Origin of the sequence: Paraburkholderia sp. RAU2J, assembly GCF_003634845.1 — a bacterium.
Taxonomy (GTDB): domain Bacteria; phylum Pseudomonadota; class Gammaproteobacteria; order Burkholderiales; family Burkholderiaceae; genus Paraburkholderia; species Paraburkholderia fynbosensis.
Genome location: NZ_RBXG01000002.1, coordinates 167,826 through 225,496, shown reverse-complemented (window position 1 = coordinate 225,496; position 57,671 = coordinate 167,826). Strand labels below are relative to the sequence as shown.

Genomic DNA, 57,671 nt, shown 5'->3' with positions numbered 1-57,671 from the left:
GCCAGAATTTCCCTGATGACCGGCAGCGGCTGATCACGATCATCGAACTGGTATCGGGCAAAGTACCGCTGACCTTCAGCTTCCACGCCAAAGATCCAGCCGCGTTGCTCCCATCCGGCTACGTCCGCGGGAACGGTGTCTGCCCCAATCCACTCGCCCTCGGCCAGTATTTTCAGGATCGTGTCTTCTCGCTGAACCTGAAGACCGTGCAGGGCTGTAGTCATCGCTGTTCCTGTTTTTACGCGTGGCGAGCGCAAAGGCCTTCAGGCGCGCCCGTAACTGTGCGCTGCTCCCGTCAGGCGGCAATGACTGTCGCCGTCTTTTTCGCCGGTTCGCCCTGGTCAGGCGCACCTCCATGTCGGGATGCTCCCTCGAGTCCGTAGTCCTGGGGGTCAACCATTTTTTTGCAGGCGATCTCCTCGCGGCAGCCCCATGCGCATCGCCAGAACGTTTGCGCCGCCTCGGCGCGCCACGGCACAGCTGCTCACAACTCGATCATCAGCGCCGGATCAAACGCCGGGTTTTCCCATTCCAGGTCGGTCGGCGCACCCGCCATCAGACGGTTCGTCGCATAGCCGCGCGGGTTGGCAATCACCCGCGACTGGCCAACGCGATAATCGAACGAGTCATGCACGTGACCGTGAATCCACACGTCGGCCAGCTCGAGCACAGGTCGCAGGTCACTCACGAAGGCAGCGTTGACCGGGTCGTTCGCATAGCGCGGATGCACCGACGGCGGAGCAACGCCGTGATGGGTCACGACGACCGTGCGCCCGTCGAAGGGCTTTGCCAGCTCGGTCCGCAGCCACTTCACTGTCTTTTCGTGCTCCGCCAGCGCGTGCTCTGGCCGAAACCGTCCGCCCTCGCTAGTGCGGATAACACGATGGTCATGCAGCATCCGCCCGGCCAGCGCCATGCTCCGGTCGCGCACGCCACTGAGCGCATAGTCTGTCCAGAGGCAACAACCGAGAAACCGCACATCACCCATGACAAACGTGTCGCGCTCAAGGTAATGAATCGCAGTACCGGCCGCGCGCATACGGATGGAGTTGGCCAGCGTGTCGTACTCCGTGCCATACGCTTCATGGTTGCCATGCACGTAGATGACGGGCACCGGCCAGCGCGCAAACGGCTCAACCGCATCGGCCCCTCTCGCAATGTCGCCCGCGAGCACCAGCACGTCCGCATTCGTCAGCCTGACGGGGTTGTGACCCGGAAAACTCTGGTGCACGATCTCCAGATGCAGGTCCGAGGCGATCTGGATACGCATGCCGTCAGCTCATACCTGCGACATCAACCGTCGGTTTCCGGCGGCCCGCCTTTGACGAACGCGCCGGCGTGGACGGGTAGATGCGCTTTCCGAGCGAGTGTTTCTCGGCGATACCGACAGGCATCGAGAATTCCTCGCCCGCTGCTGTCGTGAATCGCGCAAACGCCACCAGCGGATGGTCCTCGTCATAGGCTGCCGTTGCGCCGATGTGAATTTCGCTCAGCGGCTCAAGACTCCATTGTGCCGAGTCCTTGTGCGGTTTCGCGCTCAGCACTGCCGCGCCCCGCACGGTCTGGCCGTCTGCCGTCAGTTGTAGCAGCGTCTTCGCGGCACCCGAGGCGAATTCCACCATGGCAACCCGGGGCAGGTCGCGTTTGCTGGCGGCAAATTGCAGGATGAGCACGTCCCCACAACCCGCCATCTCGGCAACGGCCGACAGCGTCACTCCGGGCCATGCCGGCAGAAGGTTCTGCTCAGAAATCAAAAACATACGATCACTCTTTCAACAACGGGACTGCAAAACCAGCGCGACATGCGATGCGTTGGAACACATGAAATGGCATGCCGTCCGGCCACGACGTGTAGCGCGTCGACCGTGCATGCGCGGGCTGCCAGCGCTGCCATACATGGGCTGGCCACGGCATCGTTACGCGGCGTCGGCGCGCGCACACTGGCCGCGGTTCGACACACCAATTCGATATAGGCATATTTTGCCTACATTGTAGGCGTTTCATGATGTTACCAGATTAGACGAACACAGCGACGATTCCACGTCGATCAACAACCAAAGGTGTTCACCCGGTGGCTTCGCGCGCAGAAGAAGAATTTACGGTTCAGGTTGGACAGGCGCTGGCCAATGCGCGTCTTGAAGCTGGCAGGACGCAGGAAGAAGTCGCGGAACTTCTCGATCTCGACAAACAGACCATCAGCCGGATTGAAACGGGCAAGTCCTGGCCATCGCCCGCGCGACTCGTTGCCCTGTCCTCGCTCTACGGGGTTGAAGTGAACAGCCTCTTCATGTCCCCGTCCAGCAGGTCTAGGCAGGTGGCCGGCGACATCGTGGAGATGCTGGCGTCGCTCAGCCCGACCGACCGCGTCTGGGTCCGGCGCTGGCTCAGGCAGTTATGCGGGCGACTCGCGCGGACACCCGCGCGGGCAGCGCGTCGCAGCAAACCACGAGGTTGAAACCCAACGACCGCCCGCCATAAGAGGTTGCGACTTTCCTCAGCGTTCTGGTGCCCGCTGGGCAGCACCTGTCACGCCAGAGCCGCACATGAAAAGTCCTGCTGGCACCTTGCGCCGTTTTCCGGTGATAACTCAAGTTATCGCCGCCATGCCTTCCGGCTTCGGCAGAAAAGCGGTTTTCTGGCGTAAGGGCTGTGCGTCATCTAGACTGGAATAACCTGTCCTCGTCGCCTCCGCCTGCCCTGCAGCACCTTGGCCCGGCGCCGGAGACCGCCATGCCGCGTCCCGCTGCCATTACCCGCGATGAAATCCGCGCCACCGTCCTCGCGATGCTCGCCGAGGCGGGCGACCCCGAACCGCCCTCCGGCGCGCGCTTCCGCAAGGTCGTGTCGGTGCGCAAACTGCGCGCTCGCCTGGGCGCCGGCGACCCCACCACCCTGTCGCGCGCACTCAACGACATCGAGGCCGAAGTGGTCCGCGCGGGTCTCGCCGATGTGGCGATCCCGGAGTTGCCCGATGAAATAGCGACCCATATGCGCGCGTTATGGCACGCAGCTGTCGCGGTCCAGCTGGACGACGTCATGCGCCTGCGTGCCGACGCTGCCCAACAGGCCGAGGCGGCCGCGGCCGCCAGTCATGAAGCCGACCTCCGTACAGAAATGCTGCGGGTGGAACTTGCGGCGCTGCGCTCGCAACTCGACATGCGCGACACCGAACTGGCTACGTTGCGGGCCGACTGCCGCAGCCTGACCGAGCGGACCGACGGGTTCCGGACGGCCGCCGCCGAGCGGCAAGGACAACTGGAGGCGGCCCAGCTCGCTCTCACTAATATGAAGGAGGCACATGCAAGGGAATTCGCCGCAGTACACACCCGCTATGAAGGGCTGTCCAGACAGCTTCTGCAGGAAACCGGGCACCAGCGCCACGCGCTGCAGACCGAGCGCGAACAGCTGACGCGACAGATTGCCGACGCGCAGGAGCGGGCGGCGGCGCTTGAAGCGCTCCGCGATCGCCTGCTGGGCGACCTCGCGGCGGAACGCGACGCGCGTCTGCGCGCTGCTGCGGAAGGCGCGGCGCTCATCACGCTTGTCGCCGAGCAGCGTGCGCTGCTGGCCGCCATCGACGGCCGCGCTCGCACTGCCAGACCCTCGCATCACCGGACGCCGGGCATCGCGTCGCCGCCGCCGGCGGCCAGCAGGCGGCGGCGCCCGAAATGAACCACCCACCCGGTTTCGCCGGCTGGATCGATACGGCCAGCGCGCCCCCGCAGCGTCTGCCTGAGACCGTTGACGCGGCGCTCGCCTATGTCGCCGACGCCCTTGGCCACCCGGTCTATACGCGCTGGACGCTCCCGTTACTCAAACGCGGGTGTCCGTCACTGGCTGACGCGAAACGCGAACATCCCTTCGTGTTCGCCCTGCTGCTCGATCACGACACGGCCCTCGAGTACTGGGAGCGCGGGCGGCTCAGGGTCGCAGCCGCCGAGGTTGCACCGGCGCCCGACGCCGTGCTGCTGCGTCTGCTGAAGCAGCACCGGCGCTTCCGGTTCGCGCCAGACGGCCCAGCCACGGCCACCCTGTTCGCTGCGGGCGCCGCAGACGCGGGCCTCACCGCCATCGCCGCGTCGGCCACGCCAGGTCCTTCGTCGAGTCCTGCGCTCTGGCTGGCGGCGCTCGCGCCCGATCCCACCGGCTGCGCGTGGCTGGCGCGCGCGGGCCGCTTCGCCAATCCGTCGCCGGTCACCAATACGCTGGGCGTAACGGACGACGCGCAGGCCGTCGCCCTGTTCCTGCGCGACCGGGCGAGCCGTTCACCGCATACGCTGCGCGCCTACCTCGCAGAACTGCGACGCCTGATCCTGTGGTGCGACCGTCATCAATTAGGATCCCTATCCGACCTGACCCGCGAGAACCTGCTCACGTACCGGACGGCGCTCGAACGGACCCGGCGCACCACGCGAACCACAGACACGACGCGGAACCGGCCAGCCGGTCTGCAGGCCACGACCCGTGCGCGGGCGCTCGCTGTCGTGTCGAGCCTGTTCCGCTACTGGCTGCGCACCGGTTATGTGATTGCCAATCCCGCCGCCGAACTGTCCGGGGGGGCGGCCGGCCGCGACAGCTGGACCCCGTCCCGGATCATGCCGGCCAGCGTACTGGCGCTGTGCGACGCGGTCGTCAGCGGCGTCGCACCGGACACGATGCCGGCGCTGGTCTGGGCGCGTCGCCGCGCGATCTGGTCGCTGTACCGCTTCGCCGGCGTGCGGCTGGCCGAACTGGTGTGGTCGGAAACGGACGGCCTGCCCCGGCTCGAGGTGGACGCACAGGATCAGTGGACCCTGCACGTGCTGGGCAAAGGCAGCAAGCGCCGGTCGATTCCACTGCCGTCGGTCTGTGTGCCGGCGCTGCGTGCCTACCGTCTCGCGCGAGCCCTGCCGGCATGCCCGTCGCCATTTGAACGGGTTGCCCTGATCCACAGCGAGAAGCGTGACGCGCTCGGTCACAGCGGCCTCTACGACGAGGTCAAGGCCGTCCTGCTGGCCGCTGAAGCAAGGGTGCCGCCGGGCGACCTGGCGACGCTGACGCTGCTGCGCGCCGCGTCGACGCACTGGTTACGGCATGGATATGCGCGGGCCCTGGTGGTCGATCACGCGGTGCCGTTGCCGGTTGCGCAGACGCTGCTCGGTCATGCGTCGGTGCAGACGACGGCCGCGTATGCGCGCACGGATCTGACGCAGACACGGGCGTTTGTGGAGGGGAGTTTTCGTTCGCGTTGATTTCAAGGCATGTGAGCCAGGAGTGGCACCAAAGCTTTTCGTCTGAATCAGGACGTGGAGAAAATGCGGAATTTCGCGAAGTCGGTGACGGTGGTTCGCCAATCCGCCCGGTTGGGCGGTGTTGTGAGGCTCAAATAGAAAGGTTTCGCAAGTGGGGGTAGAAAGCGTTCTGGGGAGGGGTATCCCCTCCCGGAAAGCCTTATCAAGTAACGGGGAACGGCTTCTAGAACACCCGATGGACGATGCGGTTTTTTCACTCCAAGTTACCCGCCGACGGGGCCGTCCATTTTGGTAACAGACTGCCCGAGAAGTGAGCGAGTCCACCGGGCTAGGCCTCACCTAAATTTGCACTTTCTAGAGGCTTTTTCGCCGTTGCTTCACTAATTGCCACTCGACCGCCCCATCGGGGTAGTCCTCTGGCCACTGCCATGCCAGCAATTCCACCGTTTCGCGCATCCGCAGCTCCGCCTCCGGCGCATCGGTTGTCGTCGCCGATGCATCCGTCCCCACTGATTCCAAGACGCTCTGCGCGCAGACCATCCGGTCGAGAGCACGTCTCAGGCGTTCGCGCATTTCGTCCCGGAGACTAAGTTCACGCGAGACGACCTCGACGTCGTTCGTGGCGTCCGCTAACAAAAGGTGCAGTACTTGCCGCTGGCGTAGCGCCTGGGCTGAGCCGGGCAGGTACCCAGCGGTATCGTTGGCAGATAGCGAGTCCATCCTCCGTGTAGACGAAGGATTTATACGACGGAGCGAAAAAAGACAGGGCGGCTATCCGCCTTTGGGCTCCTCGCTCCCGCCCGTCGGCAAGCCATCAGTCGACCTGAAATCCTCCGTGTGGCCGGGAAGGAAGGTCCTGGCCGCAGCCTGCTGCTTCGACTTGTATTCAAGGACGTCCCTCGCGGCGTTGATGGCGCGCTACGGCTCTTCCTCCGACGCGCGAGCATCTAACGCTGGTGAGAACTCGCTTTGCCAGACACCCCGGTACTTTGACTGTTGAAAAGGAATGACCTTCGCGGTAGTGTGGTCGGCGGCTTCGCCGACCATGGCCAACGATGACGGAGGCGGATATGACCAAGAGCAGCGGTGGTAAAGGTGGGCATTCGGCGGGCAGCCACGCCGCGGGTGGTGCTTCCAAAGCTGGAAGTCCCGGGCGTGGCCGGCCGCCGACTGGCTTCGATGGCGGCAACTGGCCAAGTACGACCGGTGCCAAATCTGGGGGTGACCGAGGCAATGCGGCGCCCACTGGCAGCAAGAAATAAGTCTGTGCTCACATCCGTCTACCTCAAGTATTCGCCTCAGTTGCCGTCACCGCAGGCGGGCAATAACGACTTGAGAGCAAGATGGCGAAGGATTATGGCGCACAGATTGGCCGCACGCTCGGCTGGGACCTCGCATCTTACGGATGGAAACCACGGGACGACGCTCCTGCACATGTCCTGGAAGGGCACGCGGAAGGAAAGGCTCGATTCGGGACCAAGACAAAGCGGCCGACGCGCTTCGAGCGCAAATGGCTGCAGTTGCGGCAGAACGCCCTGCGACGGGAAAAGGTCGTCGATGAGGCCATTACTCCGGGGTTTATCGAGTTCATCGACTATCCGACTTGTCCGGTGACCCTTGTTGAGCTGACCCACAGCACCGGCGAGGATACCGACTGGTCGGTCGATCGCGTAAACAATGATGGGGCGTACGCCGATGGCAACCTGATTGTGATGAGCGTTCGCGCAAATAAAGCCAAGGGCAACAAGAGCCTTAGAGATATCAAGGAACTGTTAGCAGATTGGGAACCGCTGCCGGGACTCTCTTTTCGGGAGTCGTTCAGATTGCTCAGCCCGATGGAAAAGCCGTGCAGCGCTCAAACAGCGCAGGAGCCTCGGAATACGCTCTTCACGCGGTTATGCCGGGGGACCGCCCGCACTAACTACCAGAACCTGCAGCACATTCTGGTTATGTGCACTACGGTCGACTCCAGTTCACGCAATGCCATGTTTCGAACCCTGTCCGTTGCGCACGCGGATGCGCACGCAAGCGCTAGCCTTCTAAAGTTGGCTTATGAGAAGCTCGTAAAGCGAATCAAGACTGTTGATTACATATACGACGCTTGCAGCGACGATGAATTTCAGACTCTTCTCGAGCGATGGGTCGAAACCATTCCGTGGACCCGAAAAAAAGCGTTCGATGCCAAACTTGAGTCGATGACCGGCGGCCGAGGCGTACCGAAAGAGATGCTGCGTACATGGGCCTTGGAGACAAAAGGACGATACGCCGGTTGGTAACGGACGTCTAGGTCATTTACGTAGCGAGGTCTCATTATCGTGTCAACGGTGGCATGCCCGCCAATGCGTTGCTCATGCTAAGTGACAGGCTTCGCTATCATTGCAACTATATTTGCTCCAACGGAGTTTCAACTTGTACCTGTTCAAAATCATTATTAAAGGGTTCAGGCGTCTCGAACATCTCGAGGTGAGATTTAAGGAAGGTTTGAATGTTCTTGTGGGGCCGAACAATGCAGGCAAAACAGCCATCATTGATGCCCTCCGCGTGTTGCTGTCCACAGGCGAAGACGGGGCTCTAAGGCTGACCGTGGACGACCTGCATGTTGACAAGACCGGGGCTCGTGCAGATGAAGCATCGTTTGAGTATGTCTTCCGCGGGCTCACCCCTGACGATGAAGCTGACTTTCTCACTGCCTTGCGACCGGTCAAAGGTGCGGCGGACCCTGAGTATGAAGCTCATCTCAGTGTCCGCTGCTCGACTGCGGACATGGGAGGGCGGCTGCGTATGAAGCGTTGGTGTGGCAGTCACGAAGAAAACTTGGTTACCACAGAAATGCTTGAAGACCTTCGCGCCGTCTATTTGCAGCCGCTGCGTGACCCCGCCCAAGGCCTGCGGCCGAGCCGCACGAGTCAGCTTGCGAGGTTGGTGCGTCGACTCTCCGACCCAGCGACGCAGAAGGAGGTCGTCGACGCGCTCGATGCGCTTGATGGAGAGTTGCAGAAGACCAAACCGATTGCTAACACCGCAAGCGCAATAACAAAGCGGCACGGCGAGATGCTCGGCGAAGTGCTCCGGCAAAAACTCGCTTTGAGCCTAAGTCCCGGTGATTTTCAGCGTGTGGCTGCGAGACTTTCGCTCGCGGTCGAGAGTTTCGATGTCGAGCAGAACGGCTTGGGATTCAATAACCTAATCTACATGGCGGTTGTACTCTCCGAGCTCTCCCTGAGCAAGGAGGCCGCGTACTGCGCTTTGATTGTAGAGGAGCCGGAGGCGCACCTTCATCCACAGTTGCAGGCAGTACTTCTGGACTATCTGAGTTCTGTGCAGACGCCCGCAGCTGGCGAAAAACCGGTGCAGGTCTTCGTCACGAGCCATTCACCAAACTTTGCAAGCTTGGCCGACATCGACGCTATCGGCTGTGTCTACCACACCCCCAACGGGCCCGCAGCCTTCTTTCCCCGGGAAGTTACATTCGACAAAACCAAGAAGGAAAAGCTGCAGCGCTATCTGAACGTCACTCGCGCAGAAATTTTCTTTGCTCGTCGAATTGTATTCGTCGAGGGAGCGGCTGAGCTGTTCATGTTCGAAGCATTCGCGACCAAGCATAAAGTCAATTTGAAAAAGCACGCCGTGAGCGTTATCAGCACGGAAGGCCTGAATTTTGATGCGTTTCTACCGCTCTTTGGCAAAGGCAAACTGGAAATTCCAGTGGTCGTGTTGACGGATAGCGACCCGACGAATTGCTACCCGCAGCCAGAGGACGTTGTCGAGAAGTCGGCCGCGGCCAAAGGTATTGCGGCACTGGAAGACGAATTCGTGAAGCCGTTCTTCGCGCAAAAGACGCTGGAGTACGACATCGCGCTTGACGTAACCAACCGCGCCACGATGCTCAAGGCCCTTGCAGAACTCCATCCCATCATCTCGAAGGAACTGGACGCCGCAGTTCTTGCAGCTGATGCAAAGGAGCGAGCAAAGGTTTTGTTTAAGGGAATGTTCGAACGAGGCGAAGGAAAGACGAACGTCCAGAAAGGCGCCTTTGCTCAGTCGCTTGCCCAAGCCGTAATCTCAGATGGCTGCGACATTGCCTTGCCACGGTATATCGTTGAAGCGCTCGAGTTCGTCATGGTGGAATGAAATGGAATTCCAACCAACGAAAGAGCAGTCCGACATCATCAATGCGGACCTGTCGCCCCATTGCGTCATCGCATGCCCCGGCAGTGGCAAGACGGCGACTGCGGTACGTCGCCTCCTGGAAATTCGAACAAGGCTACAGGACAACCGCGGACATATCGCCCTCTTTTCATACTCGAACATCGCAGTGGAAACGTTCCGAGGACGATACCGCGACCTGAGCGCGGGTCTTCCTGCGTTCGCGAACCGAGTTCTGATTGAAACCGCTGACGCGTTCGTTGCTAGCTACATCCTGCGGCCTCACGGTGCGCGAGTGATGGAAGCGTCGCGAGCGCCGTTTCTTGTCACAGGCAACGAGCCGTTTCTTCGAGGCGCGAGAATTTCAGACGGCGTCTATCCCCACGACATCAGCGAGCTACGTATCAGGTTCTTGCCTTCAAGGCAATTCGAATTTGCCGTACAGCCGCCTGGAAGAGCCGCTATCCTGGTTGACAGCGGAGAGGCGAAAGCTGCAATCAAGAAGGTAGGGAAAATGGGAGCCTACACCTACGAGCTTGCACGTTACTGGTCGCTGCTGACGCTCGCCAAGGAGCAGCGAATTCTACAGGCGTTGGCCAAACGCTTCCCGCACCTGCTCGTTGATGAAGCGCAGGATATAGGCCCGCTGCACGGCCTGCTTATATCGCTCCTTTCGAACGCAGGTTCAATACTGAGCCTCGTTGGGGACCCAAACCAAGGCATCTACGATTTCGCTGGAGCCGATGGAAGTTTCCTTCGCGACTACGCGCAGACGGCAGGTGTTGCGTGCCTTCCTTTGTCGGAGAACAGACGCTCGGTCCGTACCATTGTCGCTGCGTCCAATGCATTTGCCGTCACCAAATCTACACCATATCGCGCAGCTTGTGAGCGTACCCATGGCGCCTTTTACCTCCATTACGACGAAAACAACATCGATGCTCTCGTGACTGCTTTCAAGGCGATTCTTGAAGCCAACAAGTACACGTCCGCCGAGGCCGCAGTCTTGTGCCGGAGCACATCGACCGTTGATAAGCTGAAAGGAGGCGGAGACGCCGTCGGCCAAGGCGCTACGGAAAGCTTTGCGCTGTCTGCTCTAGCTCGAGACCGCGCTGGAGATATAGCGACTTCGTTTGAACACGCGACTGCTGGGCTGCTGAAGCTCTTGGCCACGCCTGAGAACACTTTATATCGTGACATCCTTGACGCGTCGGCGGCAGGCGATGTGAAAATTCTTCGCCGGTTGCTCTGGGGCTTCGTGCGTAGCTGTGCGGACGGTTTGCCCGATACGCAATTGCCCGGCAGGAACAAATGGCATCCTCAATTGAAGAAGCGCCTAGCGTCGCTGCTTGAAGAGATAGAAGCCCAAACCAGCTATAAAAGGTCGCCCACGTGGACGAACAATCTGACTGTTGCGAAGCTTGGCGACGAGCCATTGTGGAAGACGGACCTTGCGCAGGTCGATGAAGCAGTCATACGAGTGGACACCGTTCATCAAGCTAAGGGCGAAGGCATCGCTGCGGTTCTGTTCGTTGCTCGGACCGTAGAACTCAACAAACTCCTTGCCGGCATGCACACCGAAGAAGGCCGCATTGGCTACGTTGCAGTAACTCGCGCGGAGGACCTTCTAATCATTGGCGTTCCAAACACAGCGTCGAAGAAAACGGTCAAGGAGCTTGAAGGTCGAGGTGTTCGACTATGGCCTGCTTGAAGCGAAAAGGAAAATCCTCGATGCACTTCACCGGCTTCCTAGGCTGCAAGTAACTGGACCGCTCTCAAGTTTCAAAACGTGACGCCGATATCCAGCGGGCGTTACCACAACGAAAACGAGGACAACTTTGCTGTACAAATTCTTCTCCGAGCCCGACGCCGAGCGGACGGACCGATTTGATGGCATTGCCCACGATGGACAGTTGTGGGTGGCCAGCCCTCATTCTTTCAACGACCCATTCGAGTTCAAGGTAGTCCTCGACCTGGAGGCTGACGAGGAAACGCACCGAACGCATTTCATGGCCCAGAAGCCGGGGTCGACAGAGGCCGAGTTTCAATCGTGGCGCGGCAACCTCAATGGCGGGCAGTGGTACATTGAGCAAGCAATCCGCGCCGACTTACTCGCGTCGATTGGAGTTGCCTGCTTCACTGAACATTGGGAAAACGAACTTCTCTGGGCGCATTATGGGCGGAACCATACCGGATTTTGTGTCGGCTTTGACGAGACGGCTCTCACCTCATGGAGTGAAGTGACCGGCCACGGAAAGATTCAGTACGCTGTGGATGCGCCCATCTACCATCCGTTCAAGGAAAAGGCGCAACTGTTCGCTTATAAAGCAGCCTTCCAAAAGTCTTTCGCTTGGGCTTATGAGTCCGAATATCGCTTGCTCTTTCGGAAGTCGAGCGTGCTTATCGACCTGCCAGAAGGAGCGGTTCGGGAAATTATCGTTGGTTGCCGCGCCCCCCTGATCTTGCGCGACAGGGCCCGCGCATTGGCGAAAAGCACGGCTTCGATTGAGGTCTATCAGGCAGCAGAAAATTTGCGTGCGTTCAGCATCGGACGCGAGATTGTAGAAGAAAACGTGTTCTCAATGACCTCGCACTTTTAGCTACCGCACGCCTCCGCTGCAGAGTGAAGCGCTGAGCTCTGACGGACGCATGTCGACAGATTCGACGTGTGCCAATTGTGCGCGCTGACGCGATAAGGTCCGGTTTAAGATACGACTTGCCGAACGCGATGTATCGGTTTGACACCCACGCCGAACGGCCATCGCTCGCTCTCCAAACCGGTTGAACCGAGGGTGTCCATTCTGTTTATGCCGCCAGTCGGTGCTCGTAGTACGGCCGGTCCCTGTCATCAAGAATCGCGTACATCGCGTCCAGATTCTTCGGGTCAGGGTTGAGCCATGCATCTATGTTTTCCGGCTTGATAGGAATGATGCACCGGTCATGTCCTGCGGCGGCTACCTCTGGAGGAGGTTCATCCGTGATGGCAGCAAATGAAAGCAGGTCTGGCTGCCCCGGCGCGCTCCATCGTGACCACAGACAGGCGACATGCATCAGCTCGCCGGTGCTCGGACGAAACTCGAGAACGACATTTTCATCGCGCTCGTGAGTCTCCAGTAACGTGCCTTCGAACTTCGCTTTGCTCACATTTTCGTAGAAAACTTCAACAAGAAGGACGGCATGCGTGCGTCCAAAGCATGGTGCCCAGAAACCTTCGAGACTATCCCGGCGCGCATTGTAAGTACCGGGGTATTTGGTATCGTATGACGCAGGCTTTCCAGCGATGCGGCATTGGTAACGCATCGGCTTCACGACCCGTCGACCATTTTCCATAATCATCACAGGCGCGTAGTTGCCTGGAAAAATGCGCGAGTCCCGCGGTTGCAGTTCGGTTCGCTGCAGGTCTTCAAGTTTTCCCTTGGTCCATGCAATCTTATCCGTGGCGATTCGCTGACTTTCCGTTGCTGCTTTGGTAATTTTTGTCTGCAACGTGCGTTCGGCATCGGCTAGCCGCTTGCGCTGTTTGAACAGGTCCTGCTCGAGCTTCGTCGCCTGCGCCGATGTGAACCGCGCGATAAGAGCATTGATTTCGCGCTCTGCTTCATCCTGCGGTTCAGCAAAGGCGTCTTCCATGGCTTTTGGTATTTTCGCTTTGCTGATGCCCTCCGCGCGCTCAAAAAACAGCCGTGCGAACTCGCGGATGTCCATCAAAGCGCCGAACATGCGCACAAATTTTCGATAGTCCGCCAGGATTTGAGCCGAATAGCACATGAATGCCTCCGTATTGTCCTTTCATGATACGCATTTGCATGCATTCAGCAGAAGTTCCTGCTCGCCGTGACAAGTCCGCCTATCAGGTGAGACATGTCGACCAGTCGCTGCGCAACGAGATGTCGCACTTCGCCCTGGCATTGCCAGGTGCCATACACAGCGAGCAGCGACGCTCCGAGGGCTTCCTTGCGCTGTCTCTCCAGCAGGCTCGGCCAGACGATGACATTCACGTTCCCGGTTTCGTCTTCCAGCGTCACGAACATCACGCCTTTGGCTGTTCCCGGTCGCTGACGTACGGTCACAAGCCCGCAACCTCGAGCCAGCTGGCCGTCGCGGTATGTACGCAGGGTTGCCGCAGGCATCAGCCGGTTTGCGCGCAGTTGCGGCCGGAGCAGTTCCAGCGGGTGCCGTCCTAACGTCAATCCGACAGACCTGTAGTCTGCGACGATGTCGTTCGCTTCAGTCGGTGCGCCCAACTCAGGCGTCTCATCCTGTACCGAGGCGATGGCAAGCATGTCTTTGTCCGGCACGGCCGCGACCGACTGCCAAAGAGCTTCCCGCCTGTTTCCGGCAAGCGATGCCAACGCGTTTGCGTCAGCAAGGACATGCAGGTCCTTTCGGTCGAGCTGCGCCCTGCAGGCAAGGTCGCTAACGCTTTCGAACGGGCGGACCGCCCGAGCGTTCTCGATTCGTTCTGCAGCACCTTCCTTCATGCCGCGAAGCAGCGACAGACCGAGACGGACAGCCGGTCGGCTCGCGCCAGCACCGTGTTCAAGTGACGAATCCCATCCGCTGATGGAGACATCAACTGGCAATACCCTGACATCATGGCGCTGTGCGTCCTGCACCAACTGTGACGGCGAGTAAAAGCCCATTGGCTGCGAGTTCAGCATTGCGGCCAGAAACGCTTCAGGTTCGTGGCACTTTAGCCAACTGCTCGCATACACGAGCAGCGCGAAGCTGGCGGCATGGCTCTCTGGAAAACCATATTCACCGAAGCCTTTAATCTGCTCAAAAATCGACTCGGCGAAGGCAAGGTCGTACCCGCGTTCCTGCATGCCGACCACGATGCGGTTGTAGTATTTTTCCAGACCGCCTTTGCGCTTCCACGCGGCCATGGCTCGCCGCAAGCCGTCAGCCTCGCCCGGAGTGAAACCAGCTGCCAGGATGGCAACCTGCATCACCTGCTCCTGGAAAATCGGCACGCCGAGCGTGCGGCCGAGCGCCGTCTTAAGCGCATCGCTCGGATAGGTCACGGGCTCGAAACCCTGCCGCCGCTGCAGGTAAGGGTGAACAGCGCCACCCTGAATGGGGCCTGGCCGGACGATGGCGACCTCGATGACCAAATCGTAGAACGTGCGGGGCTGCATGCGCGGCAACATCGACATCTGGGCGCGAGATTCAATCTGGAAGACGCCAACGGTGTCCGCCGCCGAAATCATCTCGTAAGTCACGGGGTCCTCAGCCGGTATGTCTTGCATTTCAAAGCGCTCGCCGCGCTGCTCCGACACCAGGTCGAGCGTGCGGCGAATCGCGGACAACATCCCGAGCGCAAGCACGTCGATTTTCAGAAGTCCGAGTGACTCCAAATCGTCCTTGTCCCACTCAATCACGCTGCGGTCTGCCATGGCAGCGTTTTCGACCGGGACGAGGCGCGTGAGCTTGCCGCGACTGATGACAAATCCACCCGAGTGCTGTGACAGGTGCCGCGGAAAGCCAAGCAGTTGAGATGCAAGCCTCGCCCACGCCTGAATCAGGGGCTTCTCCGGGTCAAGGCCGGACTCCGCGAAGCGCTTCAGGAGGTCCTGGCTGGTATCGAACCAGTGATGCGACTTCGCCACCAGGTCGACAATCTGAGGGTCAACGCCGAGTGCCTTGCCTGTCTCACGTAACGCGCCTCGTGGCCGATACGTCGACACTGCGGCAGCAATTGCTGCGCGGTCGCGACCGTATTTCCGATAGATGTATTGAATGACCTCTTCGCGTCGCTGATGCTCGAAGTCCACATCAATGTCTGGCGGCTCGCCACGCTCCTTGCTGATGAAACGCTCAAAAAGCATGTTCCCGCGCGCGGGGTCCACCTCGGTGACGCCGAGGCAATAACAAACGGCACTATTCGCTGCCGACCCGCGTCCTTGACAGAGGATGTGCTGGCTCCGCGCGAAACGCACGATGTCATAGACCGTGAGAAAGTACGGCTCGTATTGCAGGTCTGCTATCAGCTCGAGCTCGTGTTCAATCTGCTCCTGCACTTTGTGCGGAATGCCAGATGGAAAGCGCCGCTGCGCGCCGATGTATGTCTCCTGCCGGAGATACGCAGCCGGTGTAATGCCTGCGGGCACCAATTCATCGGGATATTCGTAACGCAGTTCATCGAGCGAAAACGTGCAGCGACTCGCGATGTCCACGGTCGCGGCGAGCGCGTCGTCCGGATAGAGGTTGGCCAACCGAAGCCGCGAGCGCAAATGCTGCTCCGCGTTGGGTGCGAGGTCATAACCACATTCGTGAACGGGCTTGCCGACGCGGATGGCAGTCATCGTGTCTTGCAGTGGCTTCCTGGAGCGCACATGCATGACAACGTCGCCGAGCGCCACTACGGGGACATCAAAGTTGCGAGCGACAAACTCCACTGAGCCCCGATGGATGTCGTCCATTGCGCGTTGATGTAGCACCAGACCTATCCATGCACGGCCCGTGAACGTGTCGTCGAGCCAGTCGACCTGCGCCTCCAGCACGTCCTCTTTCGCAGGGAAATCCGGGACGAGAATCGCGAGGCAATCCGGCACTCCCAGCAGATGACGATATTCCTTGTCTGGTCTCGACAGGTCCTGCGGCGTCAGTCGATATTCACCTTTCGGCGCGCGTGTCCGGGCGAGAGTAATGAGTTCGGACAGGTTACTGTACCCCTCGCGATTCTTTGCGAGCAGGATAAGTCCGAATGCCGGCGACCCGTCGGCGTTGACCAGCTTGAAGTAGGCGCCGACGATAAAAGGAAGCTTCGCTGCCTTCGCGGCGACGTGAGCGCGCACCACGCCAGCCAGTGAGCACTCATCCGTTATGGCGAGCGCTGAGTAACCCAACTGCGCCGCGCGCTCGGCAAGCTCTTCAGCGTGCGAGGCGCCTCTCAGGAAAGAGAAGTTCGACCGGCAAAGGAGCTCGGCGTACGCCGGAAGGATATTGAAGGTCGTGTCCACGGCCCATCATCCAAATAAGCCATGGAGGAACCAGCGCTGCTCTTCTTCGGCGTCGCGGCTGCTGACGCGTTCCCGGTAAATCCAGTAACAGCTCGTGTCTTCTCCCTGCGCGACAAAATAGTCGCGTGTGACGAGTTCACCATCAAACCAGCCGGCTTCAATGCGCTCACCAGGCGACACCATGCGCAACGGGGAGCCATAGAACGGGCGATGCTTACGCATCAACAGGCGCACGGGTGTATCGAGCATCCATGTGGGCCTCGGCAGGCCTTCCGGGAGCGTGCCTGGTTTTTTCTTTTGCGAGACCGGAATCCAGCGGTTCGCAATCTCGGGGCGATGGTCAGCCGTCGGCGCCGGCCGCAGGACGTTCTCCTCGCCCAGACGTGCGACAAGCAGTTCGAGCAGCTTCTGATGGTCCTCTTTGGAGCCACCCGGTTCAGGGAAAAGCGTATCGGATGCTGGCGCCGCTGGCTCGACGTTCGTCGCATCAAGCCGCAAGGCAATCATCGGCGCGGCCAGTTCAATACGATGCAACCGCTCCTTCACCAGTCTGACCAGGTGTTCTTCGCGCCATGTCGGTTCTCCCAGTGCGATGTCGACAACGGTTGGCTCAATGGCATCACGGCCACGCTCGTGCTCTAGCGATAGGCGAACACCCGTTACCGCGAGTTGTTTGGCGCAAAGCCAACCGCATAGCTGCACAATCAGGCGGTGCGCGGCAAACACTGCTCCGTCCGCGTGCTCGAGTCGGTCTGGCATCTCGATGCGCGCAGAAAAGGTTGGTGGCAGCTCGAGCCAGTCGAATAGTTCGGGCGCGGTACCGAAGGCTCGGTCAAGAGAATCCAGAAGGTGCTCGCCACATCGGCGTTGCAGTCCTGCGCGAGGTAAGCGCCGTATGTCAGCGATGGTCTCGCAGCCCAGACCATTGAACCAGTCGAAAAACGGACGGACCTCCGGGACTGCGGCCATCGGCAGTGCGGAGAGGTGATTTTCAAGCGATGCAAGTTTCAACACTCGCCGATTCCCATGCTTCGCGAGCAGCCAGGCGCCCTGGCCAGTCGGTGCTGCGCTAATGCGTGCGGTGAAGCCAAGCGCACCGAGGACGGCCTTCGCCTCGCGACTCAGCGCAAGCAGGCCGTCAAAGAGGCGCAAACTCGCGCCGACCTCGACGACGACCGTCGCTTCATCGAGCAGTGCGACTTCTGGCGAGAAGCGCATCAGGGCGATGCCAACCTCGCGCTGCGCCGCGCCTTCGCGACCCATGTCGCGCTCATGCATTTCCGTTTCGGGCGACAGCGTCAGCACACCGCCGCGCTTCATCCCGAGGCGCACACCTGCCGTGCGGGCGGTAGCGTCCGCAATGATGACCTTGTCTTTCTCGAGCACGGCGCTACCGTGAGCAGGCTCAGGTGACCACTTCGGTCTGAAGACCTCGAGCGGCAACTTCGGCAGATGAACGGCGAGAAAGACGCGCATGTCGGGAAAGCAAAACAGGGGTGGGTTGAAGGGGAATCGACAAGGGCTCTGCGCGAGAGGGCCCTCGTCGTTTCACAATGTCCACAGTCAGGCCATCGGCTGATGGTCTGAGTGCGAGCCGTAACAGCGCCGGCGACGCATCCTGTGCAGCGGCCAGTGGCCGCACCATGATGAAAAGCGTCTCCGATGACTGGGCAGCGAGGTGCAGACGTCGAAGTGATGAGGCCTGCGCGTACTGCGTCCAGAAAATCAGCGCGCCGCAGCTGCCGGCGCGAAGAATCTGTTCCGCCGACCACAGCGCATCCGCAGATTTGTGTGCGTTCACACGGAGCACCTGGTCCAAGGAAAGGCCGATGTAATTCAGCCCCAGTCCGTCAGGGGTATGAGGCGGTTGCACGAACGCGACCGGCCGATTTCCCGCGGCGCTGAGCGCTGGACGCAGCAGTCGGAGTTCGCCGACCCCGGCTTGCTGGACCAGCAGGTCGACTAGCGCTCCGACAGGCCATCCGCCACCCGGCAGCTCCGCCGACAGCGCCGGATACCCAGTCTCGACAACCCGTCCGCGACTGCGCGCGAGCTGCGACGCCCGCCACAGGGACGGGTGTATCTCCTCAGCATGGACGGTAGCAGTAGACATTAGAGGCACAAAACCTGTATATTTATACAGTATCGTACACGCAAATCCGCAAGAGTGAACTGACACTTTTTAACAAGGGCTGAATCATGGATGCACGCGTTCGGCAGGTCGACCATCCGATGCCGGAGATGGCTACGTTCGTTCAGCCTTCGGAGACGAGGCGATTGACGATGCGGTTGGGCGCGGAAAAGCTGGTGAGCCTGTCTTTTACGCATGCGAAAATGGCCGCACCGTTGGGACAGCAAGTCCGGTGAGCGAAAACGTGTGGCGTGCTAACGCTGACATACGGGACCGGCAATATTGTCCCGGCTGTGACGGCGAATGCGTCGGACAGGGTTACTGGTTTCAAGGCCCAGACCGGCACGAGCCTGGTCCCGGGCACGCTTCGGGCGCGGACGGATACGCGTCGTCCGTAGGTGACTGACAAAACAGCAGGCGAGCCTCCGGGGACACCGGGGGGAATGAGTGTTCCCGCCGCGCTGACAAACGGGTCACCACCTCCGATTTCGTAACACCTGCGCGCCGTGCGTATGGCGTCGGCGTCCCCCGCCGAGAGCGTGGCCTGGACCGCAAGAGACTCAATTGCCGACCGTTGGTCGGCAATTTTCATGGGTGCGGCTTAGCCGCCCCCGCCAGCACCCGTTCGAGCGCCATCGACCTGGCCGCTTCCTCCGCTTGCTCGGCCGTATCGAACACACTGCCCGACACATACACCCTGTGCCACTCCGGGTTATCAGACGCGTCACGGAAAATGCGAAAGCGCGCGCAGTAACCAAGTCGCGTAGCCGGTATCACGTCGATGTCGACGGACGCACCTTCTATCTGATGCCTGACGAAGCCGTCCATGCCACCCTCCTGACGCCTGCGTTGTACGCAGAAATCCTAGCATGATGGTCGCGATGCGGTAGGTGCGCTGCAGCAAATCACCGGGCATCAAACCGACGCTCGATGACTTGCACACTCGTTCGACTTGATTGACATCGGTCCACAAGAAGGGCGCGAAGGAGTTCACACTGCCCGGTCTGCTGAAGGTTATGGCTCAGGGCGTGCCCGCCAAGAAAAAGCGCTTCGGCAAGGACCCGTTCACGGGTGAAGACAAATGGTTCGCGGCGAAGCCCGCTTCGGTGCGGCTTAAGGTGCGCCCGCTGAAGAAGCTGAAGGACGCCGCACTGTAAGCGAAAGTGTTCTGACGTGATAGCGCCCCTCGCGACCAAAATCCGGGGGGCGTTATTATTTGCGACGCACGACGTCGGCGTAGCAATTGGATAGCGCGTCGTTTTGTGAGTGAACCGGTTCTGGTTGAGCGCCCCCCCATTTCCTTCTGAAGGACCAGCTCGCGCGTGAGTATGACGCACGACACTTCTCGTCCGGGCCGAAAGCCCCACTGCGCAGCGAAGGCATCCGACGGCAGCGAGCCAGGCGATGAAAAGCCTTCAGGCCAGCTCTTTAGCCTGTCGCGTCGCCCGCTCCGAACCAAGAAGACCCTCGAGCATCCGGGCCTCAGCTTTCGCGATGTCGTCGAGGGAAGCAGCGCTGAGTTGCTCACTGAATACAGCAAGACCGGTGGATAAAGCCAAGTAATCTGCATCACAGACACGCCACTCGCCGCCTGCGTGCTCTTCGACGTTGATATGCATAAGTGCGCCTTGTGCCGATTCAATGTCGGCCGCCGCGCTTGCCCAATGACCGAGCCGTCCGAGTTCTTCCGCAATCAGAAGGGTTCGACCAAGCGTTGAAAACAGGTCGCGTGAGCCGTCGCCCCGTCGGAAAGCATCCAGTGCAATGTAGCACCGCAGGAGCATCGCCTGCGTCACAGGCTCAAGCGAAGCGTGGCTGTAAGTCAGCGCGCGCAGTAAAGGTGACATAGCCGGGCGGCTGTGTTTTCGAGAGCGAATTTTGCGGTTCACGTTCTGTTATCTGGTAGCGCGGTAATCGGGCAATATGTTGAGTTAGATGGACGAAAAGCAAGATGGCTGCACGACCGTTTTTTGCCGAGCCTCTAAGGCTACAGCGAGGTCGGCCCGTTAGCACGCTGCTGCCCATGACACCGGCTCAAACCGGATGTGCCTTTCAATTCACCCTTATGCTCAGGGCTATGGGCATCTGGCACGTGTCGATGGTGCTGCCGCAGATCTTCGGCCCGGCCGCGACCGGGTGGATGCTGTCGTGGGTCAAGGCATTCGCTGGACCCGGGCCTGCCTACGTCCTGGCGTTCGCCGTCGCCGCGGTGTGGTTCGTGCTGGCAGACTGGCTCGTTTCGCGCGTCAAGCTTGCTTCGGGCCAAGACGAGCCCACCGGACCCATTGGGCGAACATGATGCGGCGCCCGCCTCGCCCCTTGCGTTCTCGTCCCGACGCCAATTAGTGACCCGATACGTGCGATGCGTGAGGCGCCGCACTGTGTGCAAGCTGCGCGACGTCAACGCGGCAAGCGTGCCGGGGGCGATCGCAGCAAACGGATAGAGCCCGCGCGGACCAACGATCACTGCGCATCCCGAATCGGCGCAAGTGCAATAACGCCCCTTTTTATCCAGCCCGCTATACGTCGAATTGCGCGTCACACCAGTGGCCGAACCCGGCCAGTCGCGAGCGACGCTTGGCGACCCACAAGCGTCACTCGACCCAGCGACGCTTCGATGGCAGTTGCCTGGAAACAACGGCCATTCGGTTGCACACGTCGGCCGACAGGTACTCGGCCTTATGCGAAGCTTTCCATAAGGCCGATTATGCCAAGTCGTTGATTATGGAAAGTAGCAGGTCGGAACTCGCGTCGAGAGCTGATGGAAAGCGGCAAGCACGAATTCCGGCCTTTGCATAATCACAGCGCCTTCAGGAAGTTGAGCAGCGAGTCAGGTGCCCGATAGCGCGGGACCTTGCTGCCTGGTTCGTGAAGCCTGGCAAGCGCACGTTCCTTCATGTTCAGGTCGGCTTCGACGTAATGGTGTGTCGTGACGGGGCTCTCATGTCCGAGCCACAACGCGATTACGCTGATGTCGACGCCAGCCTGTAGTAGGTGCATGGCCGTGGTGTGTCGGATGGTATGGGGCGATACGTGTCGCTCTGCCAGACCGGGAGAGGAACGGGCTGCGTTCCTGGCAGCCAACGTCAGCCTCAACGCAACATTGGCTCTCGTCATTGCGTGACCGTTCCGATTCGGAAGCAGTGGCGATGTCGGCTGGAATTCCGGATTGACCCGCAACCATGCCCGTGCCGCCTTCACGGTAGAGCGCCAAAGCGGCACACTGCGCTGCTTGCGTCCTTTGCCGCGCAAATGAATGCAGGCAGAACTGTCATCAAGGACCACATCCGCAACTTTCACCCCGGTAATCTCCGAGACGCGCGCTCCGGTGTTGTACATCAGCAGGAACAGAAGGTGATCGCGTTGGCTCAGCCAGGAACCGCCGGGCGTACCGATCACCGTTAGCATCTCCTCGCGCGACAGATAGCTAAATATCGGGCGATCGAAGCGCTTGACCGGAACGCCCAAGGCGCGCTCAATCGCTTGTAACGACGCGACATCGCGGTGCGCGGCAAACTTCAGGAACGACCGCAGCGCTGCCAGACGTGCATTGCGCGTGCGTACACAATTGTGCCTTTGACGTTCAAGGTGATCGAGGAAGGCCATGATCAGTTCCGGCGTCATATCGGCGAGTGCCATCGTGGCTGGCGGCTTGCCCAGGCTCGCCTCTACGAAGTCAAGGAAGAGTACGAAGCTATCGCGATAGGCTGCAATGGTTTGCTCGCTGAGTGCCCGCTGCTGGGTCAGGTATTCGGCGAACCAGGCTTGCACGAGCGCGGCAAACGAAGGCGCTGTCTTAGTTTGCCTATACATTGCCGTCTCCGGCGAGATCGGCGAAACGCTCAAACTTGCCGCCGGCCAAGGCCATCAATTCCGGAACAGCCGTCAGATACCAGTACGTGTAGAAGATCTCGGCATGACCCATGTAGGTCGACAGCGCCAGCATCATCTGATCGATGTCGGTACCCTCGGCATGCCAGAGCATCATGCGTCGCACGGCGAAGGTATGCCGCAGATCATGAAGCCGTGGCGCCGTATGAGCGCCGCGGTTCACCCAGCCAAGGCTATCACGTAGCGAGTTGAAGACACGATGAGCCTGTCGCTCTCCAAGGGGCTGTCCCAGTCGCCGACCACGACTGCTGATCAGAAACGACATGTCAGGGGTATTGGCAATCTGCTGAATGCGTTGCCGTCGGTAGCGCCTTAACGCGGCAACGGTGCCCGGATGGATCGGCAGTTGTCGCGACTTGGCGACCTTGGTCTGTCGAATGGTCAGCATCCCACGCTTGAGGTCGACGTCGGCATCGCGCAAATGAATGGCCTCGGAGACCCGCAGGCCAGTCGAGGCCATCAGGCCGAACAAGGTCTCGTAGGTAACTGGCCGGAGACTTCCCTTTGGATCGAGCCGGCAGGCCGCCGCCAGCAACGCAACGATTTCGTCCTCATGGAAGATATGCGGGGCAACACGTCCCCGCTCAGGACCGAACACCGCTTCCTCCGGGATTTCGGTATCCGGTTCGAACTGCTTCAGGTAGCGGGCGAAGTGGCGAACTATCGCCAACCGGGCCGCCCAGGTCGCCGGCGTGTCACGGTGCCATTTATCCTGCCGGGCCCAATCCGTCATGAGGTCGGCCGTAAGTGGGCCACGGTGATGCCGATCGGCGGCGTAACGGGCGAAACTGGCCAGGAGCGTGTCCCGCGAGCGCAACTCAAATCCCAGGGAGCGCCTCTCGACGAAGTAGTCGTCGATCCGCTGCTGCAAGCTGATGCGCGCGCTCATGATTGACTCCCCGGCCACGGCAGAGCGACTGCCGACAGCTTCGGCGTGTCTAGCTTGGCGTAGATCAGGGTGGTATTGAGCGACCGGTGACGCAGCAGGTCAGCCACTTCCTTGAGCGAGCTGCCGTTCTCGACGAGGCGACAGGCCAGGGTATGCCGAAGTGCGTGGGCAGTGGAGTGCAGCAGACCGCTACGACTGCAGGCCCGCTTGATCACCTTCTGGACCGCCGTCGAGGTAACGGGCTGGTCTCGCCCTGCTACTCGCCGGACAAAGAGGGCCGGGTGGCTGGTCGCTGGACGTTCGTGTTGCAGATAGTCAGCCAGCGCCTGCCCGCATGCCATCGGCAACGGCATGACGTCCTGGCGCAGCGACTTCGTGCCTCTCAACGTCACAGTGCCTTCGCGCCAGTCGATGTCGCGGATCATGAGATGTGCGATCTCGCCAGAACGCAACCCCATGTCCAGTGCCAGCCGGACCATCGCATAGCTACGCTTCGGCCAGCGCCGAGCGCCTGCAACGGCGCCCAGGAGGCGGATAACTTCTTCTGGCTTGAGCGCACGTGGCAGGGATGCCAGCTTCCAGTGGACCGGATTCAGAATGACGGTGGAGAGCTTGCCGGGTTGGTCTCCGCAAACGGTCCGGTAACGCAGATAACTACGTAACGTTGCTGCCAGATGGGAGGCATAAGAAGCCGAGCCGCCTGCTCTCAACTGCGCCGAAAGAAACTGGCGAACATCGTCGGGGCGCACCTTTCTGAAGTCGATAGCGCACCGCTCGAATCTGTCTCGCAAGAGCAAACCGACAACACGAAGTCGGTTCTTACGGGTCTCGGCTGCCAGTCCCCGTACATCGCGCAGATATGCATCGTAGCGATGCAATTCGGCAGTAATGTGCGGTGGGAATGATGCAAAAGACGGCGCGTTGGACTTGGCCGGGTACAAACGGGTTGGCTTCATAACGGTCCCCTCAGGTGGAACCGTTACTCCAGATCATCGCTGAGATTATGTCGAGTTCGTGGGGCGTCACCTGCCGCCACACCCTGTGATTACCGGTTCGTGCCGCCGACCAGCACAGCTACTTTCCATAATCAACGACTTGGCATAATCGGCCATTGCGGACGGTGGCCGCCGAAGAACGTGCGGCAGGTCGAGATCGCTTAGCCGACATTCGCGACCCGGTACCGGCGAATGTCAGCATTCGTTATTGGCGAATGAGTCTTGTCGACCCACAACTGACGGTTAGGTCCGCGCGCAGTCAAAGGCCGCTTGTAGCGGGTGCTACGGCCATCCACTCTCCTCGTCCGTTCGACGGCATGTCGGCATACCCGCCATTCACCGCGCCGCGATAGTGGCGATGCGGCAATGACCGCTTTCGCGCGAATCGAACAGATGCCCCCCGACCCAAAGTCGTCTCTAGCAGCGTTGCTTCGCGTCCTCGAGGCCTACAAGCGTGCTTCCGCCACAGTTCGCTCTAGCTCTCAAAACAGAGTGATCCAGTAGTCGCCAACGCCTCTTCAGCGACCTCGTCCTTCTCCTCGTCCTTCTACGTCGAACTTCTCACCTATCACGCTTTCCTGAGCCCGCATGTTGCACGCCGGCGTTGGGCCGCAGGTTGTTATTCCATCCAACGCAGTGAAAGGGCCGGCAATTTCCTGATGGCTGACAACACCGTGAAGTCGGTGACCCCTTTCGGTCAGCACGAATCTAACGTCGATGATGGTGGAAGCGATGGGAGCGGGAAACGTAATGTGCATGACGCCCGTGCAGTTCGGGAAGACGGTATATGTGCCGGTTTCGCCCGTATCAAATCCGGTTATCGGGTCTGTCAATCCGGGCCGCTTAAACCCGTCACTAGTGACGTAGTCAGACCGGGTGAAGGCGCCAGTGCCATCAAACTTCTGGATAAACACTGCGTCAACGAGGGAGGGATTGGGGATTCGGTGTGGATTGCCGCCTGCGTCGAAGAAGCCGATGAATTCGCCGCGAAGCGAAAAGCCGTAGAGGCCTTTGAGCGTTGCGTTCGAACACTCATCTTCTGCACGCGCCGTACCGCTTGCGGTCAGCAATGCGGCGCTCGCAAGCACCATCCCTTTCCAAAACTTGCAGGTCATGTTTCATCTCCTGTTTGCCAGTTACGAGATCCGTGCACGCCGCCTCGCCTGAACTGTGTTTTGTTCTGGGCTCTGGTGGCGTGCAGAACGAACGACCGGCGCATTAGATTCGGACGCCGCCGGTGACGACGCCCCAGCCAATTCCGGCACGTTACCCGGACCGTCGGGGCGGTGTCGGCAGACCCATCGGTGTTCAGTTACCGAAGAACGTGTTGCAGTAACTTGCGGGGCCGACGCATGACGATGACGAAGGCATCGGCAGATGCTGGGAACTGCCAGCGGCTGACGTGCCGCTGAGCGTCGTGCCGCCAACGGCGTTGTCAACCGCCTGCTGGCTGTCCTGTGCGGAGATCTTCGCTTCAGCTGCCTGAATTTTCTCGGGATACGTCGTCTGGTCGCCGTCGCCGACGTGATAGCCAGCCTCCTCGAGACGGATCAGTTCCGCGCGCACCTGTGCGCGGGTGACGGGCGCGGTGCTTTGAGCGAAGCTGACGACCGGGCTGGCAAGCGCACCGCAGGCGAGGACGAGGCATGCGAAAGTTTTCATGATGGAACTCCTTAAATGGGGCCAACTGAAAATTCTGTAGGCCTAATGGGCGCATGCCGACTAAGCCGTATTGCTCGAAAAACGGACGATGCGCTCGTATGCACTGCGTTTTCCCCTCGGTCGGTTATAGAGCCGTACTCGTATTGGGCATGCGAGAAGAGAAGAACGGGAGTCATTGTGCTGTGAAGTACGCCTTTCTTGTGTCGAATTATGTTGCATTATTCCTGCGTGTAACCATGTCAGTTGTAGTTAGGGCGACTATTTGATGTTCGGCATTAAATGTTCCTTGTAGCCGAATAAATGTTCGGTATCACTTTACGATTATTCGTTACGGTGACTTATTGAGAGTACGGCGCACCCGTCGCACTACGGATGCAGCTCGACTGCGGGTTGCTGGCACTGCGTGGCACCGGAGAGGCCCTGGAAACGGTTCACCTGAGTGGACCACGAACATTTGTTCGGCAGTAACGGAACACTTGTCCATCGACTTGCTGGTAGACCGGTAGCACAATGGAGCGCATGCTGAAGCTGATCCTCGGAGGCCTCTCATGGCGTCCTGTACTCAAACACGAAACGATTCCGACGCGGACGAAGAGCCCGGGGCCAGTACATCACTGACTGTGAGTGAAACGGTTCAGAAAATCGAGCGCCGCCGATTCGCTGAATTTGTGAATCTTTTTCTGGGACCGGTTGCAGCACTCAGTACCGAGCAGAATCTCCTTGTCAAGCGCGAGTTATTGGGATCACTGTCCCGTCGAACGGTATGTTGGATCGCGCTACTGTTGGTCGGAAGCGCGTTCTGGTTGGTATTTGGATCGTGGAATCAAACCTTCAGATATGCATCTTTGTTCCCTGCCGTCTGGGTCTTTGGACTGTGGGGGATGGCCGCTCCCGTCGCATTATGCTTACTGAAAAGGACAGTGGCCCTCCCAAAGCGCGCTGGTGCCAACGCGATCGAGCAGATGCACTGGAGATGGGCTGCATTGGTCATGCTGACATCGTTTTGGTGGGCGGCAGGTAGCTTTGGGTTCGGCCCGCCCGAGTTCTCGCTGCTTCATGGCTATAAATATATATTGCGCAGGTATAACTTTTTTGAGCTGACGATGATCAGCCAAGCATTTACCTTACTGCTGCTCGCGCCTAGTCTTCGTGCGACTTTAGGTTCACTCGTGTTCGGCGCCATCCCGTTCGGGTTTAGCATGGCACCAGTACTATTTATCAAGCGGCCAGGAATGTTTGATTGGAATACGGCTCAACTAACCGGCTACTTTTTCATGGCATGGTTTGTTTGCAACGATCAGAGGCGTGTATCTGTAAATGAGGTCATTCTCGAGGAGGCGCGATCGCAGGCTGAAGCGGCAGCGGCGGAAAAGAACCAGTTTATCGCCGCGATAAGCCATGACTTGCGCCAGCCGCTTACAACGCTCGGCTTGAAGTTAAATTATATCGAGCGGACCATTGAATCAACCAAACTGGCCGAAGACGTTTCGATTGCGCAAAGGCAAGTGGATGCGATGGAAGGGATGATTAACGGCGCGCTGGATATCAGCCGCCTCGAGTCCGGCACCTGGAGTGTAGAAATTCAAGAGGTGGCGCTGCCTTCCCTTTTACACGGCATAGTCGCGGATACGCAGCCGCTGGCCGGGGCGAAGGGGCTGAAGTTAAGACTTCATAGCCGACCCTATCTGGTGCGTACAGATCGACATGCGTTGGACAGGATCGTCCGGAACATGGTGATCAATGCGGTCCGTTACACGCCTTCCGAGCAGCGAGGGACGAAAGGACATGTTCTGGTGAGCTGCCAGAGGCGTGGCAGCAGCCGCGTAAGGATAAGCGTGTGGGACAACGGGATCGGTATCCCTGAAGACAGACTAAACGATATCTTCAAAAGCTATGTGCAGGTCGATAATCCCGAGAGAAATCGGGAGAAAGGGTTCGGACTAGGTCTGTCCATTGTCCAGGGTCTCGCGGACCTTCTTGGTCACGAACTGGACGTGGACTCGGCACCCGGGCGGGGATCGCGTTTTTCGGTGACGGTCCCCTTCGTAGGACTGATCCCGCCAGAGTTGCACGAGGTTCAAACGGTTGAAAGCGGCGACCCGGACTTGACCAATATGGTAGTGGCGATCATCGAGGACGATAGCGACTTGAGAATCGAAATATCGATGCGCCTGATCGAACATGGATGCTACGTCGTGGCGGGAGAATCATCGCACGACGTCATCGAACAGTTGCGCATGGAGGCTTTGACAAGTGGTCCGCACTTCATCCTCTCCGACTACCGGCTGGAACACGAGGACGGCGTTGTTGCGATTGCGGCGGTCCGTGCTGCTACCGACAGGTCGATCCCTGCAATCCTGTGGTCGGGGGACACCTCGTCAGCTGTGCTCAAAAAAGTAGCCGTCAGTGGCATGAAGCTTTTGTCGAAACCGGTTTCGGAACAGACCTTGTTGAACATACTGGTGAAACACAAACCAAAAGCATTGACCGAAGGCGGGTGACCAAGGCCAGTGGCGTGCCATCTGAAAATGCATTTGAACAGGACCGCGATCGTCTACCCCATGAACATTTGTTCGGCAAGTCACGGAACATTTGTCCGTCGACTTGCTGGCGGACCGGTAGCACAATGGAGCGCATGCTGAAGCTGATCCTCGGAGGCCTCCCATGGCGTCCTGCACTCAAACACGAGATGATTCCGACGCGGGCGAAAAGCTCAGGGCCAGTACGTCCCTGAGTGCGAGTGCAACGGTCTATAACGAACGCCCCAGATTCGCTGACCTTGTGAATTTGTTTCTGGGACCGGCTGCAGCACTCAGTCCAGAGCAGAATCTCGTTGTCAAACGCGAGTTGTTGGGATCACTGTCCCGTCGAGCGGTATATTGGATCGTGCTCCTGTCGGTCGGGAGCGCGCTCTTGTTTGTATTTGGATCGTGGATCAAAACTTCGGATGTCTATCTTTTGTTCCGTGTCGTCTGGGTCTTAGGACTGTGGGGAGTGGCCACCCCCGCAGCAACGTACTTACTGAAAAAGACAATGGCGCTCCCAAAGCACGCTGGCGCCAACGAAATCGAGCAGATGCACTGGGCCTGGACTGCATTGGTCATACTGACATCGTTTTGGTGGGCGGCGGGTAGCTTTGGGTTAACTCCACCCGACTTCTCTAGCCATGCTGCTTACTCGAAATTGGCCAGGTACGGTTTCTTCGAGTATACGCTGATCAGCCATGCATTTACTTTGCTGCTGCTCGCACCTAGTCTTCGCGCGACTTTAGGTTCACTCGTGCTGGGCGCTATCCCATTTGGATTTAGCATAGCGCCACCTCTATTTGTTTACCGGCCAGGAATGCTGGTCTGGTTTACGGCTCAACTGATTGGCTATTGTTTCATCGCCTGGTTCATTTTTCACAATCAGAAGCGCGCATATGTCAAAGGGGTGATTCTCGATGAGGCGCGATCGCGGGCTGAAGCGGCAAAGGCGGAGAAGAACCAACTCATCGCCGCGATAAGCCATGACTTGCGCCAGCCGCTCACGACACTCGGCTTGAAGTTAAATTATATCGAGCGGACCATTGAATCAACCAATCTGGCCGAAGACGTCTCGATTGCGCAAAGGCAAGTGGATGCGATGGAAGGGATGATTAACGGCGCGCTGGATATCTGCCGCCTCGAGTCCGGCACCTGGAGTGTAGAAATTCAAGAGGTGGCGCTGCCTTCCCTTTTACACGGCATAGTCGCGGATACGCAGCCGCTGGCCGGGGCGAAGGGGCTGAAGTTAAGACTTCATAGCCGACCCTATCTGGTGCGTACAGATCGACATGCGTTGGACAGGATCGTCCGGAACATGGTGATCAATGCGGTCCGTTACACGCCTTCCGAGCAGCGAGGGACGAAAGGACATGTTCTGGTGAGCTGCCAGAGGCGTGGCAGCAGCCGCGTAAGGATAAGCGTGTGGGACAACGGGATCGGTATCCCTGAAGACAGACTAAACGATATCTTCAAAAGCTATGTGCAGGTCGATAATCCCGAGAGAAATCGGGAGAAAGGGTTCGGACTAGGTCTGTCCATTGTCCAGGGTCTCGCGGACCTTCTTGGTCACGAACTGGACGTGGACTCGGCACCCGGGCGGGGATCGCGTTTTTCGGTGACGGTCCCCTTCGTAGGACTGATCCCGCCAGAGTTGCACGAGGTTCAAACGGTTGAAAACGGCGACCCGGACTTGACCAATATGGTAGTGGCGATCATCGAGGACAATAGCGACTTGAGAATCGAAATATCGATGCGCCTGATCGAACATGGATGCTACGTCGTGGCGGGTGGATCATCGCACGACGTCATCGAACAGTTGCGCATGGAGGCTTTGACAAGTGGTCCGCACTTCATCCTCTCCGACTACCGGCTGGAACACGAGGACGGCGTTGTTGCGATTGCGGCGGTCCGTGCTGCTACCGACAGGTCGATCCCTGCAATCCTGTGGTCGGGGGACACCTCGTCAGCTGTGCTCAAAAAAGTAGCCGTCAGTGGCATGAAGCTTTTGTCGAAACCGGTTTCGGAACAGACCTTGTTGAACATACTGGTGAAACACAAACCAAAAGCATTGACCGAAGGCGGGTGAAAGTGACGGCGGAGGACATAATGCGTGGGTAGCAGAGGTCTTCAGGACAGTCCCTTATCTGCCTCCCTTCCAAGGGTTAACTCGGCATTGACTCTAAGTGCAGCTTCAACGCGGTTTCTGACTTGAAGTTTGTCGTAAATAACACAGGAAACCTGTCTGACATGTCCGTCGGAGACGTTGAGCTCTCTTGCGATCTGTTTCCCTGAGAGACCACGTGCAATGCAACGCGCCAAGTCCCACTCTCGCGGAGAAAGTCCAAGATGATGCTGATTCCGGCTAGCTGAGGGCGCTGGTGTCGCGCAGGCAAAGCGCAGCAAGACTTCTTCTGGAATCCAGAGTTCACCTCCTAAAATCCTGCTCAGTCCAATGAACATCTTTTTATGCGCACCTCCTTTCAAAAGGATGCCCCGCGCGGCGTAGTCACGCATGCACATCCGCAGAATTTCGACTTCTTCATCGTTTGCAAGAGAGAGTCCCGTGCAGATGACCACGGGAACATTGGATGGATTTCCTGCCTGAAAATGTTCGAGTGTCGTGGCGCCACGGTTATCACCATCCAGATTCAGGTCCAGGAATACTAGGTCTGGGGGAGGTGTCTCGCTTACTTTTTCAAGCGCGCTGGCAAGCGTAAATACTGGCGTGATTTCGATTGGCGTTGCGCTCAGCTCCGACGCGTGTGATTGGACATATTCGGAAAGAGCAACGCAAAGAATTTCGTGGTCATCGACCCATAGGATTTTCATGGTCGCTTCTCCTCTTTATACATCCGAGAAAAGCAATCGATCCGGCGCTACTTTCGTGCACGGCACGGCGCTGCTTGACAGCTTAGCATATCAGGCGAGGCCGCAGAACCTTGAAGGATGGACAGAGAGCATTTCGCTTGCGGGCGATCTGAGCTAACGCACCGCCTTGGTTATCGCCCAGCGGAGGCATGTTATCCGTCGAATCCAAGGAGATCCATTTGAGTTCTGAGCGTTAAGCGGTGCAAAAACAGATTACGTCCGTGTCGGTTGATTTTTTGCAGCGTGTTGCGTGCCCGCGGTCTCTTCCGCACGGCGTGTGCCGGAGTTCGCGCCGTGCACTGCGACCCGGGCGGCACGCGGCTCTGTACCACCACCACTCGTGGATCGCCTTCATGCCGCGGTGGCCCGACTCGACCGCGCCGACGGCCTCGCGGCGACATGTCTGCGGAGTACCGGCAGCCCCGCGCACCGCGCATGCGGGAAGTGCATCGACGTATGCCATCTTTGCCCATGTGCCGGACCAGCGTGCCGCAGTTCTGGCAGAACGCCACATCCTTCGGTAGGGCGTTACATCAGCCCGCTACAGGCGGCGTAGAACGACCGATGTGCCGAGCGGAACCGCCGTTCGAGTGTCCGAGCCGGCGAAAAGCGAATGACGCCTACTGGCCGACTACCGCCCGATGCACCCAACTGAGGGGCCGCCCGTTGTGTCCTTTCAGCGTTTCAGTCAACCGCACCCCCGGCGCAGATTTCCCGGGATTACGCCCCACCCATATGACCTTCAGCGCAGTGCTACGGCCTACCCGCCGCGCGCAGTGCCGCTCTCAGGCTCATTTCTATGTCGAGAAGTTTTGCGCCGAGCTCCGCAAAGCTGCTGCGCCCCTCGCCGAATATCTCGCCGTTCATGTAGATCGTCGGCACAACGCTAATATCACGCGCCGACACCTCGCTTTGAAAAATTCCTCCGTCGATCGTAATGTTGTGAATCCGTGGATTGATCACCGTCATCATGTTCAGGGCTTGCACAACGTCCACACAGCTTCCGCAAGAGAGCGAAATATAGGTCTCGAAATAATAGTCACGTTCTAGCGTTCGGATCTGTTCAATGGTCGTACGGTCGGCGATCACGGGGTGTCCTCCCACCTGGAGTATTGCGAGGACAAGAGACGAAAATTCGGGTCCTGTCGGAGTGGCGGCAAACTGAATGCCAGCTTTTGCTCCGGCCTGCCTGATTGAAAACGATGGCTTACGTTCGTCACCATGCTGCTCCTCGATTACCGTCACCAGATCTGTCAACGACGCGATTTCGTTCAACATCGTCCGCATCTCGTGCGACGTTTGACCACCGCCCTGCGACACGATCAATTCGACTGGTCTGCGGATGTTTCGCAGATATGTCTGCAGCTGTGACCTGAGACTGATGCTTAACATGATTCGATCCCGTACCAACATGCACAAGGTTATGTGAAGAAGTGCCAGGAACTGAAAGAAATGTGGACAGAACGTGTAGCGTGAGTCTGCGATCGGACCACCCGAGAGCTTTTCGCCGTCTGTTGCACTGCCGCAATGTTGCTCGACTGCCCGACAACACCGACCGTGGTTCAAGAGCAAGCTTATATGCCTACGGCTGACGTGCCAATCTATCGGCTCGAGGGACGCGGACATTCTCGTCGAAGGCTACGGGCCGCGAAAACACGCGAGCACCCAAAGCCGGCGGCGCCCGCCGGCGGATCTGCGAAGGGCGCGAGGCAATGCTCCCTCCAACGTCGGTGCCTTTGGTGGGCTTGCCGCACAGATCCAAGGTGTTCGCGATTCGTCTAAAAGGGGTGCACGCGTGCCTGCTCCGGCGGCTACTTCTATGCGACCGACCAAGCTTGTGAACAATCTTGGGCGGCCCGTGTCGGCCGTTCGTTCCTGGCCGTACTGAGTCCGACAGCGTCTGGCTCAGGTCGACCCACTTCTGCCGGTCGAACCGGCCTGTCCCCAACGGCGGTTTCCAAAGTACAAGCGACGTTCGGGCAACCAGATCGGGCAGCCTAGCCCGAGCCATCGGCAAAGTGCTGAGTAGATGCTATGGGAGGGCTGCGGAAGTAGGCCCGCTGGAGTAAAAACGGGATTCATACTCGTTTTCTCCAAAGGAGCACGCAAAATGGATGCGCCTGACACAGCCCTTCGAGGGCAGAATACGACGGTAGTTGGCCGGCTGTACATGGCTTTTGAACTGGGCGATAAGAGCTGGAAGCTCTCACTGGGTGATGGCCACCGCGCGCCGAGCCGGTGTACGGTCGCCGCAGGTGATACCTCGGCGGTCCTCACCGCCATCGCGAACACCAGGGTGCGTTGCCACCTCAGCGCCGACGCACCCGTCTACAGCTGTTATGAGGCTGGCCGCGACGGCTTCTGGCTGCACCGCTGGCTGGCTCAGCAGGGTATTGCCAATCTCGTGGTGGATTCGGCCAGTATCGAGGTGAACCGGCGCTCCCGTCGCGCGAAGACGGACCGCCTTGACAGCGACAAGCTCCTCTCGATGCTTATGCGTTATTACGCGGGCGAGCACCGGCTATGGGCCGTCGCGCGCATCCCGACGCCTGAGCAGGAAGACGACCGGCGCCTGCACCGGGAACTGGAGCGCCTGCGGCAGGAGCGTACCGCACACACCAACCGGATCCGCTCCTTGCTCGTGCTGCACAACCTTCGGGTCAGGTATGTCGGTGGCCGGATCTGGACTCACTGGTGGGCCCAGCAGCGCGAGCAACTGCCGCCTGGCCTGCGCGCCGAGATTGAACGCGAATGTGAGCGGCTCGCGCTTGTGCGCAAACAGGTAAGCCTGCTGGAAGCACTGCAGGACCAGCAGGTGCGCGGCGGCTCGCACCCCGGCATGGCGTTGCTGGCACAGCTTGCGGGCATCGGCACAGGCAGCGCCTGGACCCTGATGAGGGAACTGTTTGGCTGGCGGCAGTTTCACAACCGTCGTGAAGTGGCCGGCTGCCTGGGCCTGACGCCCACGCCATATGCCAGCGGCACCAGTCAGGTCGAACTGGGTATCAGCAAGGCGGGCAACAAGCGATGCCGGTGGTTGATGGTCGAGCTCGCATGGAGCTGGTTACGCTTCCAGCCCAACAGCCAGCTTAGCCGCTGGTTCAACCAGCGGTTTGCCGGCACCGGCAAGCGACTGCGGCGCATCGGTATCGTGGCGCTCGCACGCCGTCTGGCGATTGCCCTGTGGCGCTATATGGAACACGGTGAAATTCCCGACGGTGCGATACTCAAGCCACGTGATGTCAACATGGCGAACGCCTGAACGGCACAGGATGGCAGGCGGTGTTCAACGGTCAACGCGCCCGTAAATCGCTCGGGCTACCCATGCGGGTAGCCGTTTGGATTAGATGGGGCGCGTCGGTAACAGAGTGATCCAGCGCTTTGCGCATGCGGCATGAGGTGACCGGCCTGGTTGGCCGGCACGGATAGAAGATCGACCCGGCACTGGCCGGATCCCCCAAGACTGAACCGCCCCGGGAATGAACTGACCCCCGAGAGTTGGACGTTGAAGCGTTAATTTTTTCCCGCTCGCATTCGATATTCCACGGGACTCAGTCCACCAAGTTTCGATTTGATGCGGTGCCGGTTGTAGTAGTCGATGTAGCCCTTCAGGCCTACCCGTAATGCGTCGACGTCTTCGAAGTCCGTGAGATGGAAGTACTCGGCCTTCAGAGTGCCAAAGAAGCTCTCCATGGCCGCGTTATCGAAGCAATTTCCTTTTCTCGACATACTTTGCTTCATTCCGTAGCGCGCCAGTGCCGCTCGGTACGGTTGCATGCGATAGTGCCAACCCTGGTCTGAATGAAGCATCGGTGTAGCCGTATTCCTGCGTTTCTTGACAGCTTTCTTGAGCATGCCCATGACCATCGGGAAGTCGGGGCGATGGCTCGACTCGTAGGCAACAATTTCCCCATTGTAGAGGTCCATGACCGGAGAAAGGTACAGCTTTTTCCCCGCGACCCGGAACTCGGTCACATCGGTAACCCACTTCTCGTTTGGGCCCGACGCGGTGAATTCACGATTGAGCAGGTTCGGAGCGGCCTCGCCGACCTCGCCCTGGTACGACCGGAACTTCTTCCGGCGCACCCTCGACCTGATTCCCAATTCGTTCATGATGCGCTGCACCTTCTTGTGATTGACTAGCTCGCCATCACTGCGGATAGTCAAGGTGATGCGACGATAGCCATACAAGCCGCGATGTGCAGCATAGACAGCCTGAATCTTCGCCTTGAGCCCACAATGCCGGTCTGGGGCGGCCAACGTTTTGAGCCGATAGTAGTACGTACTGCGTGGCAACCCCGCAGCCTGGAGAAGATCGGTCAAGGGGAATTCCTGCCTCAGTTCAAGCACTATTTTGGCTATTTCTGCCGCGCCAACTTCTTTGCTAGAACCAAGGCATTGAATTTTTTTAGGTACGCGACCTCTGCGCGTAACTGCTGATTCTCACGAAGCAGTTGGTCTGACTCCTCAGATCGCGGAGATTCCAACGACTGGTTCGAGGTCCTTTTCTTTGCTGGCACCGAAACATCCTGTCCCGACGGGCGCATGCTCTTTGGCGAACGGAGCTCTCCCCGTGCTTTCTGTTGTTGCCACATCGTGATGCTGTGCGGATTGCCGATATTGTAAATGGCAGCCAGCTCTCGACAGGAAAGGTTCTCAGCCACGCTCCGGTGCACCACCTCAAGCTTGAACTCAACGGTGTAAGCACCACGCTGCCGGATGAGCCCAGCGTTACCATGGTGACGATATGCCGCGACCCATCGCCTCACCATGCTTTCTGCAATACCGAATTTCGCCGCAAGGAGCTTATAGCCCCCTTTGCCAGCGAGGTACTCGCGAACCACCTTCTCCTTAAACTTTACATCGAATTTCCTCACGGAACCCCCAAGGTCGTGTCCAACTCTCGGGGGTCAGTTCAAATCCGGGGCGGTTCAGTATCTCCCGAAGTTGTCGAGGCGCATGAACAGCCTTTTCGGGAACTTCGGACTCTACTTGGCATGGTTTCCCGACCGTCGTGCTCCGCGCCGGGTTGAATGCGCTCAAAAAGGGAAAACCTGCGCGAGAGCGACGAGCGCGATGCAGTGGTTGCTGCTATCAGCGACGCGACTTGCGCATAACTCTAGACGATCTTGCTCACATAGCGCGAGTACACCCACCCGTGGACTGCGGGTGACTCGTCATCGGCAGTCCACGCGACGGAAGACCACGCTTTCTGCCTCTCGAGCAGCATAACCACCTGCCCGAGCGCGAGATTCCTGACAGCCGGAGACTTGCTCGACGGGTGGGTGTGTACTTCCAGTTCTTCTTTCAAGACGAACCGGAACGACTGAAGTTGTTCCCGATCTGCGGCATAGATCACGGCTTTCTTGCGGACGTTCTGTTTGACCTCGCGCGGCGAGGCGGTGCGGGAGTGTTCCTCAAGCGCCCGTTTTATATAGAAATCGGCGACGGGATTCAGGATCATGTAAATCGCGCTGATTAGAACTGGGACGATAAAGAGCACCACAAAGGCCTTAAGGCGTGAGTCCTTCATCGACTGGATTTCGTCAACAATCGTCTTCACGAACGGCGCCATCCTGGCTTCTGCCTGCTGTGCGGCGCGATCGATGGCCCTGTCAACGATTGCTTGCACATCAGCGATGTCCCCAGCTGTCATCGATACGGGTGCCGGGGGATTCGTCGCAATCAGACGGGTCGCCGATTCGACGAGCCCATTCGACCTCATCGCCTCGACCACTTCACTGAGTTCCGTGATGGGATTGGCGGCCTTCCATGTCCTCAGTAAGTCGGTGAACTTGTCAGTCTGCAAATCTTGCAGCCACTTGTTCACGTGCATATCGGCATAAGCGGATTCGAACGCCTTCGCCGAAGCCACGAACGAAGGTTCCAATCTGAACGCGTCGATTGCGCTAAGCTGCCGCGCCCAAGCAGGATTGAGAGCAGCCTCAAACGCCTTATGGTGCTTAGCCCATCCAGTGACCAAAGTGTCCTGGATCGCTCTGATCTGCTGTTCCCGCCCGGTATCGAAGGAAGCCTGAAGCGTCCTGATTTGCTGTCCCAATCCGTTGTCGAAGGAAGCCTGGAGCGCTCTGATCTGCTGTCCCAATCCGTTGTCGAAGGAAGCCTGGAGCGCTCTGATCTGCTGTCCCAACCCGTTGTCGAAGGAAGCCTGGAGCGACTTGATCTGCTGTAGTAAGCCGGTGTCGGCTTTCAGCGCCTCCATCGCCTTGAAGGAAGATGTCATCGAGGGTTCGAGCTTAAGGGCGTCGATCACTTTAAGTTGCTGGGCCCAGCTCGCGGTCTGCATTGCATCAATTCCTTTGACGGACTGCATTATCGAAGGATCCAGTCCGAGCCGCTCCATCTCCGGCATCGGCCCCATCGTCTTCGGGTTGGCGCCCGGTCCCTTCGCTTTATCTAACGGTCCCTTTTCCATTTCGAGTCGTCCTCGGATCACTCTACAGAATCGCTTAAGGCCTAGTCTCCGGCGCATGTCGATTTTATCGGATTAGCCGAGATACGGGCGTCGTACCTTCTCTACCTAGCGCGTCGTGATGCCATATGCCTGCATCACGCGTACGGCGCGCGCGGCACCTACAGCCGGTCCTGTGGATATAAGGAACAATGCCTCGTTGTTACCTCGTGTCTCGGGAGGAGAGCCGCAATTCGAACTGCAGGTTTCAAAGTGACTGAGCGACTCTTAATGGCCGGACGTCGCCCGACGCGGCCGGCGACGTCCGACCCCGAAGCAGCCCGTGTGTGTTGTCGATTTTCAAATCGGCTTTGCGATTGAAGCGAAGTGGGCGGGCGGTTATGCTTCGGCGTGGGTCGAATGCGGGCTTAGGTGGTCGCAACGCAATTAATGCAAGACGTCTTTCTAACATTGCAGGGTTTGCAGTGTAGATTAAATTGGCAAGATGATGGCTACCAAACAACAGATTTACAGTCTGGAGAGAATTCGTGATCTACCAATGTACTTCGTGCAGACGCAAATCATTCGAAACTAAGTGTCCATGGTGTACGAATGCTCCGGTCCAAGCATCGGGCCAGCCCGCGCCTGCGGCGCTCCAGGTCCCGCTTGACCCTTCCTTCTACCCGGAATTCCAGTATCAGACGAAGGGGTTTCTGAAAGATCTGCTCGGCAAGAAAAAGGAGCAGGCGCAGCTTAACGACCTTCTTCGCGCGGTGCTCAGAAAATATTCCGAGCTCAAAAAGCCTTACTTTGCCAACTTCTTTCACACAGTTCGAAACGTGGGCGTCGAGCCCATTGACGCCGAGACGCCTAGCGCACGAGAAAATGGAACATATTCTAACCGGGAACTTTTTCGCGAAGTTCTGATCCGCAAGGGCTTTACCGAACTGGAAGAGCTCCCGCATCTGTTGGACAAACTTTTGCTGACGACCGGGTTCAACTCGGCATACCTTGGTTTCTACACCGAGATATCGAGACACATCAAGGGTTCACTGCGTGAGATTCTCCGGTCGTGGATAGCGGAAGCAGGGGTGAGCTATCGCGATGATCTCAGCCTGTTGTTCTATTTCCTCTGGGATAACAACATCCGGCACCCGGAGATACAGTACGCGGATCAGGCGTCCTCGGCATTCGGCACGCCGCTCTTGCCCTGGCAGACCGTGAAAACCTGGCTTGACGTCTGCGAACAGATCAACTTCGACATCCTTGTCGAGAGGCTGGCAACGAAACTGGAGTTCTTCGATCCCAATCAGTTCGTCACGATGTACCACGTGGACGCCATGAATGGATACGAATTTGAGAAATTTCTCGCCCAGATCTTTCAGACAGCGGGCTACGATGTCGAGGCAACCAAATTAAGCGGTGACCAAGGCGCAGACCTGTTCGTAAGCAAGTTCGGCAAAAAGATGGTGATTCAGGCGAAAAATTATTCAGGAAACGTTGGTAACTCGGCCGTCCAGGAAGCCATCTCTGCGAAGAGCTTTTATGGTTGCGATGACGCCATGGTCGTCACAAACTCATATTTCACACGATCAGCCACCGAACTCGCCAACGCTGCATCAGTGCGGCTGATAGGGCGCCGTGAGTTGCAAGCCTACCTTGACGACCACAACCAACGGATCATCGAGCAGTTCCGTCTGGACGGTAATGATACGGAGGAATCTACATCCCAAGCCTTCACGGGGGCGTGACCAGGCTACTTCGCAACTGTTTGAGCGGTCAATCTGCCTGTCAAACCAGGCAAACTGCTCATCCAGTACCTGCCATTGTTCCCAGCCGCGCAACAGGGCCAGCCGCGCCGGTCCTGTCAGCTCATTGCTGCCGTCCTCAACGCGCTCAATGAGGTGCTCGTGTAGCGGGCGGGTGCCTTGCGGCAGGAACACCCCGAACTCGGCCAGTAGCCCGCGCAACCGGTTCGCCAGCGCGGTACGCTCTTCGACAAATCCGGTACGCATGCGGTGCAGCACCAGCACGCTTTGTTGCGCAGGTGACTTGGCCGGCACGAAACGCATGTGCGGGCGGCTCGCCGCTTCGCAGATGGCTTCGGCATCGAGTGCATCGTTCTTTACACGGGCGCCGCCTTTGCGATAGGGCGCGACAAATTGCGGGGGAATCAGCCGCACCTCATGCCCGAGCGCGTGTAGCTTGCGTGCCCAATAATGCGCCGCACCGCATGCCTCCATGGCGATCAGACACGGTTCCAGATTGGCAAACCAGCTCACAAATCGCTCCCGCGGAATCGCTTTACGTACTACGACGCACTCGGCGCTGTCGACCGCATGAATCTGCATCACGTTCTTCGCCAGATCCACGCCAACACGAGTAATCCTGTCCATGACTTCCCCCTTCCCGGAAGGTTGTAGCACGAGCCATGATGGCACCAGACGGTGTCGATCCTGCAATCGGGGAGGTCCTTACCAATTCGTTGACGACTCCAACGTCAGCTCTATAGAAGGTTCACGCAACTCGTGCTCTCGGCCAAGAGCAGCCGGTCGGTGTCGACGTGCAGTTTTCCGATAAGCGGAGAGGGCCAGTCGTACGGGATCGAGTACTCTTAGGCCGAGATCGCCGGCGACACTGGTCGCATGACAACCTCGGCGAGCGCACAGTTGCTCGAGGCACAGATCGTGACGAGTTTCCAGAGCCCGGGCCCCGAGTTTGCGAAGTACATCGCTCATCTTAAGGCGAATCTCGCCTCATTCAAGCTTCCTCCGATCTGGCGGACCAAATCTTGCTGCCTGATTCATGCACGGGAGACCGATCATGATGAGGCATTTGGGCATATTGGCCTTAGCGGCTGGCGTCGCGGGATGCGTTGCCGCCCAGCCGTACGATTCCAGCTATCCTGGGTATGGATATGGCCCCGGCTATTACGCGCCTAGTACCAGCATCGGCGTGGGCGTTGGCGGCGGAAGCTTCGGCGGTGGTGTGGGTGTTGGTGTCGGCGTTGGTTTCTGACATCGCCCTGTAAATCCTATTCCGAACGCCTCGTCGAATGCTGGTGGACCAGTTTCCACGACTTCTCGTCGGGCGACCAGAGTTGAGTCGTCCAGCCGCTCACGTTGACGATGCTGCCATCGGCGCGACGCTCGATCTGCTGGTCGATCGCGCCGAAGACCAAGACGCCGTCGCTCATGATCTTGCAGGTGGGCGGTGCGGGACGCGAGATCCGCAGGGTTTTGACCCGAGTCCTTAGGAAATCGAGGTAGCCAGCCTTGTCGTGCACGTAGCCGGGGGAATGAATGAAGGCAAGCTCGTTGGAGAATATTTGCTCAAGCGTTGCCCAATCGTCCCCCAGAGTTGCCTCGCAACGGACCCGTTCGATTGCTTCGACGGCTTGCTGAAAGTGTTCTTGCATATAGTCTCTTCGTAGTGGTTGCCCCTTGGTCGCCCAAGGCCCGGCACCGACGTCACTGCGCGCTTATTGAGTGATCCGCGACCGCGGTTGCAATGCGCTGCGCAGCCCCGGTCAGCTGCTTAAGCAGCTTGCCATGATCCATGAATTCGAAACGTTGCAGCGATGTAACCAGAGCAAGCGCAGCACTCGCCTGCGGGTCACTGGAAAACAGCGGCACGCCGATCGACGCCATTTGTGCCTCCAGCTCACCCCGCGAGATGTAATAACCTGCCTTGCGTATGCGCTGCAGGCCGTGCCAGAAGTCCTCGAACGTATCGCCCATGCCTGTGGCACGAATTTCGGCTGCGTATTTTTCGAACAATCGTTTGAGCCGCGCCCGCGGTAGCGTCGCCAGAATCACTTTGGGGGCGGCCCCGAGAAATAGCGGCCGGGGGCGGCCCCTGCCGTACGCGAGATCGAGCTCCCCATTCGAACTCTCCCGGTGGGTATCAACAATTTTGTCGTCAAACATCCTGGTCATGACGCAATCGCAGCCAGTCTGTTCCGACAGTTCGCGCATCAGCGAATGCCCGATGGAAAAAAACGGGTCAACCGTACGCAACTGGTAATCCAGGGTCATGACCCTGGGTCCCAACGTGTAGCTGCCATTGCCGAGCCGGGCAAGCAATCCGGCGTCGGCCAGCTCACGCAGATAGCGATAAGCCGTCGGCGTCGAGCAGCCGATCACGGTGCAGATTGTCTCCAGTGACCACACCGGTTTCTCGATCGAGAAAAGATCGAGAATTGACAGCATTTTGGACGAGCTTGACATCGCAGCGTTTTGAACGAAAGTGGGGCGGGAGTAGCCGCTATTGTAGCGAAGGCCACTTGCTCCCACCCGCATACGTCTGTCAGGCAATCCCCATCTTCTTAGCCATGCGTGCCTGCCACGCCTCTCGTGGCTCAAATCCGGGCAGCGAACGAGCATGGTTCTCGACTTCCTTCATCAGCACGTCTTCGGGGAGCGACATATCCACCGGCACCTTCGTCGGCTGGCTGACGTACCACGGCGTGTCCACGAACAACTCGAGTCGATTGCCTTCGGGGTCGCGTGCATACACCGACACAGCGTTGCCGTGAGTGGTGGGCTGGATGTCGGTTGCACCGCCTTCGGCGAGACGCCCAAATAATTCCCTCAGCGTGGCGAGACTGTCGGCCCGCAGCGAAATCTGGTTGATCACGTTGAACGACACGTGTTCGGGGCGGCCGGTGGCAAGCACGATCTGGTGATGCTCCTTCGGGTCACGGCTCAGGAATACCAGCTCGACTGGACCGTTCGGCCCGACAAGTTCGCCGGCGTCAGTGATCGTGAAGTCCAGTAGGTCTGTGTAGAACTGCGTCATCGTGGGTAAGTCCCTGACGTACATCCCGACATGGCTGAAGCTCAGTCCCTTATTCATTGTCGTCTCCTTAGAAAAATCGTATTGTGATAATTTGCCAAAAATATAGTTGACGTGCAAGTTACTTGTACATATATTTATCACAATCAGATAGTCATAAAACTGGAGACGATAGACATGTATGACGTCGCAGTCATCGGGCTGGGCCCCGTGGGCGCAACATTGGCCAACTTGCTGGCGAGGTACGGATTGACAGTGGCGGTATTGGAGCGAGAGTCGGCCCCGTACGCACTGCCTCGCGCGGTTCATTTCGATGCGGAATGCATGCGTGTATTTGACGCGATTGGCGTTGCGCACGAAGTCGCCGCGTCTTGCCACATTTCGCCGGGCATGAAGTTTGTCAACGCCAGCGGTCAACTGCTGGTGGATTGGCCGCGGCCACAGGAAGTTGGCGCGCAGGGCTGGCATTCGAGCTATCGCTTCCATCAGCCGGACCTCGAACGCATCCTGCGCGCGCGACTGGCGGAGCAGCGAAGCGTGTCGGTGCAACTGCGCAGTGAGGTGTACGCAATCGAAGAGTCGGCCAGCCATATCCAGGTCAAATACGAGGACCTCACCTGCGGCAAGCTCAAGACCATCGAGGCGGCCTATGTGGTGGGGGCCGACGGCGCCCGCTCGCTGGTGCGCCGACTGATGGACAGCGAAATGACCGATCTGGGGCTCCATGAACGCTGGCTGGTCTTTGACGCGGTGCTGAAACGTCCCTGGTCCGTGCTGGGCGATCACAGCGTCCAGTTTTGTGATCCCGCCCGGCCCGCTACTTACGTGCGCGGCATTGGCGATCGCCGTCGCTTCGAAATCATGCTGCACCCCGGCGAAGACGCTGCCGAAATGGCACGGCCGGAAACGGTCTGGTCGCTGATCGAGCGCTGGATGACCCCCGACGATGCCGAGCTCGAACGTGCGGCGGTGTACACGTTCCATGCGCTGGTCGCGCAACGCTGGCGCCGCGGCAGGCTGATTCTGGTGGGCGATTCCGCGCACCAGACGCCGCCCTTCCTCGGTCAGGGGCTGTGTGCCGGCATTCGCGATTCCGCGAACCTCGCGTGGAAGCTCACGGCAGTGTGCCGCCACGGGGCTGCCGGCACACTGCTCGATACATACCAGGATGAGCGCGCGCCGCATGCGACCGAGTACATCAAGCTGGCCGTGGAACTCGGTCGCATCATTCAGGCGCGGCATCCGGAAGAGGTCGCCGAACGTGACCGGGCGCTGGCTGTCGCGCCGCGGATGCTGCGCAGTCTGAGTCCGCGCCTGGGCGAGAGCGATCTGCGTGGGGCGCAGGCGGCCAGCGGCATCGTGGCGCCTCAGCCGATGCTTGCGGGCGGACAGCGCCTCGACGTGATCGCCGGTCAGACGTTCGCCATCCTCGCCAGGCCGGGCCTGCTGGATACCGCGTCTGCCAAAGCGCTGCGCGAGCGGATGTCATATCCGCTCTCCGTGATCGATGACGGAAACGCCGAAGCGATGGACTGCCTGAAGGAGTTCGACGCAGCGGCAATCGTGATTCGGCCGGACCGCTACGTGTTTGGTACGGCCTCGGACCTGCAGCAGTTGCTGGCGCTCGTCGATGGTCTCGGTCGGACTCTCGACGCACGAAAAGAGCCGGCCTCGGTGTCCTGATGGGTCAATGGTTAACCGTAGGCGCGGCGACTGTGTTGAGTCGCGCCACGGGCGCCACTTAAGCAGTATTAGTCGAAACCTGGAGATTTACTCATGAAGTTCATCAGCTTTTCCCGAAACAACGCGGACAGTTTTGGCACAGTCACCGAGCAGGGCGTGACCGATATCGGCGCGCGCCTGAACCTGACGGACCTGGGCGCGGCACTGCGTCAGGTCGGCATCGATGCGCTCAAAAATCTGGGCGCCAAGTCAGACACAGACTTCGCGCTGTCGGACATCAATGCCTATCGCCCGGTCGTCGCTGATCCGACCAAGATCCTGTGTGCTGGACTCAACTACGACGAGCATGTGCAGGAAACCAAGCGGGAACGCACTGAGCGTCCGACCATCTTCATGCGGGTTGCTGAATCGCAACTCGGCCATGAGCAAGCGATCCTCCTGCCGCCGGAATCCGATCGCCTCGACTATGAAGGCGAGATCGCCGTTGTGCTCGGCAAGGGCGGCCGCCGCATCTCCGAAGACAAGGCGTACGAGCATATCGCCGGCTTCGCGTGCTACAACGACGGCAGCATTCGTGACTGGCAGATGCATACGTCGCAATGGGGTCCGGGCAAGAACTTCGAGGCGACCGGTGCATTCGGACCGATGCTCGTCACGTCCGATGAGATCGGCGAGACCGAAGCGCTGACGCTCGAGACGCGCCTCAATGGCCAGGTCATGCAGCATGCGACAACGGACATGCTGATCTTCTCGATCCCGACGCTGATCGCTTACTGCTCCAGCTTCATCACGCTCAAACCGGGCGACGTGATCGTGACCGGCACGCCGGGTGGTGTCGGCGCCAAGCGCAACCCGCCGGTCTTCATGAAGAACGGCGACATCGTCGAGGTGGAAGTGAGCAAACTCGGCGTACTCCGGAACCCCATCCGCGCTGAATGAGGCTTGGCCGGTGTGCAATCTTCGGCTCGGTCGAAGTACGGCGCACCGGCGGTGTCGAGCGAGCAGGAAGTAGTGATTGCAAGGCAGGAAAATTACATTACAAGAGATGATTGCACGTACGTGCAAATCACCAAACGCGTCAAAAAAACATCAGGAGACAACTTTATGGATATCCGTGAAGCGATAAAGAGCCGGCCGATGCAATGGCAACAGATCGTCGTGTTTGTCATCTGTATTCTGCTCACGATGATCGACGGTTACGAGATCATCGTGCTGCCATTCGTCATGCCGCATCTGGCGAAGGCGTGGAAGCTGAGCCACGTTGAAGTCGGCTATCTACTTAGCGCGAGCGTGTTGGGAATGGCGATTGGCGCGGCAATCATCTCCCCGCTGGCAGACCGGATCGGGCGACGGGCTCATATCCTGCTGTGCCTCGTGCTGGTTACCGTCGGTATGCTGTTGTCCGCCCGAAGCGAGAATTTCCGGGAACTCGTCGCTATGCGGGCGTTTGCCGGTCTGTTCATCGGCGGCCTGATCGCCAGTATCAATGTTCTTGTTTCGGAGTACAGCTCCGACAAGCGTCGTGGCGTCGTGATGGGCCTATATGGCATCGGCCTGCCGCTGGGCTCCGCGCTCGCCGGAAGCGTCGTGGAGCCGCTCGTCGCGAGCTACGGATGGCGTGGGCCGCTCGCATTCGGCGCGCTGCTGACCCTGGCGATGACTGCTGTTGTAATCCCGATGTTGCCAGAGTCGGCCGAATACCTGATTGAGCGTCGCCCAAAGCGCGCGCTCGAGAAGTACAACAAGATTGCTGCCCGACTCGGCTACCCCCAATCCACGGTCCTTCCTGAGGCTTGCCGCAAAAACGACGGACCGGCTCTCGCGGTCGCGGTGAATATGATTTTCGGGGGGGTCATGCTGCGCCGCACCGCGTGCCTTTGGCTAGGCTACGCGGGACTCATCTCCGCTTTTTATTTCGCTAATGCCTGGACCGCGAAGCTGGTCGCGGACGCGAGCGGAAGCCCAGCGTACGGCGTGCGTGTTGGGATGCTCATCATGATCGGCGGTGTGATCGGGTCACTGCTGTTCGCTGCCCTGTCGCTCAGGATCCGTCCAGTGATTGTGACCGCACTGGTTCTGACCGGCGGCGCCGTCGTGTATACCTTGTATGCCACGTATTTCAGGGATGTCGCACTGGCCATTCCGCTTTCCATGCTGGTCGGCGCCAGCGCGAGCGGCGGCGTCTGTGCTTTCTATGCGATCAGTCCGCCTATCTATCCTGCGATCGTGCGAGGTACGGCAGTTGGTCTGATGATCGGATTCGGACGTGCCATCTCCGTCGTCGTCCCAATCTGGACCGGCTACATGCTGTCCGTCGGATGGACACCGTCGACGTTGTATCGCGTGTTCGGCGGAGTGCTGGGGGCTGCCGCCGTGTTCGTGCTGCTTCTGGATCAGGCGCGCGCTGCGCAGGTACCCGATGCCGGCATGCACGGAGCTGCCGATAAGTACGGGGGATGAGTTCGATGTCGACATGAAGACGGACGTGACCTGTATCAGCGAGGCCTTCTGCTAGGCCAGAGGAAATCCGCTTTGCAAGCGCGTAATTGGATTCCCTGATTCATCCCTCCATTCGGGCGGCTGGTTACCCGAATATTCCAGAGCGCCATTCGTGGCTAGGTACGTTTATTTACCACTTCGTATTCCTAATTAAAATGCAAGATAATCAGTTCGAAGCCATTCCGAAGCACCAGGTCGGCATCCGCATTACCGCTGCCGGCGGCCCCGAAGTTCTGGTTCCAGTCGAATTGCCGGTCCCGGAGTGTGGCCCGACGGACGTTCTGATCCGTGTCGTATCGGCCGGCGTGAATCGCCACGATGTCAATCAGCGTCGCCGGGGTCCCGACAACGTTCATAGCCCTATCCCGGGACTCGAAGTCTCCGGTGTCATAGTGCGCATCGGTCAGAACGTCACACACGTCAGGACCGGCGATGAGGTATGCGCTCTCGTCAATGGCGGCGGCTATGCGGAGTATGCAATTGCCGACGCCGGACAGGTACTGCCCATTCCGCCGGCGATCTCGTTGCGCGATGCCGCTTCGCTGCCGGAAGCTCTGTTCACAACCGTACACAACTTCTTCAACGTGGCGAAGCTCGCTCCCGGCGAGTCCGTCCTGATCCACGGCGGTACGAGCGGCGTTGGTAGTCTGGCGACCCAGGTCCTGACGGCACGAGGCCACGCAGTTTATGCGACATGCGGGACCGACGAAAAGTGCGCGCTTGCGGAGGCGCTCGGCGCGGTGAAGGCGTTCAATTACCGGACAGTCGTCTTCGCGGAAGCCGTGCAGGCAGTTACTGGGGGCAAAGGTGTGGACGTCATCCTCGACCTGGCGGGTGCAGCTTACGGTCGCCAGAACGTCGAGGCGCTCGCCCGCCGGGGCCGCGTGGTGCATCTGTCGCCAGGTGGAAATGCCGAACTGTCCTTCCCGCTGCGTGAACTGATGCGCAAGGAGGCAGTGGTGACGGGTTCCTTGCTGAGGCCGCTGCCGGACGACGACAAAGCCGGCATCGCACGCTGGCTGTACGTGCAGGTATGGCCTCTGATCGGCACCACGATCAAACCGATGATCATGCAACGTTTTCCGCTGAAGCAGGCGAGCGCCGCGCACGAGGCCCTGGAACGGGGCGACGTCGCGGGCAAGATCCTGCTCGACGTCATGGAATCGTCAAATTAAAGAGCGTGTGCGAGACGGACGAGAAGTTTCGGGCGTCTCTACACATGCGCGCGGATTTGCCAGCATTAAAGGTTTGATCGGGCAATTCCGCTTTATCCAGTTTTTATCAAACGCTGGAGGAGACCTATGAAAAAGTATGGATTGGCGGGCTTGACCCTGGTGGCGGCCACAGCATACGCTCAAAGCAGCGTGACGTTGTACGGCATAGTTGATACGGGCGTGGCTTATTACAACCACGCAGCAGGCGGCGGTTCGTCTGTCGGTGTGCCATCGATCACCGGCGAAGTACCGTCCCGGTTCGGCTTGCGTGGAAGCGAAGATCTCGGGGGCGGGCTTAAGGCGGTGTTCACCCTCGAGAGCGGTTTTGCCCCCGGCACCGGCGCACTCGGATACGGGGGACGGTTGATGGGCCGTACAGCAGACGTCGGGCTGAGCTCGTCATACGGTACTGTGCTGCTCGGCCGCCAGTTCAATATGACCTACTACGCGCTGGCTTACGCCGACATCATCGGGCCATCGCTGCACTCGTTCGCTAACTTCGATCCATATCTGGCCAATGCGAGAAGCGACAACTCGATCTCCTACACCGGGAAATTTGTTGGACTGACGGTTGGCGCGACCTACAGCTTCGGCCGTGACGCAGCCGGGCCCGCCGGTCCGCCGGCGACCAATTGCGGCGGCCAGGTGCCGGGTGACTATCTGGCCTGCAAGCAGTTCACCGGCATGCTCGCATACGAGGGCACCAATTATGGCTTCGCGGGATCCTACGACCAGATGCGTGGTGGAAAGGGAGCGTCCGCGCCGCTCACGAGCAGCGCCTTCACCGATACGCATACGGTGGTCGACGCTTACTACCGGTTCGCGCAAGCCAGGCTGGGGGTGGGCTGGGTTCATCGTATCGTCGACGCTGCGGCCGCATCGATGCGTTCCGATCTGTATTTCGGGGGGATCAACTATCTGCCAGCGCCTCAGTGGTCGCTTGATGCCCAGGTATCGCACTACATTGCGCATGGGATCTCGAACGGAACGCTGGTCGCGGCGCGGGCGAACTATCTGCTTTCGAAGCGCACATTCGTGTACGCGCTGGCGGGCTACATGGTGAACAGCCAGACGGGCGCGGTTTCCGTGGCGGCCGGCGGCACGGTCGCACCGGGCGTGAACCAGACCGGGGTGATGCTGGGTATCCAGCACCGGTTCTAATTCCCGTCCTCCCGCCGACCAACCGTTTCCGGTATGCCGGCCGGGACACGAACGCGTGCCGCGTCGTCTCCCGGCCTGGCCTGAAACGAGCTGCATCACGCTCTCGGTCGACGAAGAAAACGAGCCCGGCCTGCGCTCATAGTCCAAAGCCGGTTGGTCGGACCTTGGGCTGCGCGACACAGGACGGATCGGATGGGTTCGTTATATGAAACGTGACCTCTAGGTGGTGACGCCGCGCGAGCCAAGATAGCCGCGGGGCGAGATCCGGGTCCGGCTAGAAGCGATCAACCAGTGAGTCAACATGAACTGGCGATATTTTTTATCCGAATACTCTTACAGCATGCCACGCCATCATCCTGATTTCCCCCTATGTCCCCTTCTGTTGATGAACTTCTCGCGCTTGATGTACTTACATTACGTGAGCACACTGAGCGAGCTGGCGACGCCTTCGACGTATACGAGCACCGGGCGAAACTGTGCGAGTCCTTAGAAATTAGTGAAGTGAGGTGTGCTCCGTGCGACGGGACGGCAAACCCGCGGCTTATGCAATGCTTCGACCGGAAGCAGAAGCGTGCTGGTTCGTTGGCGCTTTTGGTACGCATCCCTTGCATCGAACGTACACGGTGATAAATGAATTGTTCGGGGAAATCGCGACTCTGGCGACCGAACGAGGGATCGGCGAGCTACGAAGCCATGTCTATAGGACCAACCGTTTGTCTATCGCTTTCCATCGCAAGCTTGGATTTCTGGTGACACGAGAGAACGACAAGGGCTTCGAATTCTTCATCACGCTCGATGAACTAGCCATGAGGCCAGCGGTGCGGCGTGCCATTGCCCGGGCGACATCCCACTCGGAGTAACGCGCGAAGCCAGCTGGTTGCTCCATCGTAACGAGTGTCGGGCATCTCCCGAGTACCCGACCAATTGCCTCTAAGCTCCGGTCACAAAAAGCGCACATTACCACCTTCATGAGGGTCCACTTCCGGCAAACGTGACTGGCCGTTCCGGGTCGACAAGACTCATTCGCCAATAACGAATGCTGACATTCGCCGGTGCCGGGTCGCGAATGTCGGCTAAGCGATCTCGAGCTGCCGCACGTTCTTCGGCGGCCACCGTCCGCAATGGCCGATAAAGGAGTGCTCGTCGCTAACAAGCGGATGGCCGGTTACGGAGGCGGAGCCGACGCCTGAGTGTCCGACCGACGACGCACATGAACGACGGGTTGTCGCCGATTGCACCAGTTCGATGAACGTGTCGCCGTGAGGACGTTGGAGTTCTCAATGAGAGCTTTCCGGCGGTTTGTGCCAATGCGTACTGTCGGCCATGAAGGGACCTTCGTCCGTGCCGCCGCTCGGACCTTCAGAAGGCCGGTCAAATCAGCAAACGGTCATTCGGCACGCGGGCGAATGTTGCGCCATCCGCAATGCCGAAGTTCGTCGAATGCGACCGTTATTTTCGTGCATGACTTTCATTGGGAACTTACTCGATCAGCTTCTGCCTGTTTACGCCGACCGAAAATTCAGCCACATGTAGGGATCGCGCCGACTGAAAACTGAGCCGGGCAATCAACCTATCCTGCTAGTTTTTCTGGCAGGCTGTTTGGGGATGATCGCGATGACGATGATTGGCAAGGTGCGGCGGATGTTCCACCGCCAGAACAAGTCGGTACGCGAGAAAGCTGTATCAACTTGAGATTGCGTTTGACAGTCGCACATGAAGCTGTGTGCGTCGCGGGCGTTCTGGCTGGTTGCCTATCCGAGCCAGGGGCACGAGATGCTGTTCGATGCCCATACGCGCTCGTTCGCCGCTTTCGGCGGAGTGGCCCGCCGGGGCATCTACGACAATATGAAAACGGCCGTAGACAAGGTTCACAAAGGCAAGGGTCGCACGGTCAATCCGCGTTTCGCTGTAATGTGCTCGCATTACCTGTTCGATCCGGACTTCTGCAACGTCGCCAGTGGCTGGGAGAAAGGCGTCGTCGAGAAGAACGTGCAGGACAGCCGTCTACGCATCTGGATTGAGGCGCGGGCGCAACGCTTCGGCAGTTTCGCTGATCTGAATGCATGGCTGGCGACGCGGTGCCGGTCGTTGTGGGATCAGGTGAAGCACCCGGACTATCGTGACCTGAGCGTCGCCGGCGTGTTCGAGCAGGAGCGCGCCCATCTGATGCCGATGCCGACGCCGTTCGACGGTTATGTTGAGCGTGCGGCACGAGTCTCGTCGACCTGCCTGGTGGTGATTGGCCGCAATCGCTACTCCGTGCCATGCGAATTCGCAGGCCAGATGCTTAGCACGCGGCTCTATCCTGGTCGTGTTGTGGTGGTGGGCAACGACGCCGTGGTGGCCGAACACGATCGACTGGCCGATGAAGGTCTGGTGCGATACGACTGGCAGCATTACATCCCGCTGATCCAGCGCAAGCCTAGCGCGCTGCGCAACGGTGCGCCGTTCCAGGATATGCCGGAGCCGCTGCAACGCCTGCGTCGGGCGTTACTACGCGAGCCAGGTGGTGACCGGGTAATGGCGAAGGTGCTGGCACTGGTCCCGGAAAGCGGTCTGGATGCCATAGTGGTTGCAGGTAAGCGACTCGGCTGGGCCAGTTTCTCATTCGCGCGCGCGTGAGGCATGATGGTGCTGTCGTGGTGGAATTCGTACAGATCACGGGGGATCGTGTCCATGATCGGCGATCGTGGACAGGATCCACGCAAATCTATCCAGATCTACCCGGTTAAGGGTGTAGGCGCAGTGGCCGGCTTCAGTTTGTCGGCCACGTTCCAGGGCAGCAATTCGTCGATGCGTGAGATCTTGTGATCAGCGATATGGGTCAGGACGTATTCCAGATAGGCGCGCGGGTTGATCCCGTTGAGCTTTGCCGACCCGATCAAGCTATACATCGCGGCGGCTCGCTCGCCCCCGCTGTCGGAGCCGACGAACAGATAGTTTTTGCGTCCGAGCGCGACACAGCGCAGCGCGTTTTCGGCAAGCACGTTGCTGATCTCGACTCGACCGTCCTCGCAGTAGAACACGAGCGCCGCCCAGTGGTTCAGCGAGTAGTTGATTGCTTTTGCGAGCGCGGACTTCGTCGATAGCGTCGCCAGTTTCACCCTGATTGTCGCTTCGAGCTTCGCGAGCAACGGCTTGCTCTTTTCCTGCCTCAAGCGCAGACGCTCGTCAGGCGCCTTGCCGCGGATGTTGGCTTCGATGCTGTAGAGTTCGCCGATCATATCGAGCAGTTGCTGGGTATCTCGAGTCGGTGTGCGCGCATGAACATCGTAGATGTACCTCCTCGCGTGATCCCAGCATGCCGCTTCGTGGATCTCGCCGCTCGCATACAATTGATCGAAACCGGCGTAAGCATCGGCCTGCAGGATCCCGCGGAATGCGGCGAGCCGGGTCTGAGGATGGACGCCTTTGCGATTCGACGAGAAGTCGAACCATACCGCAGCCGGCTCAGTCGAGCCCGAGCGGTGATCGTCACGCACGTAGACCCAGAAGCGACCGGTCACCGTCTTTCCGTTGCCTGGCGCGAGCACCGCAACCGGTGTGTCGTCGACGTGTACCTTGCCGGGGACCAGCACGTAGCGCTGGATTGCTTCAACGAGCGGCCCGCAGAGCTCGGCGATCTGCCCGATCCAGCGGCCCATGCTGGCGCGATCCAGCGTCACGCCGTCGCGTGCCGCAATCTCCGATTGGCGGTACAGCGGTTGGTGATCGGCGAACTTCGATACCGCAATGTCGGCCAGCAGGCTCGGATGCGCGATACTGTGCTCGATGGGCAGGCTGGGCATCGCGGGCTGTTCGATGTGGCCGCAGTCAGGACAGCACAGCTTGTGACGGATCGTGCGGATCACTTTGAACGCGGCTGCTACGCGCGCGAGCTGCTCGGAAACATCCTCCCCGAGTCGCTGCATCGTTGTCGCACACTTGGGGCAAGCCGGATTCGGTGTAAGTTCGATTTCATCGCGTGGCAAGTGCTGCGGCAGCGGCTCTCGCGTGGGCGCTCGACCGGGCGGCGCCGTCGACGTCTTGTCTCGATGCCCTCGCATCTCGGCAGCGCCCTGACCGGCCGTCAGGTCTTCCAGCTGCGCCTCGAGCTTATCGATCTGCCGGGCCAGTTTCTCGGACTTGCTTCCGAAGTACATCCGCCTAAGCTTGTCGATCTGCGCCTTCAGGCGTTCGATTTCGTCGTCCCGTGCGGCGATCTCCCGCACCATGTTCTCGATCGACGCCTGCTGCTCGAGCACCAGAGCTTGGAGCTCCGCGACGGTGGTGGGAAGCGGCGCAGATTGGGACATGCGTCGCAGTTTACGAGCCTTCGATGTGGTTTACAACATCGACAGAGCAGCGGTGCGTTGCGGGTGTCGCCAGTCGATGCCTTCGAGAAGCATCGATAGCTGTGCGCTCGTCAAATGGATCTTTCCACCGTCGGCCTGGGGCCAGATAAACCGGCCTCGCTCCAATCGTTTTGCGAGCAGCCAGAGCCCATCGTCGGTCGCCCAAAGCAGCTTCACGAGATCGCCGCGGCGGCCGCGGAAGATGAATACGTTGCCACCCAGCGGATTCTCTTCGAGCGCTGTCTGCACTTTCGCGGCCAGCCCCTGGAAGCCACAGCGCATATCTGTCACGCCGGCCACGAGCCAAACGCGCGTACCTGCCGGCAGCGCGATCACTTCAGGCATTCCCGCAGGAACGCTTCAGCGCGCTCGGCAGACAGGCCGCGAATCCTCACACGCCGTTTGCCGATCTCCACCTCGATTTCGCACACGGGCGCCGGCATCGGTACGCCGCTCGGCGCTTGCGACGCCACTGCCGACTCAGGCGGCCGCAGTACCAATGCCGAGTCGATCACGTCGACGCTCAATAGCTTCGTGCTGGGCACGCTCGGCGCAGCTTCGAGTGCAGGTATGACCAGCTTGCCTTCACGGTATTGCTTGCGCCATGCGAACACCACATTGGCGTTGATGTCGTGCCGTCGCGCAACAATCGACACCGACATGCCGGGTTCCAACGTCTCCCTGATCACCTGCTGCTTGAATTCTTGCGCATACGTGCGATGGGGATGCGTACGGCCCGCTGCGTTCGACATGGCTGACTGTCTCCGTCAAGTTGAACGCGCCCATCATGCGTCGAAATATTGAGCACTGGGAAACGGTCGTGCCGAGTCGCTTACGTTGCAGTCGAACTCGCATTGGAGCAGGCGCCGCCCTCCGGGCGCGTGAGCGTCGAGCACGTGGTGAACGTGCTGTCGCGCATGCGCAGCGTGCAGATGCTGCCGAAGATCGAAACTGCGTTACAACTGACGACACCGCCGCTGGCCGACACATCGCGCTACGACGGGCTGCGCCCGGCGCTGCAACAGCCGGAGGCCGGTCATGCGTGATCTGATCGTCGAACTCAAACACTTGCGGCTGCACGGCATGGCTGCCGGCTGGGCCGAACTGCTTGAACAGGTGAATGTCGAGGCGGCGTCTTCGCAATGGCTGCTCGAACGGCTGTTGCAGGCGGAGGTCGCGGATCGGGCCGTGCGTTCGGTCAGCCACCAGATGAACGCGGCGAAGTTCCCGGTGCATCGCGACATCGCAGGCTTCGACTTCGATGGCTCGCCGGTGGACCGCCAGCTGGTCACGCAACTGGCCGGCATGACGTTCACGGAGGGCGCGCACAGCCTGGTTCTGGTCGGCGGCCCGGGCTCCGGCAAGACGCATCTGGCGACCGCCATCGGCGTGTCCGGCATCATGCACCACGGCAAGCGGGTGCGCTTCTACTCGACCGTGGATCTGGCCAACGCACTGGAGCAGGAGCGAAAGCTACCGTTTCCGCCATAGCAGCGCCAGTGCAAAGAAGCGTATCCGCTCGCGTGAAGCAGCGCGCAGAGCCGACGGTGCGAGCGAGAACGAATCGGCCTGATCGTCGCTTGCCGCGCAGTGGAAGCCTGTCCCGCCCGCTATCGCGGTTGCCTTCATCGTCTTGTCCCTGGGAAACGACAAGTTCGAATTCGAGCGATTCCTTCACAACCGTCAGCAAAACGCCCACGTTCAGTTTGCGGAACAGATGTTCGAGGTGCTTGTTGACCGTGCGCGGCGCCATCCCCAGAATGTCCCCGATATGGGGGTTCGTCTTGCCGCGCGGTACCCACAGCAGCACTCCGGCTTCGCGCGCCGTCAGGTTAAAGCGCGCCGCGAGCGCATTGCCATGCACAGTGTCGTCGATCTCCTTGAGCGTGACGACCCATTCCCCGGGATCGGGTGCGGGCGTCGCGCTCGCTGAGCGTCGCACTGGGCCACGGTGAAGCTAAATGCGACGTCGGCCGGACTGCCCCGCGCGAGCCAGTCCGTAAACGAGTCGCGCAACCGTGGCGGTCATTGAGGACGCGCGCCGGGCTGCGCCGCGTCATCCGCGTGACCGGCCGAGTAGCCGAGATCTGGCGCGCAGCTTGCGGACTCTGCCAGCGGATCGTGCCCTTCGCGCCGATGATCAACGCTGAGTGAGGAGGCGGGGCGTTCGATTGCTCGAGAGTTCTCATTCTTTTTCGATCGCAGCAGTAACTCTTCACTCTGTTCATTCGGAAAACCGGCCTTAGGCAATGCGTCGCTGTCGCCTTCCTCGCCCTTGCAGAAGCGCCTCGATGGTTCTCTGGACGGAATCGGTGGGCCGCGTGTCGAGGTTGCGCCAGCGCACGTAAAACAGAAAGGAGGGTTCAATCACATACAGACGGTCTTCGAGTTCGCTCCATTCCAGTAACTGGATACCGTACGACTCCTGGAGTGATTGTAATTCCTTTAGTGCCCGATCGATTTTCGACGCCATTCGATTCGAGCTTACGTCCGAGCGGGAAACACGTTCGTAAATGTCTTGCCGGGTAAGCTCGAAGCGGGCCGGATTTTTGGTGAAGGCGGCCAGAATCAAGCCGTATGTTGCGTCTCTCGTAAAGTCTCCCATTGGGCCATTTGAGAGCCGGCTGTACGCCGGCTCGAGGATGCCATAACACCGTTTGGCAACCCCATGAAGCGCAGACCATCCGTCTTGTGCGGTGAACGAGACGTTGGCTTCCGCGTCAACAGATTCAAGGTCTCTCTCGATGAAAAGCTGGGCGCAGGTTTGCTGCATGATGATCGGCAAGCCAGCGCATTCATCTGCAATCCGTAGAAAAATGACTGAATCGAACTCCAGGTTCAATGCAGCGAAACCTTTTTCGGCGATTTTCTTCAGATCGACGTCGGACCACCGCGCCAGATCTATATGTTGGACCCTCCCAACAATTTCCTGATTGGCTCTAATAAGGTCGGCGCCATGATGGGTTGTCGCAATCACAATAACGGAAATCTGGGCTTCACAAACCTCTTTTAGCTCCTGAAAAACGACCTTCTGCGTTTCATTCGTCAGGTAGTGGAAGTTATCAATGACAAGTGTAAGATTCGTGTACTTCAAAAGTGGAACGAGGTGAGACGATGATGGCTTTGCCAATATCTTTTCGCGGACTTCCCCCTCAGAGTGACCATGAGTGATTCCCAGCTTGCCTTCACCGATCAACGTGGCCAGCCATGTCCATGAAAAGCCGCCCTTCACGGCAACACCCATTTCGGTCTGGGTGTTCTTATTACTATTTTGTGTCGTGACTCTTGAGGACTGGATATTCTCTAGAGGTTTTTTCCAGAATTCTTCGGCGCTCAAACCAGAATTGCAACTGATCTGCAACGGGATGCGGCCCATTTCAGCAAGTACGGTGGTGTATAAAGTCGATTTGCCTGTCTTCGACGGCCCCGTGAGCAAGCACATCATCCCTGCGGAGCGCAGGCCGGTCTTCAACTCCTTCTCGAAGCGCCCTTCTTCCTGTCTCACATAAGTCTGCTTCGGCACTCCCGTACCGGTAAAAATAAGAGCTGTTTCGAAACCGTTCATCGCAGATTCCTTTCAGCAAGATCTCGCGCACTCGACATGATTGATGCGGTAGTATGAGCTATCTCCGATAGACCCGAGTGCGCAATGAATTCAATCTGGTTCGTTGCTTCTCCACCAGATTGCTCCAGAACTTCGCGTTTTGTTCATCCGCTTCAGCTGATTCGAAACGGAAGGGAGCTACTATACAATCGAGCAGGTCGAGATTCCGGTCTGCAGAATCAAGGTACTTCTCGCAAAGTTTGAGACCGAAATCATCCCGCGTCACAGCACCTTCCGTCGCCATTGTCGAATGCTGCGCGAAAAGCCATGATGAAAACGCGCGGTACGCCTTTACGCGCTCGAAGAGAAACCTCCGCGTCGACGCCAACGGGAAACCAAGCGTTGATAACCTCGCTTCGGCAAGCGTAAGATAGTGGAAAGCTTCCGAAAAGCAGCACCTGATGAACGGTGTAAGATCAGCGTCGTCGCGAACCCGCAGCGCCGCAAGGTCGACGCGCTTGATTGCGATAGAGGCAGCCAGCACATTCATATACGCGCGTTCATGCTCGTATCTGTAAAATCGTCTCGCATAGACATCTGCAACATGTTCTGCGTAAGACAGTAACGAGCGGGCCATGTCATCCCAGCGGCGCCGGATGTCGACATTTTCTTCGATTTTGCCGGCTTCGTAACAAAGGCCGGCGAGCTTGAGCGATACTCGGACCATATA

The 57,671-nt window shown here is 59.2% G+C and carries 46 protein-coding genes and 6 pseudogenes (2 of these 52 cut by a window edge); 23 read left to right on the top strand and 29 right to left on the bottom strand.

Annotated elements, in window-relative coordinates; genetic code table 11:
• The 3 genes from B0G69_RS18485 to B0G69_RS18475 all read right to left on the bottom strand — a co-directional run.
• Positions 1–224: the 5' portion of a hypothetical protein gene (locus B0G69_RS18485; RefSeq protein ID WP_121319890.1), read on the bottom strand. It extends 172 nt beyond the left edge of the window; only the first 224 of its 396 coding nucleotides appear in the window; it begins with the start codon at positions 222–224; the stop codon falls past the left edge of the window.
• 260 nt (positions 225–484) lie between these two features.
• Positions 485–1,270 (bottom strand): metallophosphoesterase, encoded by a 786-nt coding sequence (locus B0G69_RS18480; RefSeq protein ID WP_121319888.1) that lies wholly within the window; start codon positions 1,268–1,270, stop codon positions 485–487.
• Between the two features lie 4 nt (positions 1,271–1,274).
• Positions 1,275–1,760, bottom strand: a complete 486-nt coding sequence (locus B0G69_RS18475; RefSeq protein WP_121319886.1) for a hypothetical protein — start codon at positions 1,758–1,760, stop codon at positions 1,275–1,277.
• Between the two features lie 311 nt (positions 1,761–2,071).
• Here B0G69_RS18475 and B0G69_RS18470 point away from each other — a divergent pair, with 311 nt between their 5' ends.
• From B0G69_RS18470 to B0G69_RS18460, 3 genes are all read left to right on the top strand, one after another.
• Complete coding sequence (locus tag B0G69_RS18470; protein ID WP_158608948.1) at positions 2,072–2,455, top strand: helix-turn-helix transcriptional regulator; 384 nt, start codon at positions 2,072–2,074, stop codon at positions 2,453–2,455.
• A gap of 275 nt (positions 2,456–2,730) precedes the next feature.
• A complete protein-coding gene (locus B0G69_RS18465; RefSeq protein ID WP_121319882.1) occupies positions 2,731–3,672 on the top strand; it encodes a DNA-binding protein in 942 nt (313 codons plus the stop codon).
• Positions 3,669–5,231: a tyrosine-type recombinase/integrase gene (locus B0G69_RS18460; RefSeq protein ID WP_121319880.1), complete on the top strand. Its 1,563-nt coding sequence runs from the start codon at positions 3,669–3,671 to the stop codon at positions 5,229–5,231. Before B0G69_RS18465 ends, B0G69_RS18460 begins: the two co-directional genes overlap by 4 nt.
• A gap of 354 nt (positions 5,232–5,585) precedes the next feature.
• Here B0G69_RS18460 and B0G69_RS18455 read toward each other — a convergent pair whose 3' ends face one another.
• Positions 5,586–5,951: a hypothetical protein gene (locus B0G69_RS18455; RefSeq protein ID WP_121319878.1), complete on the bottom strand. Its 366-nt coding sequence runs from the start codon at positions 5,949–5,951 to the stop codon at positions 5,586–5,588.
• A gap of 623 nt (positions 5,952–6,574) precedes the next feature.
• Here B0G69_RS18455 and B0G69_RS18445 point away from each other — a divergent pair.
• The 4 genes from B0G69_RS18445 (at position 6,575) to B0G69_RS18430 (ending at position 11,974) form a co-directional block, all read left to right on the top strand.
• Positions 6,575–7,507, top strand: coding sequence for a hypothetical protein (locus B0G69_RS18445; protein WP_121319874.1), 933 nt, complete (start codon positions 6,575–6,577; stop codon positions 7,505–7,507).
• 133 nt (positions 7,508–7,640) lie between these two features.
• Positions 7,641–9,362: an AAA family ATPase gene (locus B0G69_RS18440; RefSeq protein ID WP_121319872.1), complete on the top strand. Its 1,722-nt coding sequence runs from the start codon at positions 7,641–7,643 to the stop codon at positions 9,360–9,362.
• A gap of 1 nt (position 9,363) precedes the next feature.
• A complete protein-coding gene (locus B0G69_RS18435; RefSeq protein WP_158608947.1) occupies positions 9,364–11,085 on the top strand; it encodes an ATP-dependent helicase in 1,722 nt (573 codons plus the stop codon).
• A 127-nt stretch (positions 11,086–11,212) separates the two neighbouring features.
• Entirely contained in the window at positions 11,213–11,974 is a 762-nt protein-coding gene (locus B0G69_RS18430; protein WP_121319868.1) for a DUF2971 domain-containing protein, read from the top strand.
• A 205-nt stretch (positions 11,975–12,179) separates the two neighbouring features.
• On the opposite strand, the gene B0G69_RS18425 is transcribed toward B0G69_RS18430, so the two are convergent.
• The 4 genes from B0G69_RS18425 to imuA are packed head-to-tail and all read right to left on the bottom strand — an operon-like array spanning position 12,180 to position 18,449.
• Complete coding sequence (locus B0G69_RS18425) at positions 12,180–13,142, bottom strand: SOS response-associated peptidase family protein (RefSeq protein ID WP_121319866.1); 963 nt, start codon at positions 13,140–13,142, stop codon at positions 12,180–12,182.
• A gap of 44 nt (positions 13,143–13,186) precedes the next feature.
• Positions 13,187–16,336: an error-prone DNA polymerase gene (locus B0G69_RS18420; RefSeq protein ID WP_121319864.1), complete on the bottom strand. Its 3,150-nt coding sequence runs from the start codon at positions 16,334–16,336 to the stop codon at positions 13,187–13,189.
• Between the two features lie 6 nt (positions 16,337–16,342).
• Entirely contained in the window at positions 16,343–17,812 is a 1,470-nt protein-coding gene (locus B0G69_RS18415; protein ID WP_121319862.1) for a DNA polymerase Y family protein, read from the bottom strand.
• A complete protein-coding gene (gene imuA, locus B0G69_RS18410; protein ID WP_121319860.1) occupies positions 17,742–18,449 on the bottom strand; it encodes a translesion DNA synthesis-associated protein ImuA in 708 nt (235 codons plus the stop codon). The genes B0G69_RS18415 and imuA overlap by 71 nt, the downstream gene beginning before the upstream one ends.
• A gap of 86 nt (positions 18,450–18,535) precedes the next feature.
• Between imuA and B0G69_RS42980 the strand changes: the two are divergent.
• Positions 18,536–18,873 (top strand): annotated as a pseudogene (locus tag B0G69_RS42980) (hypothetical protein).
• Between the two features lie 182 nt (positions 18,874–19,055).
• Here the strand turns inward: B0G69_RS42980 and B0G69_RS18400 are convergent.
• Positions 19,056–19,295 (bottom strand): hypothetical protein, encoded by a 240-nt coding sequence (locus B0G69_RS18400; protein WP_121319858.1) that lies wholly within the window; start codon positions 19,293–19,295, stop codon positions 19,056–19,058.
• A 134-nt stretch (positions 19,296–19,429) separates the two neighbouring features.
• On the opposite strand from B0G69_RS18400, the pseudogene B0G69_RS18395 reads away from it, so the two are divergent.
• Positions 19,430–19,624: pseudogene (locus B0G69_RS18395) on the top strand (HU family DNA-binding protein); the annotation flags it as partial.
• 258 nt (positions 19,625–19,882) lie between these two features.
• Here B0G69_RS18395 and B0G69_RS18390 read toward each other — a convergent pair.
• On the bottom strand, positions 19,883–20,356 hold the full coding sequence (locus tag B0G69_RS18390; protein WP_121319854.1) for a hypothetical protein: 474 nt from the start codon (positions 20,354–20,356) through the stop codon (positions 19,883–19,885).
• Positions 20,357–20,544: 188 nt separating this feature from the next.
• Between B0G69_RS18390 and B0G69_RS18385 the strand changes: the two genes are divergently transcribed.
• The gene (locus B0G69_RS18385; RefSeq protein WP_241991389.1) at positions 20,545–20,766 is read left to right on the top strand and encodes a hypothetical protein; all 222 of its coding nucleotides are present in this window, start codon (positions 20,545–20,547) and stop codon (positions 20,764–20,766) included.
• 500 nt (positions 20,767–21,266) lie between these two features.
• On the opposite strand, the gene B0G69_RS18380 is transcribed toward B0G69_RS18385, so the two are convergent.
• From B0G69_RS18380 to B0G69_RS18360, 5 genes are all read right to left on the bottom strand, one after another.
• On the bottom strand, positions 21,267–22,280 hold the full coding sequence (locus B0G69_RS18380) for a tyrosine-type recombinase/integrase (protein WP_121317754.1): 1,014 nt from the start codon (positions 22,278–22,280) through the stop codon (positions 21,267–21,269).
• Complete coding sequence (locus B0G69_RS18375) at positions 22,273–23,247, bottom strand: tyrosine-type recombinase/integrase (protein WP_121317752.1); 975 nt, start codon at positions 23,245–23,247, stop codon at positions 22,273–22,275. Before B0G69_RS18375 ends, B0G69_RS18380 begins: the two co-directional genes overlap by 8 nt.
• The gene (locus B0G69_RS18370; protein WP_121317750.1) at positions 23,244–24,203 is read right to left on the bottom strand and encodes a tyrosine-type recombinase/integrase; all 960 of its coding nucleotides are present in this window, start codon (positions 24,201–24,203) and stop codon (positions 23,244–23,246) included. Before B0G69_RS18370 ends, B0G69_RS18375 begins: the two co-directional genes overlap by 4 nt.
• A gap of 557 nt (positions 24,204–24,760) precedes the next feature.
• The gene (locus B0G69_RS18365; protein WP_121319852.1) at positions 24,761–25,357 is read right to left on the bottom strand and encodes a hypothetical protein; all 597 of its coding nucleotides are present in this window, start codon (positions 25,355–25,357) and stop codon (positions 24,761–24,763) included.
• Between the two features lie 193 nt (positions 25,358–25,550).
• Positions 25,551–25,904 carry a DUF4148 domain-containing protein gene (locus B0G69_RS18360; protein ID WP_199731290.1) on the bottom strand — a complete coding sequence of 118 codons (354 nt, stop codon included), beginning with the start codon at positions 25,902–25,904 and terminating at the stop codon, positions 25,551–25,553.
• Between the two features lie 548 nt (positions 25,905–26,452).
• On the opposite strand from B0G69_RS18360, the gene B0G69_RS18355 reads away from it, so the two are divergent.
• Together B0G69_RS18355 and B0G69_RS18350 are read left to right on the top strand one after the other, a co-directional pair.
• Positions 26,453–28,405 (top strand): HAMP domain-containing sensor histidine kinase, encoded by a 1,953-nt coding sequence (locus B0G69_RS18355; RefSeq protein WP_121319848.1) that lies wholly within the window; start codon positions 26,453–26,455, stop codon positions 28,403–28,405.
• 163 nt (positions 28,406–28,568) lie between these two features.
• The gene (locus B0G69_RS18350; protein WP_121319846.1) at positions 28,569–30,515 is read left to right on the top strand and encodes a HAMP domain-containing sensor histidine kinase; all 1,947 of its coding nucleotides are present in this window, start codon (positions 28,569–28,571) and stop codon (positions 30,513–30,515) included.
• A gap of 41 nt (positions 30,516–30,556) precedes the next feature.
• Here the strand turns inward: B0G69_RS18350 and B0G69_RS18345 are convergent, their stop codons facing one another.
• Both B0G69_RS18345 and B0G69_RS18340 read right to left on the bottom strand, forming a co-directional pair.
• Positions 30,557–31,258 carry a response regulator transcription factor gene (locus B0G69_RS18345; protein WP_121319844.1) on the bottom strand — a complete coding sequence of 234 codons (702 nt, stop codon included), beginning with the start codon at positions 31,256–31,258 and terminating at the stop codon, positions 30,557–30,559.
• Between the two features lie 792 nt (positions 31,259–32,050).
• Entirely contained in the window at positions 32,051–32,575 is a 525-nt protein-coding gene (locus tag B0G69_RS18340; RefSeq protein WP_241991388.1) for an alkyl hydroperoxide reductase, read from the bottom strand.
• A gap of 832 nt (positions 32,576–33,407) precedes the next feature.
• Between B0G69_RS18340 and B0G69_RS18335 the strand changes: the two genes are divergently transcribed.
• Positions 33,408–34,559: an IS110 family transposase gene (locus B0G69_RS18335; protein WP_121319840.1), complete on the top strand. Its 1,152-nt coding sequence runs from the start codon at positions 33,408–33,410 to the stop codon at positions 34,557–34,559.
• A 251-nt stretch (positions 34,560–34,810) separates the two neighbouring features.
• Here B0G69_RS18335 and B0G69_RS18330 read toward each other — a convergent pair.
• Both B0G69_RS18330 and B0G69_RS18325 read right to left on the bottom strand, forming a co-directional pair.
• A protein-coding gene (locus B0G69_RS18330; RefSeq protein WP_121319838.1) for an IS3 family transposase occupies positions 34,811–36,174 on the bottom strand; the annotation gives its coding sequence in 2 pieces (ribosomal slippage) (positions 34,811–35,700 and positions 35,700–36,174; 1,365 coding nt in all).
• A 242-nt stretch (positions 36,175–36,416) separates the two neighbouring features.
• Positions 36,417–37,733, bottom strand: coding sequence for an SH3 domain-containing protein (locus tag B0G69_RS18325; RefSeq protein WP_158608946.1), 1,317 nt, complete (start codon positions 37,731–37,733; stop codon positions 36,417–36,419).
• A gap of 1,298 nt (positions 37,734–39,031) precedes the next feature.
• On the opposite strand from B0G69_RS18325, the pseudogene B0G69_RS41880 reads away from it, so the two are divergent.
• A pseudogene (locus B0G69_RS41880) lies at positions 39,032–39,304 on the top strand (restriction endonuclease); the annotation flags it as partial.
• A 24-nt stretch (positions 39,305–39,328) separates the two neighbouring features.
• Here B0G69_RS41880 and B0G69_RS18315 read toward each other — a convergent pair.
• The 4 genes from B0G69_RS18315 to B0G69_RS18295 form a co-directional block, all read right to left on the bottom strand.
• Entirely contained in the window at positions 39,329–40,105 is a 777-nt protein-coding gene (locus tag B0G69_RS18315) for an IS110 family transposase (protein ID WP_241991387.1), read from the bottom strand.
• Between the two features lie 638 nt (positions 40,106–40,743).
• Entirely contained in the window at positions 40,744–41,127 is a 384-nt protein-coding gene (locus tag B0G69_RS18305; RefSeq protein WP_121319832.1) for a nuclear transport factor 2 family protein, read from the bottom strand.
• Between the two features lie 52 nt (positions 41,128–41,179).
• On the bottom strand, positions 41,180–41,920 hold the full coding sequence (locus tag B0G69_RS18300; protein WP_121319830.1) for an IclR family transcriptional regulator C-terminal domain-containing protein: 741 nt from the start codon (positions 41,918–41,920) through the stop codon (positions 41,180–41,182).
• A 97-nt stretch (positions 41,921–42,017) separates the two neighbouring features.
• Positions 42,018–42,566, bottom strand: a complete 549-nt coding sequence (locus B0G69_RS18295) for a VOC family protein (protein WP_121319828.1) — start codon at positions 42,564–42,566, stop codon at positions 42,018–42,020.
• Between the two features lie 117 nt (positions 42,567–42,683).
• On the opposite strand from B0G69_RS18295, the gene B0G69_RS18290 reads away from it, so the two are divergent.
• The 7 genes and pseudogenes from B0G69_RS18290 to istA form a co-directional block, all read left to right on the top strand.
• Entirely contained in the window at positions 42,684–44,189 is a 1,506-nt protein-coding gene (locus tag B0G69_RS18290) for a bifunctional 3-(3-hydroxy-phenyl)propionate/3-hydroxycinnamic acid hydroxylase (RefSeq protein ID WP_121319826.1), read from the top strand.
• 93 nt (positions 44,190–44,282) lie between these two features.
• Positions 44,283–45,128: a fumarylacetoacetate hydrolase family protein gene (locus B0G69_RS18285; RefSeq protein WP_121319824.1), complete on the top strand. Its 846-nt coding sequence runs from the start codon at positions 44,283–44,285 to the stop codon at positions 45,126–45,128.
• A gap of 120 nt (positions 45,129–45,248) precedes the next feature.
• Entirely contained in the window at positions 45,249–46,649 is a 1,401-nt protein-coding gene (locus tag B0G69_RS18280) for an MFS transporter (protein WP_147440740.1), read from the top strand.
• A gap of 86 nt (positions 46,650–46,735) precedes the next feature.
• Positions 46,736–47,863, top strand: coding sequence for an NAD(P)H-quinone oxidoreductase (locus B0G69_RS18275; RefSeq protein WP_147440739.1), 1,128 nt, complete (start codon positions 46,736–46,738; stop codon positions 47,861–47,863).
• 126 nt (positions 47,864–47,989) lie between these two features.
• A complete protein-coding gene (locus tag B0G69_RS18270) occupies positions 47,990–49,063 on the top strand; it encodes a porin (protein WP_121319818.1) in 1,074 nt (357 codons plus the stop codon).
• Between the two features lie 548 nt (positions 49,064–49,611).
• A complete protein-coding gene (locus B0G69_RS41870; protein WP_241991386.1) occupies positions 49,612–49,923 on the top strand; it encodes a GNAT family N-acetyltransferase in 312 nt (103 codons plus the stop codon).
• An 847-nt stretch (positions 49,924–50,770) separates the two neighbouring features.
• A pseudogene (istA, locus tag B0G69_RS18260) lies at positions 50,771–51,640 on the top strand (IS21 family transposase); the annotation flags it as partial.
• Positions 51,641–51,783: 143 nt separating this feature from the next.
• Here the strand turns inward: istA and B0G69_RS18255 are convergent.
• From B0G69_RS18255 to B0G69_RS42755, 3 genes are read right to left on the bottom strand one after another with little or no spacing between them, the layout of a single operon-like run.
• Positions 51,784–53,358 carry an IS66 family transposase gene (locus B0G69_RS18255; protein ID WP_121319815.1) on the bottom strand — a complete coding sequence of 525 codons (1,575 nt, stop codon included), beginning with the start codon at positions 53,356–53,358 and terminating at the stop codon, positions 51,784–51,786.
• A 30-nt stretch (positions 53,359–53,388) separates the two neighbouring features.
• A complete protein-coding gene (gene tnpB, locus B0G69_RS18250) occupies positions 53,389–53,742 on the bottom strand; it encodes an IS66 family insertion sequence element accessory protein TnpB (protein WP_014194213.1) in 354 nt (117 codons plus the stop codon).
• On the bottom strand, positions 53,730–54,149 hold the full coding sequence (locus B0G69_RS42755) for a transposase (RefSeq protein ID WP_121319813.1): 420 nt from the start codon (positions 54,147–54,149) through the stop codon (positions 53,730–53,732). The genes tnpB and B0G69_RS42755 overlap by 13 nt, the downstream gene beginning before the upstream one ends.
• Before the next feature lie 84 nt (positions 54,150–54,233).
• Here B0G69_RS42755 and B0G69_RS18240 point away from each other — a divergent pair.
• Together B0G69_RS18240 and B0G69_RS18235 are read left to right on the top strand one after the other, a co-directional pair.
• A pseudogene (locus tag B0G69_RS18240) lies at positions 54,234–54,443 on the top strand (IS21 family transposase); the annotation flags it as partial.
• A complete protein-coding gene (locus B0G69_RS18235; RefSeq protein WP_121319811.1) occupies positions 54,436–54,888 on the top strand; it encodes an ATP-binding protein in 453 nt (150 codons plus the stop codon). The pseudogene B0G69_RS18240 and the gene B0G69_RS18235, both read left to right, overlap by 8 nt.
• Positions 54,889–55,093: 205 nt before the next feature.
• Here the strand turns inward: B0G69_RS18235 and B0G69_RS18230 are convergent.
• The 3 genes and pseudogenes from B0G69_RS18230 to B0G69_RS18220 form a co-directional block, all read right to left on the bottom strand.
• Positions 55,094–55,547: pseudogene (locus B0G69_RS18230) on the bottom strand (helix-turn-helix transcriptional regulator); the annotation flags it as partial.
• Between the two features lie 92 nt (positions 55,548–55,639).
• The gene (locus tag B0G69_RS18225; RefSeq protein ID WP_121319809.1) at positions 55,640–56,962 is read right to left on the bottom strand and encodes an AAA family ATPase; all 1,323 of its coding nucleotides are present in this window, start codon (positions 56,960–56,962) and stop codon (positions 55,640–55,642) included.
• A gap of 58 nt (positions 56,963–57,020) precedes the next feature.
• Positions 57,021–57,671, bottom strand: partial view of a hypothetical protein gene (locus B0G69_RS18220; RefSeq protein WP_147440738.1) — the end only. Its footprint extends 2,355 nt past the window's final position; the window shows 651 of its 3,006 coding nt (coding positions 2,356–3,006); the start codon falls outside the window, past its right edge — the gene reads right to left on this strand; its stop codon occupies positions 57,021–57,023.

Excerpts from the sequence above, each read along its gene's own strand:
- B0G69_RS18480 (WP_121319888.1), bottom strand. The coding sequence starts at position 1,270 with ATGCGTATCCAGATCGCCTCGGACCTGCATCTGGAGATCGTGCACCAG.
- B0G69_RS18475 (WP_121319886.1), bottom strand. The coding sequence starts at position 1,760 with ATGTTTTTGATTTCTGAGCAGAACCTTCTGCCGGCATGGCCCGGAGTG.
- B0G69_RS18465 (WP_121319882.1), top strand. The coding sequence starts at position 2,731 with ATGCCGCGTCCCGCTGCCATTACCCGCGATGAAATCCGCGCCACCGTC.
- B0G69_RS18460 (WP_121319880.1), top strand. The coding sequence starts at position 3,669 with ATGAACCACCCACCCGGTTTCGCCGGCTGGATCGATACGGCCAGCGCG.
- B0G69_RS18455 (WP_121319878.1), bottom strand. The coding sequence starts at position 5,951 with ATGGACTCGCTATCTGCCAACGATACCGCTGGGTACCTGCCCGGCTCA.
- B0G69_RS18445 (WP_121319874.1), top strand. The coding sequence starts at position 6,575 with ATGGCGAAGGATTATGGCGCACAGATTGGCCGCACGCTCGGCTGGGAC.
- B0G69_RS18435 (WP_158608947.1), top strand. The coding sequence starts at position 9,364 with ATGGAATTCCAACCAACGAAAGAGCAGTCCGACATCATCAATGCGGAC.
- B0G69_RS18425 (WP_121319866.1), bottom strand. The coding sequence starts at position 13,142 with ATGTGCTATTCGGCTCAAATCCTGGCGGACTATCGAAAATTTGTGCGC.
- B0G69_RS18415 (WP_121319862.1), bottom strand. The coding sequence starts at position 17,812 with ATGCGCGTCTTTCTCGCCGTTCATCTGCCGAAGTTGCCGCTCGAGGTC.
- imuA (WP_121319860.1), bottom strand. The coding sequence starts at position 18,449 with ATGTCTACTGCTACCGTCCATGCTGAGGAGATACACCCGTCCCTGTGG.
- B0G69_RS18400 (WP_121319858.1), bottom strand. The coding sequence starts at position 19,295 with ATGGACGGCTTCGTCAGGCATCAGATAGAAGGTGCGTCCGTCGACATC.
- B0G69_RS18385 (WP_241991389.1), top strand. The coding sequence starts at position 20,545 with ATGGGCATCTGGCACGTGTCGATGGTGCTGCCGCAGATCTTCGGCCCG.
- B0G69_RS18380 (WP_121317754.1), bottom strand. The coding sequence starts at position 22,280 with ATGTATAGGCAAACTAAGACAGCGCCTTCGTTTGCCGCGCTCGTGCAA.
- B0G69_RS18375 (WP_121317752.1), bottom strand. The coding sequence starts at position 23,247 with ATGAGCGCGCGCATCAGCTTGCAGCAGCGGATCGACGACTACTTCGTC.
- B0G69_RS18370 (WP_121317750.1), bottom strand. The coding sequence starts at position 24,203 with ATGAAGCCAACCCGTTTGTACCCGGCCAAGTCCAACGCGCCGTCTTTT.
- B0G69_RS18365 (WP_121319852.1), bottom strand. The coding sequence starts at position 25,357 with ATGACCTGCAAGTTTTGGAAAGGGATGGTGCTTGCGAGCGCCGCATTG.
- B0G69_RS18360 (WP_199731290.1), bottom strand. The coding sequence starts at position 25,904 with ATGAAAACTTTCGCATGCCTCGTCCTCGCCTGCGGTGCGCTTGCCAGC.
- B0G69_RS18355 (WP_121319848.1), top strand. The coding sequence starts at position 26,453 with ATGGCGTCCTGTACTCAAACACGAAACGATTCCGACGCGGACGAAGAG.
- B0G69_RS18350 (WP_121319846.1), top strand. The coding sequence starts at position 28,569 with ATGGCGTCCTGCACTCAAACACGAGATGATTCCGACGCGGGCGAAAAG.
- B0G69_RS18345 (WP_121319844.1), bottom strand. The coding sequence starts at position 31,258 with ATGAAAATCCTATGGGTCGATGACCACGAAATTCTTTGCGTTGCTCTT.
- B0G69_RS18340 (WP_241991388.1), bottom strand. The coding sequence starts at position 32,575 with ATGTTGAACGAAATCGCGTCGTTGACAGATCTGGTGACGGTAATCGAG.
- B0G69_RS18335 (WP_121319840.1), top strand. The coding sequence starts at position 33,408 with ATGGATGCGCCTGACACAGCCCTTCGAGGGCAGAATACGACGGTAGTT.
- B0G69_RS18325 (WP_158608946.1), bottom strand. The coding sequence starts at position 37,733 with ATGGAAAAGGGACCGTTAGATAAAGCGAAGGGACCGGGCGCCAACCCG.
- B0G69_RS18315 (WP_241991387.1), bottom strand. The coding sequence starts at position 40,105 with ATGGACAGGATTACTCGTGTTGGCGTGGATCTGGCGAAGAACGTGATG.
- B0G69_RS18305 (WP_121319832.1), bottom strand. The coding sequence starts at position 41,127 with ATGCAAGAACACTTTCAGCAAGCCGTCGAAGCAATCGAACGGGTCCGT.
- B0G69_RS18300 (WP_121319830.1), bottom strand. The coding sequence starts at position 41,920 with ATGCTGTCAATTCTCGATCTTTTCTCGATCGAGAAACCGGTGTGGTCA.
- B0G69_RS18295 (WP_121319828.1), bottom strand. The coding sequence starts at position 42,566 with ATGAATAAGGGACTGAGCTTCAGCCATGTCGGGATGTACGTCAGGGAC.
- B0G69_RS18290 (WP_121319826.1), top strand. The coding sequence starts at position 42,684 with ATGTATGACGTCGCAGTCATCGGGCTGGGCCCCGTGGGCGCAACATTG.
- B0G69_RS18285 (WP_121319824.1), top strand. The coding sequence starts at position 44,283 with ATGAAGTTCATCAGCTTTTCCCGAAACAACGCGGACAGTTTTGGCACA.
- B0G69_RS18270 (WP_121319818.1), top strand. The coding sequence starts at position 47,990 with ATGAAAAAGTATGGATTGGCGGGCTTGACCCTGGTGGCGGCCACAGCA.
- B0G69_RS41870 (WP_241991386.1), top strand. The coding sequence starts at position 49,612 with ATGCTTCGACCGGAAGCAGAAGCGTGCTGGTTCGTTGGCGCTTTTGGT.
- B0G69_RS18255 (WP_121319815.1), bottom strand. The coding sequence starts at position 53,358 with ATGTCCCAATCTGCGCCGCTTCCCACCACCGTCGCGGAGCTCCAAGCT.
- tnpB (WP_014194213.1), bottom strand. The coding sequence starts at position 53,742 with ATGCCTGAAGTGATCGCGCTGCCGGCAGGTACGCGCGTTTGGCTCGTG.
- B0G69_RS42755 (WP_121319813.1), bottom strand. The coding sequence starts at position 54,149 with ATGTCGAACGCAGCGGGCCGTACGCATCCCCATCGCACGTATGCGCAA.
- B0G69_RS18235 (WP_121319811.1), top strand. The coding sequence starts at position 54,436 with ATGCGTGATCTGATCGTCGAACTCAAACACTTGCGGCTGCACGGCATG.
- B0G69_RS18225 (WP_121319809.1), bottom strand. The coding sequence starts at position 56,962 with ATGAACGGTTTCGAAACAGCTCTTATTTTTACCGGTACGGGAGTGCCG.